Below are 53,338 nucleotides of genomic sequence, written 5' to 3' on the forward strand. Positions count from 1 at the left end.
GCTGGTCGCCCTCGCGGGGTTCTTCCTGCGTGTCCTGCGGTTCCGACATGGCGTGTCCCTTCTGGACGGTCAGGCCGCGGCCAGGGTGGCGGCGGCGAGGTGGTAGCACTGGCGGCCGTTCTGGCCGGCGGGGCAGGTGCAGCTGGCGTGGGTGGTGTCGACGGCGTAGCGGTCGGTGCCGTTGGAGGCGACGACCTCGAAGGTGTGGCGGTCGACGCGGGCGATGCCACCGTCGGCGAGCAGCTCGCGGACCTTCTCGACCTGGACGGGGGAGTAGTTCGCGAGGACGAGGCGGGCGGCGGCTTCCTGGCGGGCCTTGCGGGCGCAGGTGCGGCCCATGCCGCGGGCGATGCTGTCGAGGGAGCGGAGGGTCCGGCCGCAGCGCTTGCACTTGGCGGTGTGGGCGGTGGTGGTCATCGGGTCCTCGCTCTCTCCGGTGTGACACCAGTGTACGCACAGCGCTATGTCTAGTCAAGCGGTGTGTGTACACCGGTATGTGTAAGTGGGGTTGCTGGGGTTGCGCCCGCCTCGCTGGCCAGTCGGGCGGGCGCGTGCCGGAGGCGCGACCTCACGGCACCGCGGCTGTGGCGGGAACTCCGGGCGTACGGGGAGCGACCCGCATTGCCCGGCCACCTTGGTTCCACAGCCGGCCCCTCGTGCCCCTGCTCGGTCGTGTACCGGCGGCGCCCGAAGCGCGGCGGGGGCTTGGCCCCCGGCCTTTCGGCCGGGGGCGGTGGTGCTACTTGCCGTAGTTGTCGGCGAGGAAGCCGGCGACTCCGCCGCGCCAGGTGTTCTCGATCTTGCGGAGGATGTTGGCTTCGGGGGCGGTGGTGGCGGCGGGGAAGCGGTCCTTGAGGACGTCGCGCATGTCGTCGATCTGGGCGGTGGTGGGGGTGGGCTGCTCGGTCATCTGGTCCTCCGGGGCTCGCGGTGTGACACCAGTATAGGCACACTGGTGTGTGTAGCACAAGGGGGTGTGCGCACACTGGTGTATGCTCCGGTGATGGACGACATCGAGGCCCAGCTACGCGCCGCGCAAGCAGCCGTGGACAAGGCCGCCAAGACCACCCAGCAAGCCCGCACCCGCAGGCAGGAAGCCGTCGTCGCAGCCCGCGCAGCGAACTGGTCCAAGTACCGCATCGCCGCCGTGCTCGGCGTCAAGGCTCCGACCGTCGACTCGATCATCAAGACCGCCGAGAAGGAGGAGACCCCCGATGTCTGACCAACTCGCCGGCGTCGCCCAGGTCGAGGGGCCGGCTGTGCTCGAAGTGCGGCAGCGTCCCGGCCGGGCCGGGCGGGATCCTCTGCCCGGGCTGCTTCGACATGATCGCCGCGCAGAAGCTGCCCGCGCCGTGAGCGCACAGTTCCGTGGCGAGTGCACCTGCGACCACGATCGCAGTGAGCACTCTCCTACGGCCGGTGCTTCGAAGTCCTCGACGAGCACGAGGTCGATGCGTGGGCCGACAAGGGCGTGTTCATCAGGCTGACGACATTGGACGGCGGCCTGAAGACGCGGTTGTGTCCGTGCCTCGCGGGCTGGGTGGAATGACCACCGTGACGCACACTGGACGCATGAGCACCGTGAACGGCCGCATGCTGGGGAAGCCGGCGCACACCACCGGCTGCTGGTGCCGAGACTGCCAGAGCTACCCGAACCGCGCACTGCACGTGATCAGTAAGAGGCGGTGGCGTCGCCGCGAACGTCGCGCCTGGCTGCGCGAGCAGAGACCATGACCGCGCCCGCGGTGCTCGAGCACGCCTACGAGCCGTGGGGGAGCGCGCAGCAGCTCCTGCACTGCCGCGACACCGAGGTCCTCATGTCCGGCCCGGCCGGCACCGGCAAGTCCCGCGCGTGCCTGGAGAAGGTGCACCTGATGTGCCTCCTCAACCCCGGCATGCGCGCCCTGGTGCTCCGCAAGACACACGTGTCGCTCACGAGCACCGGCCTGGTCACCTTCGAGGAGAAGGTCGCGGCCGAGGCGCTCACCACCGGGGTGCTGAAGTTCTTCGGCGGCAGCGCCAAGGAACCATCGGCGTACAAGTACAGCAACGGCTCACGCATCGTCGTCGGCGGCATGGACAACCCCACCAAGATCATGTCGTCGGAGTACGACGTGATCTACGTGCAGGAAGCCATCGAGATCTCCGAAGACGACTGGGAGAAGCTCCTCACCCGCCTCCGCAACGGCAAACTCAGCTTCCATCAGCTGATGGCCGACACCAACCCCGACGCCGAAACCCACTGGCTCAACCAGCGCTGCCAGGCCGGCAAGACCACCATGCTGAACTGCCGCCACGAGGACAACCCGCGCCTGTTCAACCGCGACGGCACCAAGACCAGCGAGGGTGTCGCCTACATCGGGATCCTCGACGGCCTCACCGGCGTCCGCTACCTGCGTCTGCGCAAAGGCCTGTGGGTCGCCGCCGAAGGCGTCATCTACGAGGGGTTCGACCGCGACACCCACGTCATCGGCTGGGACGCCGTCACCCGGTCCGGCGCGCGGATCTTCCCCGACGGGAAGATCCCGGCCGCCTGGACGCGCTGGTGGTCTGTCGACTTCGGATTCACCAACCCCCTGGTCCTGCAGTGCTGGGCCGAGGACCCGGACGGCCGGCTCTACCTGTACCGGGAGATCTACCGCACGCAGCGCCTGGTCGAGGACCACGCGCTCGACATCCTGCTCGCGGTGACGCGGGTCGTCGACGAGAAGCGGCTCCCGAAGCGCAGCGTGCTGCGCCCCGAGGACGTGCAGGACGACGTCCGCGCAGGCCTGCGGGAGTGGACGGAGCCGAAGCCGCGGGCGATCATCTGCGACCACGACGCCGAGGACCGGGCGACGCTCGAGCGGAAGCTCGGCATGTCGACGACCGCGGCGGACAAGCGCGTGAAGACCGGCATCGAGGCCGTGCAATCCCGCCTGAAGATCGCGGGCGACGGCCGGCCGCGGATCTACTACCTCGAAGGCGCACTGCTCGAGCGGGACACGGCCCTGGACGAGCGGAAGCTGCCGTGCTCGACGGTCGAGGAGAAGGGCGGCTACGTGTGGTCGGACAAGAAGACCAAGGAGGAGCCCGTGAAGGAGAACGACCACGGGTGCGACGGTGAGCGGTACCTGGTGATGGACCGGGACTTCGGCGCGCGGCCCCGCATCCGCGGGCTCAGCTCCCGACGGAGGTAGACTCCCGAGCGCAGCAGTTGGCGCCCGCCGGGACGAGCGGCCAGCTGGAGAGGCCCCGTGAGCATCGTGCTCCGGGGGCCTCTCGCATGTTCAGCGGCCGACGATCTTGATCGTGCTGGCCTTCACCATCCACGGGCCTTGTGGGTCGCCGTCGTCGACCCACGCGGCGTCGGCGGGCGGGCGCGCGCCGAGGTGGTCGGTGCGCGGCACGTACGGGCCGGTGATCGGTCCGGTGTGGAACGGCTCGCCGGGCTCAGTGTCGCCGTAGGGCTCGGCGGTGACGATGTCGCCACGCTTGGGCTTGCCTGCCCAGTCGCGGACGGTCTGGCGACTGATGCCTGCCTCGCGGGCGACAGCGGCCTCGGACATGCCTTCACGTACGGCCGAGACGACGATCTCGCGGTGCTCCTCGGTCAGTTTGGCGAGGCTGTCGCTGGCTTCGCGCAGAACTTCGCTGAGCCGCTGGAAGTTCGCCGATGCGGCGGCGATCGAGACGCCAGGGAGTTTGTGGGCGGGCATCTTGCTCGACTCGTTCATGTCTAGAACTGTACAGCTGCCTAGTTCTAGACACAAGGCTTGTCCTGCGCATACACCACAGTGTGCATTTCGGCGCGCCACCGCGCCCACAGCCATGCGCAGCTGTTCATCTGAGCAGTTGGACAGGTATACAGCGATCATGCTGGCCGCCCTCGGAGCCCTGCTCCGCCCCGCGCTCAGCTACGTCCTGCCCTTGTTCTGGGTCCTCGCCGCCTGCACCGCCGCCTGCATCGGCATGTTCACCTGGTCCACCATCGCCGGCTGGATCGCCGTCGCCGTGTCCTGCCTCGTCGTCGAATTCCGCGCCGACATCGAGCAGCGCATCAAGCCGGCGGCCCGCCGTGGCTAGCCTCCTCGGCGCCCTCGCCCCCCGCGTCCGCAACGACAGCCCCGCGCCGCTCGTCTCCCGCAGCGCCTCCGGCCGCTTCTCCGGCGTCTTCAGCCGCCGCGACGCCAAAGCCCAGCTCGACATGATGGCCCTCAACGGCACCGTCTTCGGCATCGTCGACAAGACGAGCACCGCCGTCGCCGGCGTCGAATGGCACCTCTACCGCAAGTCGAAGACCGGGAAGAAGGAAGACCGCGTCGAGGTCACCAGCCACGCCGCCCTCGACCTGCTCAACAAGCCGAACGCGTTCTTCGACCGCATGACGCTGCTGGAAACGGCCCAGCAGCACCTCGACCTCCCCGGCGAAGCCGCGCTGCTGGTCGCCCGCTCCGGCCGCTCCAGCCTCCCGCTCGAGCTGTGGCCGATCCGCCCGGACCGGCTCGACCCCGTCCCGCACCCGACGAAGTACCTGACCGGCTGGATCTACACCTCCCCGGACGGCGAGCAGGTCCCGCTCCGGATCGACGAGGTCATCCACATCCGCCGCCCGAACCCCGTCGACCCCTACCGCGGGCTCGGCCCGGTCGGCACCGTCCTGACCGAGATCATGTCCGCGGACTACGCGGCCCGCTGGAACGCGAACTTCTTCAAGAACGACGCCTCGCCGGGCGGGATCATCGAGGTCGAGAAGCGCCTCACCGACGACGAGTTCGACGAGCTCACCATGCGGTGGGAGGAGCAGCACCGCGGCGTCGCCCGCGCGCACCGCGTCGCGATCCTCGAACAGGGCAAGTGGGTCGACCGCAAGTACTCCCAGCGCGACATGCAGTTCACCGACCTCCGCGGCGTCTCCCGCGACGCGATCATGGAGGCCTACGGGTTCCCGAAGTCGATGCTCGGCATCACCGAGGACGTCAACCGCGCCGTCGCCGAGGCCGGCAAGGCCGTGTTCGCCGAGTGGCTGACCGTCCCGCGGCTCAACCGGTGGCGCAACGCCTGGAACGGCCGGTTGCTGCCGCTGTACGGCCCGGACGCGGCGAAGACGCTGGAGTTCGACTACGAGTCCCCGGTGCCGGAGGACCGCGAGGCCGACAACGCCGAACGCACCTCGAAAGCCACCGCCGCCAAGACCTACATCGACGCCGGCTACGACGGCGACAGCGTCAAGGAAGCACTCGACCTGCCCGACGCCCTCACGTGGGAGAAGCCCGCCCCGCAGCCCACGTTCGGGCACATGCCCGCGGGCCCCGAAGCAGCGCCCGGCTCGGAAGGCGCGGCGGTAGCCGAGCCGGGCGCTCCCACCGAACCGTCGGCGCTGTTCGCCGCGTTCCTCCGCGGCCTCCCCGCCGCCGAGGAACCCCACGGCACGCTCTCCGCCGTCCGGCAGCTGGTGCGCAACGCCGACTACCCGGCACCCGTCGGCGACTGGCCGGCCGAGGACCCCGACAGCGTCGACGACGTCGACCTGGCCCCGCTGCAGGCCGCCTTCGAGACCGCGCTCGCCACCCTCGTCGCGACCTGGAGCGCCAGCATCGTCGGCGAGTGGATCAGCCAGCTCGTCTCCGCCATCCGCGCCGCGCTCGGCCCGGACGGCGACCGCAGCGACCTCGCCTACCTCACCGTCGACACCGCCCACGCCACCACCACCCTCGCCGACGCCATGGCCAGTTTCGCCCAGACCGCGGCCGGGCACGCCGTCGCCGAGGCCTCCGCCGCCGGCGTCCACCTCACCGCGGAGTGGCCGACGGCCGCCGACCTGGAGGCGGCCGCGCGGGAGATCGCCGAGTTCGAGGGCCGCCGCTACGCGCTCACCGCATCCCGCGAAGCCGCCCGGGTCGCCGGGCCGGAGCCCGACGCCGACGCCGTCGCGTCGCACACCGAGACGTTCCTCAACGAGCTGTCCACCGCGCCGACCGAGACCGCACTCGGCGGCGCCCTGACCGACGCCCAGAACCAGGGCCGTCTCGCCACGTTCGCGACCGTCACCACGTCCGGCGCGCTCTACGCCAGCGAACAGATGGACAGCAACACCTGCAAGCCCTGCCGCGCCATCCACGGCCGGTTCATCGCCACCACCGACGACCTCACCGCGCTGTTCAAGCTCTACCCCTTCGGCGGCTACATCGACTGCCTCGGCCGCTGGCGCTGCCGCGGCACGTTCGTCGGTGTCTGGCGCCCATCGACCACCGAGGGAGGCCAGTGATGGCACGCCGTTCCCGTCCCCGCGCGCAGCAACGCCGCCTGCAGAACCTGCGCGCGGCCCGCGCAGCCGGCGCCGCCCCCCGGCAGCAGCCCACGAACTGGTACCGCATGGTCACCAACCTCGTGGACCAGCCGGACACCGCGGCGATCTACATCTACGAGGAGATCGGCTACTGGGGCGTCACCGCCCAGGACTTCGTGCGGGACCTCATGGGGCTGCGCGTGTCGAACGTCATCGTCCACATCAACTCCCCGGGCGGGGACGTGTTCGACGGCCTCGCGATCTTCCACGCGCTGCGCGACCACCCGGCCACCATCGAGGTCCGCATCGACGGGCTCGCCGCGTCGGCCGCGTCGTTCATCGCGATGGCCGGCGACACCGTCGTGTGCCAGCGCAACGCCCAGATGATGATCCACGACGCGTCGGGGATCTGCATCGGCAACGCCGCCGACATGCAGGAGATGGTCGACCTCCTGAACCGCTGCTCGGACAACATCGCCGACATCTACGCGGCGCGGGCGGGCGGCACGGTCGCGCAGTGGCGCGCCTTGATGCAGGCCGAGACCTGGTACTCGGGCACCGAAGCGGTCGCCGCGGGGCTGGCCGACTCGACCGCGGAGCCGGGCGAGGAGACCAACGAGGACACCGCGGTCGTGCCGGGGGAGGACGAAGAGGTCGACGAGCTGATGAACCGCTCGTGGGACCTGTCGATCTTCACCTACGCCGGGCGGTCGAAGGCGCCGGGCCCGCGCGCCACCGCCACCGCCACCGCCGCGACCGACACCGAGCCGGCCGCGGGCGAGCCGCAGGAGGCTCCGGCCGCCGAGCAGGCCGCCGACGACACGGCCACCGCGACGGACGTCGTCGACGAGCCCGCCGACGGCGAGCCCACCGAGGACACCGGCACCGAGCCCGCCGACGAGGCCCCGGCCGACACCGCGGCCGAAGCCACCACCGACTCGGAGACGCCGGCCGACGGCGTCACCGACACCTGGGCCGCCCTCACCGGCGCCCTCTACGAAGCCGCTCCGTCCACCGTGGACGAGCTGTTCGCCGCCCTTGCAAGGAAAGGAATTCCGGCATGACCGCCATGCTCACCGTCACCCCGGGGCAGCGCGACCGCCTCGCCCGCCTCGGCGTCCGCCTGGACGACCTCGGCCGCATCGTCAACAAGACCCCCACCATCGCGCCGAAGAACGTGCACATCCCGAAGAACTCCGACGAGCTCGCCGAGATGATCGCCGACCAGGGCAAGATGGCGCCGGTCCTGTCCAACCAGGAGACCTTCCGCGACTGGATCGACGCCTACGCCGAGCAGCGCCAGGGCGAGGGCACCGACCTGCACCAGATCGTCAAGGACGAGACGCAGCGCCAGCTCGCCGACTTCCTGCGCGAGAAGGACCTCGACGGCGACAACACCGAGCGCATCAACCGCCTCAACCTCAACCCGCAGGCCCGCGGCGGCGCGGGCGGCAAGCGCATGCTCGCCTCCTACGGCCAGGGCGCCAAGTACAACCCGAACGCCCCCGGCAACGTCCTCGACGGCAAGTTCCGCGACTCCGTCGAGTACCTCGAGGCGATCTGGCACCTCAACGAGTCCCCGGAGGCCAGCGCCCGCCGCACCGAGATCCGCAACGCGGCCAGCTCCGTCAGCCCGGCCGACGGCGGGTTCCTGGTGCCGGAGACGCTGCGCGCGAACCTCCTCGAGATCGCGCTGGAGACCGCCACCGTCCGGCCGCGCGCGACCGTGGTGCCGATGGACTCGGCGCGGGTGCCGTTCCCGACGATCGACGTCTCCAGCAACCAGTCCAGCGTGTTCGGCGGCATGATCGCCTACTGGGGCGAGGAGTCCGCGGCGCTGGTCGACAGCAACCCGCGGTTCTCCCGGGTCGAGCTGGACGCGAAGAAGCTGACCGGCCTCTCCGTCGTCCCGAACGAGCTGCTGCAGGACAGCATCATCTCGTTCTCGGCGCTGATCGAGCGGCTCTGGCCGCTGGCGCTGTCGTTCCAGGAGGACAGCGCGTTCACGGCCGGGTCCGGCGTCGGTGAGCCGCTGGGCTACCTCGGCAACCCGGCGTCGGTCGCCGTCGCCGCGGAGGCCGGCCAGGACCCGTCGACGATCAACTACTTCAACATCGTCAACATGTACGCCCGCATGCTGCCCTCCAGCCTGCAGCGGGCGGCGTGGATCTGCTCGCCGGACGCGATCCCGCAGCTGCTCACGATGTCCCTGTCGGTCGGCACCGGCGGCAACAGCATCTTCGTGGCCAACGCCGCGGGTGCCGCGCCGATGTCCATCTTCGGCCGCCCGATCATCGTGACCGAGCAGGCGAAGACGCTGGGCGCGCAGGGCGACATCGCGTTCGTCGACCTGACCTACTACCTGGTCGGCGACCGCCAGGCGATGACCGCCGCGTCGAGCACGGACTGGAAGTTCGGGAACGACCAGACGGCCTACCGGATCATCCAGCGCGTCGACGGCCAGCCGTGGATCAAGAACCCGATCACCCCGAAGAACGGCGGCAACGCGCTGTCGCCGTTCGTCGAGCTCGCCGCCCGCTGAGTCCACACCGGACCAGCGGCCACGGGCCCGGCAGGCACTCAACCCCCTGCCGGGCCCACCACCCGGGGCGGCAGTAACGCCCCGCCCCGAGAAACGGAGTTGGCACCATGTCCCAGAAGGCACTCGGCCGGCTGTTCAACAGCGTCCCGGCCGCCGACGGTCGGTGGATCAGCCTCAAGCAGGCCGCCGGCGTCACGTTCGCCTGCTACCTCGCCGGCGCGGCGGGCGACACGTACACGCTGCAGGAGGCGAAGGACGCTTCCGGCACCGGCGCGCAGAACCTCCCCGTGATCGCCGAGTACCGGACGGCGACCGGCGACGGCTCGGACGCGTGGGTGAAGCGTACCCAGGCAGCCGCGGCCACCATGGTCACCGCGGCATCCGCGGTGCAGAACGCCGCCGTGCTCGAGGTCGAGGGCACGTCGCTCTCGGACGGCTACAAGTACGTCAAGCTCACCTCGACCGGTGCCGGCACCGTGAGCGCGCTGACGCGCGACCTCACGTCCCAGCGTGCGCCGGAGAACCTGCCCGCGGTGGGGGTCTGATCATGGCCTTCATTCAAGGCTCCGAACTCCGGAAGCTGCTGTTCGGTCAGAAGATCGACCGGGCGGCCGCGGCGCTGCCGCAGTCGGCGGCCGGGACGCTGTTCACCGTCACCGGCGGCCGCGTCGCGGTCACCAGCATCGTCGGCCAGGTCACCACGGCCATCCAGGCCCAGGCCAACAACACGAAGCTGCAGTCCGTGCCGGCCGTCGGGTCGGCGGTCGACCTGTGCGCGGTGCTCGACATCACCGCGGACGAGGTCGGCTGCCTCTACGGCATCACCGGCCTGTTCTCCGACGCGATGGTCGGCGCGAACGCCGGCGCGTCCGTGCTGCCGCGCAACTCGCTGATCATCCCGGTCGGGGCGATCAAGCTGAACTGCGCGGCCAGCAGCACCGGCGCCGTGAAGTGGTCGCTGACCTACGTGCCGCTCGACAGCGGCGCGTCGGTGGCCGCGGCCTGACGACGTCCGAGGCGCGGCCGACCGCCCGATGAGGCCGGCCGCGCCCCGGCACCCCGTCCCTCGAGGAGAGCGATGAGCGTCTGGATCTGCGGCGAGTGCACCGCGGCGTACGCACCCGGCATGCCGACGTGCCCGCAGTGCACCGCGAACGACCCGATCAAGGAAGACGAGCAGCTGGCGAAGGAGCGCGAGAACATGCCGAAGACCACCGTCCACAACGGAGCGTCGGACGAGAACGCGGAGCCGGGGCAGCCCGGCTACGTCGAGCCGGAGAACACCGAGCAGACCGGCGAGCCGGGCGACGGCGGCGAGGAGCCGGGCGGCGACGAGACCGAGGCCGTCGACTACAACGCCTTCACCGTCGACGAGCTGCGCGCCGAGCTGGCCGACCGGGATCTGCCGGTGTCCGGGAACAAGGCGGAGCTCGTCGAGCGCCTGGCCCAGAACGACCAGGACCGCGCCAAGGCCGCCGAGACCGAGCAGGGCGCGGAGTAGGCCATGGCCGAGGGCTTCTCGACGGCGGCGGCGAACACGCGCCTGGACGACCAGGTCACCGCCTACCCGTATTTCAAGCTCCACGTCGGGGCGCCCGGACCCAACGGCACGGCGAACGCCGCGGTCGAGACGACCCGGAAGAACCCGGCGTTCGCCGCGGCCGCCGGAGCCAGCAAGGCCTCAAGCGCCGACGCGGTGTGGACCGGCGTCGCCGGTACCGAGGACTACACGCACTGGTCGCAGTGGTCCGCGCCGACCGGCGGGAACTTCGGCGGCTCCGGATCGGTCACCGCGAACGCGGTCACCGCCGGAGACACCTTCACCATCCCCGCCGGCCAGCTCGTCCTCACGCTGCCCGTCGCGTCCTGACCCTGTCGTCCACTTCGGAAGGAGGTGATCGACCATGACGAGCTTCACCGACAGCTTCACCCGCGCGGACTCGACCACCGTGGGCAACGGTTGGGTCGAGGTCGTCGAGGACTGGTCGATCGCCTCCAACCGGCTCGCCGCCCCGGCGTCGGGCGGGACCGGCATCATCACCTGCGGCACGGCGATGGCGACCGACGACAACTCCGCGCAGGTCACCATCGCGGTCGCCGCGGCGGTCTCCTGCGGCGTCTGGTGCCGCGGCGACAGCGTGTTCGGCAACGGCTACCTCTGGCGCAACGACGGCACCAGCTGGGACCTGTTCCGCAACCAGTCCGGCAGCTTCACCGTCCTCGCGACGTTCGCCGGTGCCGCGGTCAACGGCGACGTCGCGAAGATCCAGGCCGTCGGCTCCACGATCAAGGCCTACGTCAACGGCGTCGAACGCGCCTCGGTGACCGACACCGGCATCGTCACCGGCAAGAACACCGGCCTGCGCTGCGCCGCCTCCGGCTCCGTGCGCTACGACGACTTCTCCGCCGCGGACGTCGGCGGCGCGTCGAACGTCACCGGCACAGCGGCCGGCCCGTTCGGCGCGCTCACCGGCACCGCGACAGGCGTCCGGAAGGTGCTCGGCGCGGCGGCCAGCTCCTTCGGAGGCCTCGCCGGGGCCGCGTCCGGCACCCGCAAGGTCATCGGCACCGCCGCGCTCGCCGGAGGCGCGCTCACCGGCAACGCCGTCGGGCTCCGCACCGTCACCGGCCACGCCGCCACCACCTACGGCGGCCTGGCCGGCCACGCCACCGCCCCCAACCACGTCACCGGCGCCGCCCGCGGCACCTTCGGCGCCCTGCACGGCCACGCCACCGCCGGCGAACAGTTCGGCACCGGCGACGACCGCGGCGGCAGCGGCGGCTGGTACGAGCTGCTCAACATCGTCACCGACTACCGCATCGCCGTCGAAGCCGAGCGATCGCGGCCACCCGACGCGTGCCCCGACTGCGGGGAACCGCTGCGCACCAACACCTACGGCGAGCACCACTGCTCGTTCGACGGCTCCATCTGGGAAGAAGGCCCCCGCCGGGTCCCCAGGTCTTACCTCCACAACTGAACACGCGCTCCACCCCTGCCGCTCACGGGCGGCACGGCCAAAGAAAGCAAGGGCACAGGATGGGCATCGTTTACTGCACCAGGGAGGACGTGGCGTCCGCCCTGGACGTCAAGGCAACCGCGCGCAGAGACGCGCAGCTCGACCGCTGCATCGAAGCGGGCTCCCGCGCGGTCGACGGCCTCACCCACCGCGTGTTCTTCCCCGAGTTCCGGACGATGACCTTCGACTGGCCCGACCGGCAGTCGCCCACCTCGTGGCGGCTCTGGCTCGACAAGAACGAACTCATCTCCGCCACCACCCTCACCGCGGCCGGGCAGTCCATCCCGGACACGGACTTCTTCCTCCGCCCGGACGACGGGCCGCCGTTCAACCGCGTCGAGATCAACCTCGGCGGTCACTCCGGATTCGCTGCGGGGGACACGACACAGCGCGCGATCGGCATCACCGGCTGGTACGGCGGCTGCCCCGACATCCAGACCGACGCCGGCGCGCTCGCCGCCGCCGTCGACGCGTCGCAGACCACCCTCGACGTCACCGACCCGGTCGCCGTCGGCGTCGGCACGCTGCTGCGCATCGACGACGAACGCATCGTCGTCACCGGCAAGACCTGGACCGCCAGCGGCCAGACGATCCAGGCCGACCTCGTCGACAAGAACAACGCCGGCGCCGTGACGGTGACCGACGGGACGGCGTTCGTCGAGGGCGAGCTGCTGCTCATCGGCGGCGAGCGCGTCCAGGTCCGCGACATCGCCGGCAACACGCTGACCGTGGACCGCGCGGTCGACGGCTCGACGCTGACGGCGCACACGAGCGACGACGCGGTGTTCTGGCGACGCCGCTGCATGGTGCTGCGCGGCCAGCTCGGCACCGCGCCGGGCCCCCACAGCGCGGACCCGCTGCACGCCCAGGTGTACCCGCCGCTGGTGCGGCAGCTCGCGATCGGCGAAGCGCTGGTCGCGCTCGGCCAGGAGACCGGCGGCTACGCCTACCAGATCCGCGCGGGCGAGTCCGCGGCGAAGTTCGCCCAGTCCATCCAGGACCTGCGCGACACCGTCTACACCAAGCACGCCCGCAAGGCCCGGAGTCGTGCAGTATGAAGCGCCCCGACCTCGCCGAGCGCAACCGCGCAGCACACGAACACCGGATCTGGCCGCCCGACGGTGACGGCACGATCAAGCACTGCACGGGCTGCTGCGTCAATAAGCCGCTCAACGAGTTCGCGCGTGACTCGCGGATCCCAGGTGGACGACGCGAGATCTGTTCGCCGTGCGCGGCCACGAAGGCACGAGAGGCGTACCGCCAGAACGGCGGCAAGGAGAAGCAGCTGCGCAGACGAAAGGCGCTCATTGCGGCTCGCTACGAGAAGCTGGAGGTCTTGAAGGACGCGCCGTGCACCGATTGTCGCCAGCGATTCCCGCGTGTGTGCATGGACTTTGACCATGTGCGTGGCGACAAGGTCAACTCGATCTCGCGGATGATCCGCATGGCCTACTCGTGGGAGCTGATCGAGGAGGAGATCAAGAAGTGTGAGCTGGTGTGCTCGAACTGCCACAGGATCCGGACTGCGGAACGTGGTCAGTGGCACACCGCGCCAGCCAACGAGAGGGCGGTGTGACGTGGCCGATGTGACGATCTCCGGGCCGTTCTTCGACGAACGCAACCCGGCCGCGCGGCGGCACCTCGAGGACGACGGCCTGAACCGGCTCGGCGGCCAGGGCGTCGCCGACGTCCACCAGAACCTCGACATCTCGATCCGCAACCCGACCCCGTACTACGAGACGCAGATCGCGACCGAACGCGACGGCGACACCCAGCTCGTGCACGACAGCGACGTCATCTACGGGCCGTGGCTCGAAGGCGTCGGCTCCCGCAACTCGCCGGTCACCCGGTTTGCCGGCTACTTCAGCTTCCGGCGCGCCACCCAGACGCTCGAGCAACAGGCGCCGACGGTCCTGCGGCCGCTGGTGGATCAGTGCGTGGGGAGGTTGAACGCATGAGCAGCGACGACTTCATCGACTACGAGGTCTACCAGGACGCGCTGATCTCCCATGCGTCCCGGCTGGGGCTGTTCGACACGGTGAACGGGCACGAGGCGAAGAACTCGCCGGGCCTGGGGACGCACTGCGAGATCTTCACGGACACGATCGACCCGATCCAGAGCAGCGGCGCGGCGGCCACGTCGTGCCGGCTGGCGGTGAAGGCCCGCGTCAGCACGGACATGAAGTCGGAACCGCAGGACGGGATCGACCCTCGGGTCGTCCGGGCGGCGGGGAACCTCATCGGCTCGATCCACAAGAACTTCGAGCTCGACGGTGACGCGCGCGCGGTGGATCTGCTGGGCATGTACGGCATTCCGCTGTCTGCGCGCGCTGGATACCTGAACCGGGACAACAAGATCTACCGCGTGCTCGACGTGACCGTCCCGATCATCATCAACGACGTCTGGGAGCAGACACCATGAGTACTGCGTGGCAGGACCGGCACCCGAGCGTCGCGCACTTCGCGCCGCTGTTCGCCTACGCCCACCTTCCCGAGCGCCTGCAGGCCATCTCGAAGCCGTGCGCCGCGCTCGCCGACGAGATGCTGCGCGCGCTCCCGGACGGCCCCGAGCTGACGGTGGGGCTGCGGAAGCTGCTGGAGGCCAAGGACGCGTTCGTCCGCCAGGCCGTGATCACCAAGAAGGAGGCCTGACGTGGCAAAGCAAAGCGGACTCGGCGACAACCTCTACTGGTCCGGTTACGCGATCTCGAACGACATCCGCGAACTCGGGAAGGTCGGCGGCGGATTCTCCCCGATCGACAGCACCGGCATCGACAAGTCCGCGATGGAACGCATCGGCGGACTCCGCGACGGCGGCATCGACCTCACCGGCTACCTCAACCCCGAAACCATCGCCGGCGGCGGCACCGTCGACGGCGCGCACAAGGTCCTCTCGCCCCTGGCCACCGCGGACCAGCTCGTCACCTACTGCCGCGGCACCAGCCTCGGCGCGCCGGCGGCGTGCTGCACCAGCAAGCAGCTGAACTACGACCTCAAGCGCGCCACCTCCGGCGAAATCACCCTCGACGTGTCGGCCGCCGCGAACGCCTTCGGCCTCGAATGGGGTGTGCAGCTGACGCAGGGGAAGCGGACCGACGCGACCGCGACGAACGGCACCGGTGTCGACATGGGCCCCGGCTCGCCGCCCGGATTCACGGGCCCGGCGAACTTCGGCGCCCAGTTCTACCTGCACGTGTTCGCGTTCACCGGCACCTCGGTGACGGTGAAAGTGCAGGAGTCCAGCGACAACGGCGTCGGCGACCCCTGGGCCGACGTCGTCGGCGGCACCTTCACCGCCGCCGCCGGCCGCACCTTCGAACGCCTGCAGACCGCGCGGAACCAGACCGTCAAACGGTACCTCCGCGCGATCACCACCGGCACGTTCACCAACGCCGTCTTCGCGGTGGTCGCCGTCCGCAACGACATCTCCACCGTCTTCTGAAAGGGCCGCCGCCATGCTGATGGACCACTTCGAGATCTCCGCGCCGCTCGACACCCACTGGCGCGTCCGCTCCTGCGCCGAGGAGCAGTGCCCAGCGCACGTCAACGGCTGGAAAAGCTACTTCGACGAGAACCTCGACCTCGGTCGTCGGCAGGCCGCGTACGTGCGCACGACGGCCGGGCGCCGGTTCACCGAACGCCGCACCGAAGAAGGCCTCACCGAGTTCACGTTCGAACCGGGCCAGGACTGCTTCTCCACCGTCGTCCACCAAGGACGGCCACAGCACGGCCACCTCGCCCCGATCGGCCGGCCGGAACTGTTCGTCGTACGCGGCGACGACGGCGCCCTCACCCAGCACTCCGGGCCCGACGCCTGGACGGACCACCTGCACACCAAGACGACCGCGCTGGCGCGGCAGATCAACGGATAGGAGCACACCACCATGGCCAAGATCTCCGGTCTCGGGATGACCACCCTCAGCGTCGACGACGCCGCGGGCACCGCGCGGGACATCCGCAACGACATCACGAACTTCGACTTCGCGACCCCGCGCAACGTCCAGGACGTGACCGGCGTGGACAAGTCCGCGATGGAGCGGCTGCTGCTGCTGGCCGACTTCTCCGGCACGTTCACCGGGGTCATGAACCCGACCGCCAACCGCGCGCACGACGTGTTCAAGACCGTGCCGTCCACCTCGGTCGCGCGAACGGTGTCGCTGACCGTCGGCGGCGTCACCCTCAACAACGAGTGCGTGCTCACCGACTACTCGATCAAGCGCGCGGCGTCCGGCGAACTCACCTTCGACGCGCCGTTCTCCCTCGCCGACGGCACCGTGCCGACCTGGTCGTGATCGGCCCCTGACCACAAAGGACCGCCGCAATGGGATTCAAACGCACCCAGACGATCTACACCCTCGAGTTCGACGGCCAGTTCGCCGGTCTCGAGGTCAAGCTGCGCCGCGGGTCGATCCGCGAGCGCATGGACTACGAGGCGCTCGGCGACTGGAAAAAGCAGGTCGATGCGCTGCCGCAGTTCATGATCTCGTGGAACGTCACGGACGACGACACCGACGAGGTGCTGCCGATGACGGCGGAAAGTCTGTGGTCGCTTGAGGAGCCGGTGCTCACGGCGATCGTCAATGCCTACACGGAGGCGATCTACCCGAACGTCCCTTTAGACGCGCCATCGACCGATGGCGCGCAGACGAACGAGCCCGCGCCGCCGGAGCGGGACCTCGAACTGGAGGAGTCGATGCAGCAGATGGCCGTCCTCGCGAGCTGATCCACGCCGAAACGCTCGTCCGCCTGGGCGAGCGATTCGGGATGTCACCTCTCGCGGTGGCCGAAGAAAGCGACGAGCTACTCCAGTTGGTCGAGATCGTCAACTACGCGTACCGGAAGGAGGCCTGAGTGAGCAACGACGTGCGCATCCGAGTGCACTGGGACGACCCCGACGGCGACAAGTTCGCCGCGTCTCAGAAGGCAAAAGCAAAGCGCGCCGGCGAGCAGGCCGGCGACGCATTCGCGGGTGCGACGCGTCGAAAGGCAAGCAAAGCCGGTGAAGACGCCGCCGACGACTTCAACGGCAGCTTCTCCGGCAAGCTCACCAAGTCCTCGATCAACGCGGCTCAGAAAGCCGGCCAGGAGGCCGCGAAGTCGTTCTCCGGCAACTTCTCGGGCAGCCTCGGCGACGAGCTCGGCAAGGCCGGCGAGGACGCAGCGAAGAAGACACGCGACGGGTTCGAGAAGGAGAGCAAGAAGACCCCGGCGAAGCTGCCGGTCAAGGCCGACAACCCGATCGACGCGGCGTGGCGGAAGGACATCGAGGCGTCGATCAAGCACGCCGCATCCGGAGCCATCAAGATCCCGGCCACTCCGGATACCGAAATGTTCCGGCAAGACCTCGAGGCCTCGCTGAAGAAGGCCGCGGCACTGCTCAAGACCGAGGTGCCTGTTAAGCCTGAGGAAGCGGCCGCGTTCCGCGCGAAGCTGCAGGCGATGGTCGATGCCGCGGAGGCCGGGGTCAAGGCGAACATCCCGGCCGAAGTCGACGAGGCGAAGGCCCGCAACTCGGCCCGGAAGGCCGGCGCCGGGGTCGAGCAGGAGATGAACAAGGTCGCGAAGCGATCGCAGTCGCAGTTCGAGGCGCTCCGTTTCATTGGCTTGTCGGTCGGTCTGCCCGCTGCGGCCGCAGTGGGCGCGGCCGGCGTTACGGTTGCGCTCGCGGCGATGGGTGCGGGGTTCGCGGCGCTCGGGGTGTACGCGGCGTCATCGTCGGAGAAGGTCCAGGTCGCAGCGAAGAGCATGGCGAACAACGTCCTCGACGACGTCAACGGCATGGGCCAGGCGGTTGAGGGCGACATCATCGAGACGCTGCAGGGCGCCGGGAAGGCGTGGGACCGGCTGACACCGCAGGTGCAGGCCGCCGTCGCCGCGTCGGGCCCGGCGATCCGGGAGCTCGGCGGGTCGGTCACGGATTTCGCGGAGAACGCGATGCCGGGGATGCTGACTGCGGTCCAGCGGTCGGAGCCGGTGTTCAAGGGGCTACGGTCGTTCACGGGGCAGGCGGGGCAAGGACTGGCCGAGTTCTTCACGAACGCGTCGCAGGGCAGCGACGCGGCCGGGGCTGGGATGTCGCGGTTCGGTGGGACGGTGCAGCTGCTGGAGGCGCGGCTGGGGACGTTGTTCGCGAACCTGGCCAATGGCTCGGCCGGGCCGCTGAACTCGCTGCACGTGCTCGTCGACGAGGCGACCGGTGCGCTGGTGCGGATGACCGCGCAGGGCTCCGGCGTGATGGGGTTCCTGCAGGGTTTCTCGACCACCGGTTCCGGGCTGATCACGGTGCTGTCGGGGCTGGCGAGCGTCGTGTCGTCGCTGCCGCCTGGGCTCAACCAGATCGGCGGGTCGCTGACGGCGACGTCGATGCTGCTGTCGAAGTTCGGGATCGACGCGACCGCCGGGTTCGAGGGCTTCGGCAGCAAGCTGAAGAACCTCGGCAGCGACCTGGTGAACGCCCGCAACCCGATGAACTCGCTCAAGGAGGCCGGGGCCGGGCTCGTGTCCGGGGCGTTCAACCCGGCCGCGATCGCCACCGTCGGGTTGAGCGTGCTCCTCGCCGAGCTGGGGCGCCGGCAGGAGGAGGCCGCGGCCAAGGCGCAGGCGCACGCAACGAACGTGCAGAACCTCACCTCGGCGCTGCGTGAGGACGGCGGCGTGATCGGCACGTCGATCAGTAACACGACCGCGAAGGCGTTGGCGGACAAGAACGCGGCCGGGAACGCCGCTGCGCTCGGTGTGTCGCTCGGCACGGTCCAGTCCGCCGCGATGGGCAACGGCGACGCGATGTCGGAGCTCACCGGTAGGGCCAACCAGCTCTACGACAGCTTCATCGCGCAGGGCAAGGTCGGCAGCGATAACGCGTGGATGTTCCGCGAGCACGCGAAGGCCCTCGCAGCCAACGGCGGCGCGGCCCAGGACGCGGCGTACGACACCGGCAACCTCACGCAAGCGGAGCGGGATCAGCTCGACGCGGCGTTGAACGTCATCGGCGCGGCGGGCGAGCAGTCGAAGTCGCTGCGAGACACCCAGGAAGCCGCGCGGAGCCTGAAGTCGGCGCTCAGCGGCGTCTCGGTCGAGCAGCTGAAGCTCAACGAGGCCTCGACGATCGGGCAGGCCGCCTCCGCGAACCTGGCCGCGGCCTTCGGAACGCTCGCGCAGGCAGGCGGCGACGTCCAGTCCAAGGGCAACGCTCTCATCGACGTGTTCGACGCGCTGCACGGCTCGCAGCTCACGGCCGAGGAAGCTCAGCAGGCGTGGAACGACCAGATGCGCGAGGCCGCCGACTCGATGAAGAACCTGGACTTGCCCAAGCACGCCAAGGACTTCATCAACACCGCGGGGGCGATCAACACCACCTCGGAGGCCGGGTCGAAGCTGCAGAACTTCGTCCGCGAGGCCGCGGGGCACATGGCGGCGTTCGCGCAGTCACTGAAGGACCAGGGCAAGTCGTCGCAGGAGATCACCCAGGCGCTCGCGCCGATGGAAGGCCAGCTCCGCAACCAGCTCAAGGCGTGGGGTCTCAACGACCAGGAGATCCAGAAGGTTCTCGAGCACTACGGCGCGATCCCGAGTGAGATCCAGACGGTGCTGAAGGTGTCCGGCGGCGAGGCGTCGAAGGTGCAGGTGCAAACCGTCCTCGAAGAGCTGCTGAAGGTGCCGCCGGAGAAGGGCGTCAAGGTCTCGACGCTGACGGAGGACGCGAAGAAGAATCTGGAGGAGCTCGGCTACCAGGTGGTTGCGTTGCCGGACGGCACGTTCCAGGTGTTCGCGAACACGCAGCCGGGCCGGGACGCGGCGTCCGCGTTGATCGGTGAGGTGAACCACTACCAGGGCACGGTCACGGTGCACGCGAACACCGCGGACGCGGTCGGGGCGGTGCAGGTGTGGCAGCAGCGCGCGGACGGCACGATCGGCATGACGACCACGGACACGCGCGTCGACCCGGCGACCGGGAAGGTCCAGACCTGGCTGGCGCAGGCCAACGGTACGTGGGCGTGGACGAACACCGACAGCCGCATCGACCCGGCGACCGGGAAGGTGCAGCTGTGGGTGGCGAGCACGAACGGGAAGTGGGCGTGGGTCAACGCCGACGCCCGTACCGGAGCCGCGGAGGGCGCCCTGAACTACGCGGCCCGCACGCGCACGGCGGTGATCCAGGGCGTGTTCATCGCGCCGTCGATCTCGGGGCTCGGCGCGGCGGCGAACCGGCTCGCGAAGGGCGGCATGGTCGGGTACGCCGCGGGCGGCGAGATCCGGTCGGTGCCGCGGTTCGCCGAGGGCGGCAGCATGCTCGACATCCGCGCCGGCGGGATCATGCGCGGTCCGGGCACGGGGACGTCGGACAGCATCCTGGCGCTGTCGTCGCGTGGCCCGATCGCGGGGTCGGCGGGCGAGATGGTGATCCGGGCGTCGCAGACCCGGAAGTGGCGCCCGCTGCTGGAGGCGATCAACGCGGGGGTGAACGGGTTCGCCGGCGGCGGGCCGATCCAGGCGGAGGACGGCAGTTGGGTGTCGTCGTCGTTCTATGGCCCGGCGCCGAAGGGCCCGCATCCGATGCTCACCGAGGAGGGCTACGCGAAGCTGCGGGCGCGGGCGACCGCGAACGGGATCGGGTCGCTGCCTCCGATCCTGCAGGACCAGCTGCGCACCTACGGCGGCTGGGTCGACAGCCTGCCGTCGGCCGCTGGAGCGCAGCCCTCGTCGTCGGGTAACGCGACGAGCAGCGGCAGGGTCCCGGTCACCACGATCCGGCTCGTGGTCGACCTGTCCGGGGCGGACACGCGCGTGCTGGATTGGCTGCGTGACCGCATCCGGGTCGAGGGCGGCGACGTGCAGATGGTGCTGGGGAGGAACTGATGGCCGACTTCCCCTACGCGCCCGAAGATGTCGCGGTCGAGCTGTGGCTGAACGGCGCATGGGTGGATGTCGCCGCGGCCGGGCGTGTTCGCCTGTCCGACGGTGTCCGGATCCGGCGGGGCAAGTCGAGCGGGTCGACGGGGCTGGCTCAGCCGCAGTCGCAGAGCTGCGAGTTCACGCTGGAGTCCATCGACGGCGCGTTCTCGCCGGACAACCCGCTGTCGCCGTACTACGGCAGTTTCGGCCAGGGCACACCGGTGCGGGTCGCGACCCGCGTGGCCAAGTCGTCGTTCTCCGGGACGGCGTCGAACGGGTTCGCCACACCCGAACGCGGCGGCACGTGGGGGGTCACGGGCACCGCCAGCCGGTACTCGGAGTCGAGCGGCGCGGGGAAGATCGCGTTCACCGCGGCGAACCAGACCGGTGAGGCGCTGCAAACCAACCAGACCTACGCCTCGCACGACGTCGCCGTCACGTTCACGTTCCCGTTCAGCAACGTCACCGGAGCGGAAGTCGGCGCAGGCGTCGTCCTGGGCCAGCTCACCGGCACCGACCAGTTCCTCGCCCGACTCCGGATCTCCGCCGCCGAAGTGATGACGGTCGACGTGATCCACGAGCTGCTCGGCTACACCATCGCGACCCCGGTGACGATCACGGACTTCGCCTTCACCGGGCAGGCCATCCGGATGCGCGCCCAGCTGGCCGGCCAGACGATTCGGGTCCGGGTGTGGCCCGCAGCGTCGGCCGAGCCGAGCACCTGGCACGCCGAGGGCGCCATTCACGCCTTCAGCGACCTGCTCGACCGGCCGAAAGGCCACGCGGGCCTGTGGGGCCTGGCGAACACCGGCAATACCAACGTGCCCTTCACGATCTCCTACGACAACTGGGAAGTGCGTTCGAACCGGTACGCCGGGTCGGTCGCGGCGCTGACGGCCCAGTCGGACACTTCGGGCCGGGACGTCACGGTGCGCGTGGAGTGCGGGGGCCCGCGGCGCCGGTTGTCGCAGGGGCAGCCGCCGGTGTACTCGCCGCTGCGGCGGGTGATGTCGTTCGAGCTGTCCCCGCCGAACTTGCTGTATTACCCGATGGAGGACGAGTCCTCGTCGTCGCAGGCCGCGTCGGGCCTGCCGAATCAGCCGCCGATGATCCAGCCGTCGGGCACGAACCTGGTGCAGTTCGCGTCGAACACGACGTTCCCCGGCTCGAAGGCGGTGCTGGCCCCGAACGGTGGCCGGCTGTTCGCGCCGCCGATCGTAGGCGCCGCTGCTACCGGGGTGATGCAGGCGCTGTTCTGCTTCATCCCGCCCGGGGACGGGTCCGAGACCAACGGCTGTTCGCTGCTGCAGCTGCAGCTGACAGGGACGTGCGCCTACATCGACGTGCGGTACGCGACCGCGTCCTCCGGCTCCATCTACCTGGAGTTCTACGACGCGGCCAAGACGTCGCTCGGGACATCGCCCAACTTGGTCACCAGCCTGAACGGTGTGCCGTCGCTGATCTCGGTCGAGCTGACACAGAGCGGCTCGGACATCAGCTACCAGGTGGCGCAATACCCGATCAACTCGACCGTCGGCGCGTCGAGCGGTTCGACGCTGACCGGCCGTACGATCGGCGCGCCGCAAGGCGTCTACGTCGCCGCCGGTGGACAGGTCCTGAAGTCCGCCATCGGGCATGTCGCGCTGCGCAACGCCATCCAGGCGCTGTTCACGTTCCAGAACTCGTTGAACGCGTACAGCTTCCCCGACATGATCGGGTTCGAGCCGTACACCGAGACGTCGCTGGCGCGTGCGCAGCGGCTGCTGGACGCGGCCGGCATCGAGGTCTCGGCGATTCGCCGCCCGGGTGTCAGCCACTTCTACACCAACATGGGGCTGCAGCCGCTGTCCGGGCTCATGGCGCTGCTCGACGAGACCGCGAAGGTCGAGCTGGCCACGCTCTACGAGGACCGGGACGTCGAGGGTTTCGTGTTCCGGTACGGCCGGTCGAAGTTCAACCAGGACGCCGTGCTCACGTTGGACATCTCGGCCGGGCAGCTGGCGCCTCCGTTCGCGATGCCGAAGGACGACCAGTCGACCATCAACATCGTGGAGGCGAAGCGGGAAAGCGGGTCGAGTATCGCGGTCCGCGACGACGCGTCGGTCGCGGTGAAGGGCGAGTACGCCACGAGTGAGTCGTTCCGGCTCTGGACCGACCGGGATCTCGCCGACCGGGCCTACTGGCTGCTGCACCTCGGGTTGGACACGAGCGCGCGGTACCCGTCGATGGAGCTGAACCTCGCGCGCGCGGCGTCGAAATCCACGCAGCTGTACCTCGACATGCTGGCGTTCGACATCGACGACCGGATCGTCGCGACGAACCCGAACGCCGCGATCATCAGCGCCGACCTCGACCTGATCGGGATCGGCTACGCCGAGGTGCTGAAAGGCATGGAGCACACGATCACCGTGGCGTGCACGCCGGGCGGCCCGTGGGCAGTCGCCGAGGCCGCCACCATCAGCGGAGACACAAACCCCTGGCTCGGCCGCGCCGACACCAGCGACTCCCAGGTGAACACGTCGGCGTCGGCGGGCGCGACGACGCTGTCGGTGAAAACGAACTCGGGTCCACTATGGACGACAGTCGCGGACAACTTCCCGCTCTACCTGAACGTCGGCGGGATCCAGGTGCGCGCCACCGCGTGCTCGGGATCCAGTTCGCCGCAGACGTTCACCGTCGACGCCCTCCCGGCCGCGCGCGCCGCGGGCCTGTCCGTGTCCGTCTGGCATCTGCCGGTGCTCGCCTTCTAGGAGAAAAGCTATGGCGTTTTGGGCTGCGGGGCAGAAGATCCGCGCCGATGACCTGAACAACATCACCCCGGGTTCCGAGCAGGGCGAGTGGACGATCTCGGCGAACCTGGCGATCGGCACCGGCACGCTGATCAACAACTGGACTCCGTGGATCGGCAGCAACCCGGCGACGATCGACGGGATCTCGCACAGCGCCGGAGTCTTCACGGTGACCCGCGGCGGGATCTACCTGATCAGCCTGGCCGTGCGGTTCGTTTCGTCGACCACCGACCGGTACTGCATGATCACAGGCTCGGGTGGGCTGACGGACCAGTGGGCGAAGAGCAGCACCCCCAGCGCCGCCGGAGGGTTGAACGTCTCGTGCTCGGTGCCGAAACGGATCGCCGCGGGCGGCACGTTCCGCTGCTACGCGTTCGTCACCACGACAACGAACGCCACGCACGAGTCCGGCAGCGACCTCGTCACCGGCGTCACCGCCTACCGGCTCGGCCCGTGATGAACCGTCCACAGTGGGCAACTGAGAAGCACGAAAGGGGTGACGGTGGGTGCTCTTGACATCGGTCAGCTTCTGCAGAGCGCTGGTCCTTCGGCGGCTCTGCTCGTCGTCGTCATCGTCCTCGTCTGGCTGTGGCTCCGCGCCGAGCGCCGCGCGGACCGCGCCGATCAGCGGACCGAGCGCGTCCAGGCGCTGCTCGACAAGGAACGCGAACGGAACGTCGACCAGGTCGACGACGAGCGCCGGCGTCGGTGGCGGGCCGAGGACGTCGCGGCCCGCGCGAAGCGGAAGGTCGGTGATGTAGATGCGTAGCCGGATTGCAGTCGTCGCCGTCGTCCTCTCGGCGCTTGCCTTCGTCGCCGCGGCGTGGGCGACGATCAGCCCGATCATCGTGCGGCAGGACGCGGCCGCGGTGCAGTCGCAGGCGAAGTCCCTCGCCGACCAGGTCGCCGAGGCCTGCGCGAAGGGCGGCCCGGCAGCGGCCGAGCTGGTGCAGCGTGGGGCGTGCGCGAAGGCCGCGGAGGTGAAGGACCAGCCTCCGGTCGCCCAGGCCGCCCAGGCCGACCCGGCCCAGCTTCGGCAGGCCGCACGGACCGCGGTCGCGGAGTTCTGCGCGGCGCCGTCGCATCCGTGCCGCGGCGCTGATGGGGCGTCGCCGAACTTCGACCTGATCGTCGAGGCCGTCGTCGCCCGGATCCCGACGCCGAAGAACGGCACCGACGGGGCCAACGGAGCGAACGCTACGGCGGATCAGGTCGCCGCCGCGGTCGCGGCGTACTGCGGGCAGGCCGACGAGCCGTGCCGCGGCCCGCAGGGCGTGAAGGGCGAGAAGGGCGACCCGCCGCCGTGTATGGCCGACGCGAGCCAGTGCCGCGGCGCGGACGGCCAGCCGCCCGCCGGGTGGACGACGTCCTACCCGGACGGCTCGACCGGAACCTGCACCCGCGCGGACCCCTTCGACCCGGCCGCACCCCGCTACACGTGCACCCGCTCGGCGCCGCCGAGCAGTGATCCGCCTCTCCCCGTTGGAGGAAGCTGATGGACCCCACCCTCATCACGGTGCTGATCTGCGTCGCTGTCGCGCTCACCGCGGCCGCGGTCATCGTCGGCCGGCGCCCCGCCCAGGTGATCCTCGCCGCGCTCGGCCTCGCCCTGGCCGCCGTCGTCGCGCTCATCACCCTCATCACCACGAACGGAGGCTGACGTGGCCATCACGTTCGCGATCGACATCTCTCACCACCAGGACAAAGCGCTCAGCCTCGCGGCTGCACGAGCCGACGGCTGCGAACTCGCGATCCTCAAAGCGGGCGAGGGCAACAACTTCGTCGACCCGGACTTCGCGTCGAACCTCGCCGAGGCGCGCGCCGCCGGCCAGCTCGTCGCCGCCTACTGGTACCAGCGCAGCAGCGCCACCGCGGCGCAGCACGTCGCGAAGATCCGGCAGGTCGTCCCCCTGGACGTTCCGGTGATCCCGGACGTCGAAGCGAACTCCGGCGGCGTCGCCCTGACCCGCGACCTCGTGACGCAGCTGCGCGCCGCCGGCTACCGGGTGCCGCTCCTGTACCTGCCGCGCTGGTACTGGCAGCAGCTCGGCTCGCCATCGCTCGCGGGCCTGCCGCCGCTGTGGAGCTCCCGGTACCCGGACAACGTCGTCGGGCTCCTCGCCGACGAATGGACCCGCGTGCCCGCCTCGTACTGGTCCGGCTACGGCGGGCTCGACGTCGCGCTGCTCCAGTTCACCAGCTCGGCCCGGATCGCCGGGTACGCGCCGCTGGACGCCTCGGCGTTCCGCGGCACCCGAGACCAACTCGCCGCCCTCCTCGGCGGCCAGACCACGGAGGAAGACACCATGGCAGTACTCACCGACCAGCAAGCGGCCGCGCTGCTGAACCAGGCCGGCAGCACCTGGGCCGCCGTGTTCGTCGGCGGCGGCGAGAACCCGCTCAAGCGCGGACTCGTCTACGAGGTCGCGGACATGCAGACCAAGCTCACGGCGCTCGCCGACGGGCAGGCCGCGATGGCCAAGGCCCTCGCCAGCGGCGGCGTGGACACCGGCACGCTCGCGTCCGCGCTGCTGCCGTCCCTGCAGGACACCGTCCGGCAGGCCCTCGCCAACGTCGACGGCCTGGACGAGCAGGCCGTCGCCGACCGGCTCGCGGCCGACCTCGTGAACAGGCTCGCCCAGTGAACGGCCTCAGCGACCGGCTGGTGTCGTGGCTGCGCACCATCGTCCCGAGCCTCTGGTCCGCGCTGATCACGTGGCTGATCGCGCTCGGCCTTCCCGACAGCGTGATCGGCGCCCTGAACGGGCTCTGGACGACCGTCCTGATGCCAGTGGTGTTCGGCCTCGTGTACGCGGGGCTGCGCGCCGTCGAGTCCAGGTTGCCGGCGTGGGCGACTCGGCTGCTGCTCGGCTCGAACCAGACACCGAGCTACGGGACGAGCTCGGACGGCACGCCGCGGATCACGAGTCTGCCGGAGATCCCGCCTCCGCCGGTGGCCGGCGGTCCGTCGACCTGACCCTTGCGATAGTCGAACACGTGTTCTACGGTGTGTCGGGTCGGGCGAGACGGGGAAGGTCCCGCCCGACACACCGACAGCACGGCACCCGACCGGGCAACCCAGGAGAGTCGTCGAACACCTCATCCAAGGAGTGCTCGCCGGGTGCCGTGCCCCACACCGCCCCGGAGACGTCGCCGTGCTGCAATGCGTCGCCCGCCACAAGGTCACCCGCGAACGCCGCGTCTGGCGCGACCGCGCCGACTGCGACCGCTGGTTCACGCGCCACGCCGGCCCCGAGTTCGATCAGGCTGACTGGGAGATCACGGACGAGGCCGTCCCGTTCTGGGGGTCCGCGATGCCCCACCCGCGTCCGGACGGCACCGACGGCTTGGGCCCGTTCTACGACACCCCCGACCACAAACCCGCCGGCTAGCTTGCGTCTGGGCGCCCCGGCCGACGCAGCTGCACCCCGGCCGCGAGCAGCATGTTCCGGGCCTGGTTGAAGGTGTGCCCGTATCGCGCGGCGACCTGCCGGATCGAGGCTCCGCCCTCGTAGGCCGCGATCATGCCGGGCGGGCACTCCGGAACTTGGATCCGCGGCGGCCGCAGCGCGACCCCTGCATCGAGCAGGGCCGTGCGGATGGCGCGGTAGCTGAACGGGGTCACGTCCGCGAGTGCTTCGAGCGTTGCGCCGTGTTCGTACCAGCGACGCAGGTGGGCGATATCCGCCGGGGTCACGCTGTGCTCCTCGGAAACGGGCTCGGCCCCCGGGCCTGCTGTTCCCGGGGGCCGAGCGGCGCAACGCGGTTGTGCGGGAACCGGTGCGCTGGGATGCCGCCGCGCCCTCAGGGGTGGGGCCGCCCGGCCGGAGGCCTTGGCCGGTCGCCGACGCGGTCGGCGTGAACGCTGCTACTCGTCGTCCTCGGCGGCTTCGTCCCTCTCCGCCGCCTGCGCCTCGACGCGCTCCTGCGCGGCGCGGTCGTCGCGCTCGTCGCGGCTTTCGTACCGCCACACCATGGCTCGCTCCTCTCGATCGATGAGGCGCCGGGCCCCCGGCGACGGCCGGGGGCCCGGCTCCGCGCCCGCCCGCAGGACAGGCACGGTCTGGTCCGCCCGCCTCGCTGACCCTGCAGGCCGTGCGGGGATCGGAAACGCGAGACGGGCGGAGCTTGGAGTGCTGCCGGGCCTCCGAGGGGCGCAGGCCCGGCAGCGTGCCGCGCCTGCACCGGCGCGACACCCGGCCGGCGCGCAGAGGGAAAGGACGGGGGCGCGCGCCGACCGGGCTGATCAGGGGGAACTTGGCGCCACCGCGACCGCCACGGCCAGCAGCTCGTCGACCAACGATCGGCCGTGCAGCAGCCGCGGCCCGTTCGGGAACCAGTCGACCGCCTTCACGACACCGGGTGTCTCCAGCTGGTGCTCGGCGAACAGCTGGCCGATCGCCGCCCGGCGTCGGAACCAGCCCGCGCCGACCACGCTGTCGAGCTTGAAGAGCAGCTGCTCGATCGGCGCGACGGCCTCCTCGAGTTCCGGGTCGAGAAAGTGTGTCGTCGCGACCAGCGACCCAGGTGCCAGCTCGGCGACCATGTCGTTGACCCATGTTCGCGCCCGGCCTTCGTCGGCCCAGGGCAGCACGCTGGGCGCGATCACCGCGACCGGCTCAAGCCAATCGATCCGGCCGTCGATCGCGTCGATCACCGCGGCGACGTCGAGCGGGTCGGCTTGGACGACGTCGACGCCGTTCTCGCCCAGCCACACCGAGCCCTTGCGGTACAGCAGCTCGTCGCCCTCGACGTACACGACCCGGCCGGGCTCGGCGAGACTCCGGTGCGGCGGATGCCCGACCGGCAGCGGCGCTCCGAGGTAGACGACCTGCGCGATGTTGCGGATGCCGGTGGCGTACCGCCAGAACCGGCTAACGACATCCCGTTCGTTCCGGGCAAGCAGGTCGAAGTCGGGCACGATCGTGTTGAGCTGGGTCAGCAGCCCCCGGTCGTTCTCGTACACGTCGGAGCCGCCGAGCATCGCGTTCCAGAGCCGTGCGCGGGCCTGGCGGGCGTAAGCGACGGTCTCGTCCACGATCATCGGCCTGCCCGTCGGGCATCGTCGAGGTCGGCGAGCGTGGCGACGATGTTCGCGCGCACCTGCGACGCCGAGCCGTCCAGGATCACACTGGGCCCGTCGGCGACAGCCATCGCGGCGACCACCCGGCCTTCGCTCGTAGTGAGCCCGGTCACGATCGGCACTCGCCGCCCGGTCGTATCGAACGCCCAGGCGGTGCGCTCCTCGCGCCACCCGCGCACCTTCATCTCCATCGCCGCCCCGCGGTACTCTTCGTGGTAGAGGCCGTTTCACAACGTTCCCTCTCGTTCCACAACAAGTGGAACACAAGGGAACAACGGTCGCAAGTGCGCCGATCGGGCGACGCTGTATCCGCTGGATGCCTGCTCTATCCTCGTTCCATGGCAGAAAACAAGGCCTCCGCGAAGTCCGCGAAGATCGGCGCTCACCTGCGCGTCGAGCGCGAAGACCGCAACATCACGCTGACCGCGTTCGCCAACGAGGTCGGCATCTCCAAGGCCCACCTGTCCCGCATCGAAACCGGCCAGACGCCGGTCAAGGTCGAAGACGCAGCCCGGATGCTCACCCTCCTGGGCGTCAACGGCGACCGCTTCGACGAGATCATCGGCATGGTCCACGGCGACGAAACCCAGCACGGCTGGACCGCCACCACCCTCAGCGAGCAGGCCGCGATGAACGCCGCCCTCGCCGACTTCGAAGCCAACGCAGCCTCGATCACCGACGGCGCGCTCGTGCTCCTGCCCGGCCTGACCCAGGATTCCGGCTACACCCGCGCGGTCATGTCCGGCGGCACCGTCCCCGCCCACGAGATCAGCGCCCGCGTCGCCATGCGCGCCGGCCGCGGCGCCGTGATCAATCCGCACCTCACCCGCCGGCCCGCGAAGTACAAGGCACTCATCGACGAAGCCGCGCTGCGCAAGCAGATCGGCGGCCGCGAGGTGATGGCCGACGCGCTGCGATTCGTCTACACGATCGCCACGACATGGGACAACGCCACCATCCTCATCGTGCCCGACAGCGCCGGCTGGTACCCCGGCATGACCGGCGCGTTCTCGATGATCGAGCCGCGGGACACAGACGCGCTCTCGATCGTCCACCTCGGAACCCGGCGAAGCGGCCAGATCCTCGATCGTGACGAAGACCTGGCCGAGTACAGGAAGACCGCGAAAGCCGGGGAGGCGGCGGCGCTGGACGAAGTCGAGTCGGCCCAGCGCATCGCCGCCGCAATTGAAGAGATGGAGAAAGGATGACGGTACCCGAAATCCCGGAGGAAATCTGGGAGGAGAACGGATTCAAGAGCAGCTGGAGCGGCAACGACGACAACTGCGTCGAGGTCGTCTTCGTGCCGACCGCCGACGTCGTCGGCGTGCGCGACACCAAGGACCGCGAAGGCGGCCAGCTCGTCCTGCCCACGGCGACGTGGCGAGGCCTCGTTACCGTGGTCCGCTCGAAGAAGTAGCTGCACGACACGACGCCCCCGGCACACCCGCAGGGTGCTGGGGGCGTCGTCGTGTTCGGGCTACGCCGCGGCGGCCGGCGGCGTGCTCACCGGCGCCGAACGCCGCGGCCGTACGACACCCGCGCCGACGGCTGCCGCCACGCCGACGACTCCGAGCCCGATGCCCCAGCCGAGCCGGCCGGTCGTCGCGTCGTCGCACGCTGCCTTGAACCCGTGATCGCCGAGGTTGCCGAGCTGGTCGGTGTTCTCGGCCTTCGTCGTGTCCGGGTTGAACACGGTGCCGCAGCCGACCTGGACGCCGCTATAGGTGGCGTTGATCGGGAGGAGCAGGAGCAGCGCGGCGCCGATGAGGGCGGCCGCGGCGGCGAGTGCGGCGATGAGGCGGAGTTTCATGGCGGTCTCCAACGGGTTGGCGGCGTCACCCGGTCAGGTCGTACCGGACAAGACGTGCGTTACGTCCGCTGGTTGCGTCGCCTCGGCCCGTGCTCGTAGACGACCCCGAACCCGACGCCCCCGACGACGAGCAGCAGCACGGCGAGGAGTCCGATCCAGGGCCGGTCGGTGACCGGCAGCCACGGCACCAGCGCGCTGTAGACGGCCGGCGTCGAGCTGGTTGTCGGCGGTGGCGGCGTGCTCGAGCTGCCGGGTGGGGCGGCCGCGCCGGCGTTGGCCGCGGACGGCCGCGGGGCGCGGCTGGTCGTGGCGGGCGGTTGGCTGGTGCTCGGTGGGGCTGCGGTGCTTGAGTTCGTCGGCGGCGCGGTCGTCGGGGTGGTGGTCGGCGTGGGCGTCGTCGTGCTGGGTGGGGTGCTCGTGGTTGGTGTCGGTGCGGCGGTCGTGGGTGGTGCGGTGGTCTCGACGACGGTCGGGTCGGGGGACGGCGGGACGCTGGGGTCGTCTTGAGCGTGCGCGGTGCTGGCGCCGCCGAGCAGCAACGCCAGCACGACGACGGCCGCCGCGGCGAGGCGCTTCATGACGCGCCTCCGAGCGCCGCGAAGAGGTCCGCCTGGCCAGGGACCTCTGCCGACACCTTCGTCGGGTCGGTGCCCGCGGCCCGCGCTCGTTCCTTCGGGTCTGAGCAGCGCCAGGCGGCGAGCCGGCCGTAGTCGGCGGATCGGTCGATGCTGATGCCGGTGTGGCCTAGCATGGTGGCTACGAGGGCGGTGGTTCCGGTGCCGCCGAAGGGGTCGAGGACGACGCCGTCGGGCGGGCACCAGCCGGTGATGAGGCGGCGCGGCCACTCCATCGGAAATGCGGCGTAATGGTCGACGCCGAGCTCGGCGGGCGCGTGAAGCGGCTGCGTGGAGATCTCCCATACCGAGCCGGGCACGCGGCCGCGCGGGTTCACGGTGTCGAGCATCGTCCGGGCCTTCTGCCCGCCGCGCGGCTCGCGTCCGGTGCCGTTCGGCCGGACGTACCCCGACGGCGGCTCGCGGATCTCGTCGACCGCCGCGAAGTACCGCTGCTCCTTCGTGAGGTGAAACCACGTCTCGTGCGACCGGCGCACGCGGTCGGTCGCAGACTCGGGCATCCCGTTCGACTTTGACCAGATCAGCTCGCCGCGCAGGATCAACTCGAGGTCGTCGATGCAGCGGAGTGCGTAGCGCCAGGGGATGCCGAGCAGCGACTTCGCGCGGAAGCCGGCAGGAACCTTCGTCGAGCCGCGGTAGTGGCGGCCGTGCCCAGCCCGCTGGTCCTCACCCTTGCGGCCCATGGGGTTGAGGAACGGTGACGGCGTCGCGCCGAGCGACGTGTGCCCGCCCGCGGCCGCGTACTTGTCGCCGAGGTTGACGAAGATGCTGCCGGTCGGTTTGAGCACGCGCACCATCTCGCGGGTGCAGCCGATCAGTGCGTCGACGAACTCTCGCGGCGAGGCCTCCGCACCCAGCTGCCCGGCGTAGTGTTCCCCGCCGTCCTGGTAGGACCGCAGCCCGAAGTACGGCGGGCTGGTCACGACCAGGTCGACGGACTCGTCGGCGAGCGGCAGAGCTCGAGCGTCACCGCGAAGCAGCAGCGGCGCGCTCATCGCGCATCTCCCGGCACGCGCTGCCAGGCGACGCAGGTGCGGACGAACACGCCCCACCAGGCGAGCAGCACGGCGAGGTTCGGCAGCACGAACCCGGGCTCGTGCGCCCGGACGCGGTACTCGACCCCGACCACCCAGACCAGGTAGAGGGTCAGGGCGGCGAACGCCACGAACCAGGCCCGGAACCGGGCGAGACGACGCGCGCTCACCGGGCCACCGCCTCGACGAGGTAGCCGTCGGCGTCGACCGGGTCCTGGTCGGTGGCGGCGAACTCCGGGGAGCTGCCGTCCTCGTTGACGTGCCCGTCGAGCGCGGACGCCGGGTCGCACCAGCAGCCGGGCGTGAGGGTGTGCAGCTCGGACACGTCAGTCCTCCCCGCAGTAGCAGCCGTCGCAGTTCTTGCAGTGCCCGCAGCCGCCGCAGCGCTCGCGCTGGAGGCAGCCGCAGGGCTGGAACTTGCCGGACTCGTCGGTGCGCTCGGACTGCCAGTTCCCAAGCGGGCAGGTGACGATGAGGCTGGCCTGGCAGTCGCCGTCCGGGTCGGTGTCGACGCAGCCGCGCGGGCACGTGGCGGGTTCGGTCATCGCGCACCGCCCAGCGCGTTGCGAACAGCTTCGGCGAACTCGTCCGGCACGCCCACCCAGTACGCCGGGTCCGCGCACAGCTTCAGCGCGGCGTCCCGCTGTTCGCGCAGCTCGCGAACCTTCTGCGCCTGCTCGTTCTCGTGGGCGAGCGCCGACCGGTAGTTGTCCATGATCGGCGCGACCGCGACCTTGTGCCCGCACGTCTCGCACTCGACGACGACGTTCTCGCGCGGCCACGGCACCGTCCGCGGCCCGCAGTCGCAGGTGATCGTGCACGGCTCGACGTACGACACATCCACGTCGGCGTCGCGGCCGAACGCGCGCAGCTGCTTGTGCACCTCGCGGGCCCGGTCGTACCAGTACGCGCGGTTCGCGTTGTCGGCGTGCCCGGCGGTCAGGTCGATGCCCTGTGCGGCGGCGAGCAGTCGGCCGTCGCGCTCGAGCTGGCCGCCGAGCGGGCGGCCGTGCGGGTCGGTGGCTTCGGGTGTCGTCGGCTCGGTCATCGGGTCACCGCGCGGGCGGCCGGGGTGCGGACGGCGCGGCCGCCGAGCTGGGCGGCGCGGATCAGCTCGATCCGTTCGGCGGCCTCCGGGTAGCTGGGGTGGCCGAGGGCCTGGCCCCAGTCGCGTTCGAGGTTGGCGAGGCGTCCGGGCGAGGCGGCGGCGTATCGTGCGCGGAGGTGCTGGGTGGCTTCTTCGTCGGTCATGGGGTGTGGCTCCCTCGGTGGGGAGCGGGCGACCGATTAGCTGAGATACGGGCCCGCTCGGTGGTCTGGTCACGAGGGGCGGGTCTGACCTGCTAAGACTTATCGCCACTTAGTGCGGTATTTGCGACAAGGTGGGCACCGGCTACATCAGCGACGCCTACGTCTACACCGGCTCCGACGGCCGCGTCGCGCCGGACTGCGACGGTTCGACCCAGACCTGCAGCACCGCCGGCACCGGCGACCCCAAGACGTGCGCGCAGGCCGTGGCCTACGCGAAGACCCGGATCCACACGAACGACCTCGACTCCTACGAGGGCTGGTGCGACCGGATCAACGCGCAGAACTACGGCTGGAGCGCCTCGGGCTCGGAGACGGCCTACATCCACTGGACCCAGATCCCGGCTTCGTTCAAGCACCCGGGTGACACCGAAGTGCCGGCCGGCGGCCTCGCGTTCTTCAAGAGCAGCGGCGCCGGGCACACGATGATCTCGATCGGCGGCGGCAAGTTCCTGTCGAACGACATCAACGGCTACGGCAGCTACACCGAGACGACGATCGCGCAGATCAAGAGCAAGTGGGGCCAGACCTACCTCGGCTGGTCGCAGCCGTGGTTCAAGGTCAACCACTGACGCGCTGACCGGACTGCCCCTGCCCACCTCCCCTGGGCAGGGGCAGTCCGCTGTCCAGGTACTCCGACACCGCCGCGACGTCGCCCGCGTCGGAGATCAGCGCGACGTAGCCGTCGGGACGGATCAGCACGAGGGTCCGGCCGGTCGCGCCGTACGCCTCGGCGAGGTGGCCTCCGGTGTCGGCGACGTCGCCGGGGCGCGCCGGCCGGCCGGCGACGTGGAGCGTCCTGATGCCGGGCACGACGGCCGTGGCGCCGAAGTCCAGCAGGGTGAACCGGCCGCCCCGCGTCAGGTCGAAGAGCCGGCGTTCGCCGTCCACGGTGGCCAGTCCGGTCGCGTCCGGCGCGCGGTCTCCGGCGCGCAGGCCCGCCGTGTCGTCGCGGTCGTCACGGGCCAGGGCCGAGCCGCGGTAGGTGATCGCCAGCTGCGAAGTCGTCGCGTCGCGGCGGAGGGTGATGCTCTTCTGCTCGATCGCCTGCTTCAGGCGCGCGTCCGAGAGCGCGAGCACGCCGGCCGCGACCGGCCGCCGTTCGGCTTCGTAGGTGTCCAGCAGCGCCCGGGGCGCGCCGTTCGCGACGGCGGCGAGCTTCCAGCCGAGGTTGTGCGCGTCCTGGATGCCGGTGTTCATGCCCTGGCCGCCGGCGGGGGAGTGGATGTGCGCCGCGTCGCCGGCGACGAACACGCGGCCCTCGCGGTAGCGGTCGGCGAGCCGCACGTTGGCGCGCCACAGCGACGACCATTCCGGTTCGTGGAGCCGGATGCCGGTGCGGCCCGTGCGGTGGTCGAGGGTCGCCTGCAGGTTCGCGAGGTCCAGCCCGGGGTCCTGGCCGGGGGCGACGGAGGCCTGGTACTGGAAGAGGTCGGTCGAGGGCAGCGGGCAGAGGCTGACCATGCCGTCGGGGTGGCGCCACAGGTGCCAGGCGTCGCGGTCGAGCCCGTCGGCCCGGACGTCGGCGACGAGCATCCGCACCTCGTCGCGGGTCTCGCCCTCGAACGCGATGCCGGCCTGCTTGCGGACGACGCTGTGGCCGCCGTCGCAGCCGACCAGCCGGCTCGCGGAGACGGTCTCGGCCACGCCGTCCTTGACGACCACCGCCGAAACGCCGCCTTCCGACTGCTCGAATCCTTCGAGCGCCGTGCCGAACTCGACCGTGCCGCCGAGCTCGGCCAGCCGCAGCCGCAGGGCTTCCTCGACCCGCCATTCGGGGGTGATCAGGCCGGCCGGGTACGGGATGTCCGGACGGCTCTCCGGCGATTCGCTGCTGAGCGACACCTGCCCGTCGGGCCCGGTCGTGCGGATCGGCATCGCGGGCCGGCCGTGGGCGAGCACGCGGCCGACGACGCCGAGGTCGTCGAACACCTCGAGGGTGCGGGGCTGGACCCCCTTGCCGCGTGAGCCCGGCCGCGGGCCGGGCGCGGCCTCGACCAGGCGGAACGGAACCCCGCGGCGGGCCAGTTCGCAGGCCAGCGTCAGCCCGGTCGGGCCTGCGCCGGCGATCAGCACCGTCGTCTCCATGTCTCGCCCCTCAGTCCAAGATAGGAATGCCTTTCTAACGAGCGTAGCCGCGATTGCCGAGAAAGGAAACCCTATCTATCGTGGGGCGGTGGTTACCGAGGACTCCGCACCCGCCCGCCGCCGGCACGGCAAGCAGCTCGAGGCCGAGCTGCTGGCGGCCGCCTGGGACGAGCTGGTCGAAGCCGGCTACGCCCGGCTGACGATGGCGACGATCGCCGCCCGCGCCCGCACCAGCGAGGCCGTGCTCTACCGCCGGTGGGCCAACAAGGACCAGCTCGTGCTCGCCGCGCTCGAGCACCACCGCGCCGTCAACCCGATCGCGCTGCCGGACACCGGCGAGCTGCGCGGAGACCTGCTCGCGTACCTGGCGACCGTGAGCGAAGTCCGTGCCGCCTTCTTCGCCATCGCCGCGGCGACGGTGTTTTCGGGCCTGCTGGCCGACAGGGGGATGACACCCGCGCAGGCCCGTGCCGAGGTCATGGGCGGCGCGCCGCTGCCGGGGGAACGCGTCCTCTACCGGCGGGCGCACGAGCGCGGCGAGATCGACCTGGCGCGCATCCCCGAGTCGGTGCTCGACCTGCCGTTCGACCTGGTGCGGCACGACCTGCTCATGGACCTCGAACCGCCGAAGCCCGCCCGCATCAAGGCGATCGTCGACGAGCTCTTCCTGCCCTTGGTGCGTTCGCGCGGCTAGGCCACTACGCCGACATAGTCGCCCTCCGAGGTCGGGCACACGCAGGACTGCCCGACCGGCAGGGACTCGCCCATCGGGCAGGTGACGCGCTGGGTGACGCACACCGTGCCGATCCGCTGGGGCGGCGGGGACGAACTCCCGCCGTCGACGACGAGCACGACGACCACCGCGAGCACGGCGGCGACGAGGAACGCGGCGAGGCAGCCGAGCGGCTTGGCGAGGCCGGCCGTCTTCGGCGGCGGGACGGCCGCGGGCGGCGGGCCCCACGCCGCGCGGGGCGGTGGCGGCCCGGGCGGCGGGTACGGCTGGGTCGTCGACGGCCCCGGCAGTGGCGGCCCAGGCGGTGGCGGCCCGGGCGGTGGCGGCCCGGGCGGTGGTCCGGTCGTCGGCCCTGGCGGCGGGGTGGCGGACGTCCACTTCTCCGCGTACCGCCGGTTCAGCTCGGCTTCCACCGCCTGCCGCCGGCCGGGCGGGAGGTCGCCGCCGCGCAGCAGGGCTTCCAGCTCCGGCAACGGCAGCGCGGCGTAGTCCTCCGTCACGGCTGGTTCGCCTCCATGCCCAGCAGGCGGTGCACGCGGGTCGGCGACAGCGGCGCGAGCCGGAAGCCCTGCAGCGTGTCGACCGTGCTGCGCAGCGACGCGGAGTTCTGCTTCAGCACCCGCAGCATGGCCACCAGCTGCAGCGTCATGATCTGGATGCGGGCGTTGTCGCGGAAGATTTCGAGCGCGGGCAGGATCGCGCGCGTTCCTTCGGCCTTTTCCCGCATTTCCCGCACTTCGCCGAGGTACTTGTCCCATTCACGGTCGATTTCGCGGAAAGCGGCTTCGCGGTTGCGGATGTCCTCCAGCACCTGTTCGCGCATCGCGGGCGGGACGTTTTCCCCGCGCAACCGTTCTTCGAGCGCGCGCTGTTCCTCGCGGGTCTGGTCGACCCGGTCCTTCGCTTCGCGGTGCAGCTGGTCGAGATCGCCGCTGATGGCGAAGTTCGCGACGTACCCGATCACGAAGTCGGTAAGCTCGTAGATGATGATCGCGTTGCCGAACATCATGTCCGACAGCCGCTGCGCCGACGACTCGCGTTCGATCCGGCCGAGGATGCTCTGGTTGAGCGCGCTGAGGAACTCCACGGTCAGCCGCAGGGACTCGTACGAGACGTGCATCCGCTTCTCGGTCTGCACGAGCCGGTAGGCCCACTCGCGCTCGGCGTAGCCCGCCGGAAGCACCCGGACGGCGGCCTCGACGTCCTGGTAGTGCTGGTTTTCGATGTGCTCGGCGACCTGCTCGATGACGGTCCGGATCCGGGCGTGCAGCCCCGCGACGTCGGCGCGCACCTGCTGGTCGATCGCGGGGTTGCGGCCGATGTTGGCGCTGAGCAGGTCGGTCACCTCGACGCTGTGCCGCGCGCGGACCGCGAGCACCTGCGTGATGTGCCCGTCGAGCATCTGCCGGATCGCGCCCAGCGCGCTCGAGCGCTGCACCCGCTCGACCGGGTCTTCCGGCAGCAGCGCCTGGTCGGGTGCCTCGACGAGCACGCGCAGCCGTTCGGCGAGGGCGAGCAGCTGGGGATCGCGGTCCGCGCCCGCGTTCCGCAGTTCCCGCGCCACCGCGGCCCGGCACTGCGGCGACTCCGGGTGCTGTTCGAGCAGTTCGACGCTGCGCGCGACCGGCCCGCCGTACCTGCGGGCGATCGACTGCCGCAGCGCGCGGGCGCCGTCGGTCACGGCTTCGCGCGCCGAATCCTTGACGCCTTCGAGCAGGCCTTGCACCAGCACGCCCACGATCAGGCTGATCGGGTCCATCCAGGGCCACCTCCGAGCGGGACTGTCCTGCCCGGTCAATCGGCGGAAAGGCGGTTCGCGTAACGATTCCGGCGCCGTTAACCCGAACCGGGAAATGGCGTGGTCCGGAGATTCATCGACGTTTCGGGCCGCTCAGGTGGTGCACCACGAAAATGCCGCCGAGGGCGGGCCGGTCGAGCCGTTCGTGATCGGTGGCCACGTACTCGTCCAGCACGGCCAGAATCCGCCGGTCCAGTTCCTCGACCTCGTCGGGGGACAGGTGCAGCAGGAACTTCTCGTGCACCGCGACCGACTCGGGGCCGGCGTCACGCAGTTCCTCCTGGAAGATCTCGATCGGTGCGAACCGCGTCTCCGGGTCGGCGCCGGCCAGGGGGCCGTCCAGCCACCACGTCTCGGAGTTCGAGCGGTACGGCTTCTCCAGCGCGCCGCTCGCGCCCGTGCGGACCGGGGCCTGCTCCAGCAGCCCCGCCGCCACCAGCTGGCGCACGTGGTGCAGCACGGTCCCGGGGTCGCGGTCGAGGCGGTCGGCCAGCTGCTTGTTGGTCAGCTCCTCGACCAGGCACAGCCGCATGATGCGCAGCCGCAGCGGGTGGCCGAGGGCCTTCGCCTCCTCGGGCGTCGCCGGGCGCCGCCTGCGGGGTTCGGTCATGAGCGGAGCGTAGTCCATCGATGGAATCCGGTCACATCGATGGAGAAAAGCCCATCGATGTGCGATGCTCCACCAATGACCAGCGCGTTCTGGCGGCTGTGGACCGCCGCGGGCCTGTCCAGCCTCGCCGACGGCGTTCTCAAGGTCGCGTTGCCGCTGATCGCCGTCGGCTACACGCGGTCCCCGGCGCTCATCGCGGGACTCGCGTTCGCTTTCAGCCTGCCGTGGCTGCTCTTCGCGCTGCCCGCCGGCGCAGTGGTCGACCGCCTCGACCGCCGCCGCGCGATGCTCGCCGCCAACCTCGTCCGCGGTGGGCTGCTCGCGGCCGTCACGCTGCTGACCGGTTTCGGCGGCGGATCGATCTGGGCGCTCTACGTCGTCGCCGTCGGCGTCGGGTGCGCCGAGACGATTTACGACACCGCCGCGCAGTCGATCGTCCCGCAGGTCGTCGGGCGCGAGCAGCTGGCGCGGGCCAACGGCCGGATGTTCGCCGCCGAGCAGACGGCCAACGAGTTCGCCGGACCGCCGCTGGCCGGGGTGCTGGCCGCGGTCGGCACGCCGGTGGCGCTGTGGGCGGTGGCCGTCGCGGCTCTGCTGCTCGTGCGCGGCTCGTACCGGGTCCCGCGCGAAAAGCCCACCACCCTGCGCACGGACATCGCCGAGGGCCTGCGGTTCCTGCTGCACCACCGCGTGCTGCGGACGTTCTCGGTCATGACCGGCACGTTCAACTTCGCCACCGGCGCGACCTTCGCCGTCCTCGTCCTCTACGCGGTCGGCCCCGGCTCGGCGATGGGCCTGTCCGAACCGGCCTTCGGGCTGCTGATGGCCACCAGCGCGGCCGGCGGCCTGACCGGGTCGCTCGTCGCCGAAGCGGTGGAACGCCGCCTGGGCCGCGTCCGCGCGTTGTGGGTGTCCTGGCCGGTGGGCGGCGCGGGCGTCGGCGCGCTCGCGGTGACGGCGAACCCGTACGTGGCCGGGGCGGCCTTCTTCGTCAGCGGCGCGGCCATCCTCGTGTCGAACGTCGTGATGGTGTCGCTGCGCCAGCAGCTCACGCCCGACCGCCTGCTCGGCAGGCTCAACAGCAGCCACCGGCTCGTCGCGTGGGGCACGAAGTCCCTCGGCGCGCTCGCGGGCGGGGCGATCGCCCAGGCCTTCGGGCTCCGCGCGGTGTTCGCGGTGATGGCGGTGCTGGCGTTCGCCGTCGTGGCCGGGCTGCGCGTAGTGACCGAGGAAGCGCTCGATCAGAGCGGGAGCGTCTCCGCGTAGGCGTTCCACACCTTCTACGCCACGCAGATCCGCAGGGCGAAGGCGCGGACCTCGGAGACCGGCCGGGTTCACTCAGACATCGGCCGTCTCCCGGGTCGCGGCGTGCTCGGACACCGCCTTGACGCCGACGAGGACCACGACCGCCACCAGGGCGCACCCGGCGAGCACGAACCACGGCAGCCGCGTGCCGCCGGCCAGGAGCGCGGTGAACGTCACCGGTGCCAGGACCCGGGCCGCGCCCCACAGCAGCTCTTCCAGGCCGAGGTAGCGGCCGCGCAGGTGCGCCGGGGCGAGGGCGACGATGAAGGCACTGCTGGTCGGGGCCTGCAGCAGCTCCGCCGCGGTGAACACCACCGTGGCGGCGGTCAGCACGGCGAACGCCGTCAGCGGCGCGCCCGGCGGGGCGAAGGCGAACAGCAGGAAGGACACCGCCCACACGCCGGCCGCGACCTGCAGCGTCTTCGGCTTGCCGAAGCGTTCCACCCGGCTCGCCACGACGGTCTGCGCGAGCACCACGAGAACGGTGTTGAGGGCGAACAGCACGCCCGGCTGCCACACCGGCAACCGCAGGCCGTCGAGGGCGTAGGCGCTCAGCAGGACGGTGAACGCCAAGTCGCACAACGCGAAGACGAACACCGTCACCAGCACCCGCCGGAACACGCGATCGGCGAGCACGCTCCGGTAGCCCCCGCGCGGCGCGGCGCGGACCACGCCGCGTGCCGGGGCCGGCGTGCCACCGCGCCACCCGGCGACGAGCAGCGCCGCGAGCAGGAACGTCGCCGCGTTCAGCAGCACGATCCCCGTGTAGCCGCCGGTTCCGGTCCACCCGACCAGGACGCCGCCCGCGAGCCCGCCGAGGCCGAGGCCGACGTTGCGCAGCGTGCGGTCCATCGCGTACCAGCGGGCGCGCTGGCCCTCGTCGGCCACCTGCGCCACCAGGGCCCCGGACGCGGGCCAGAACAGGCCTTCACCCCAGAACGTCAACGCCGCCAAGGCGACCAGCTGCCACAGCGAGCCGGCGAAGACGTACCCGGTGAAAGTCAGCACCCGCAGCAGGTTCGCGGCGACCACGACCCGCCGCGGGCCGAACCGGTCCACGAGCGGCCCGGCCGAGAGCCCGGCCGGGAGGGCGAGCAGGGCCGCCATCGAGAGCAACGCGCCGACCGACGTCAGCGCGATGCCCTTGGCCGCGTGGAAGTAGACGACCGCGAACGGCAGGAACAGGCCCGTGCCCAGCGCGTCGACGCCCTGCGCGACGACCAGCGGCCGGCGGCCCCGGGTGCGGGGCAGCCCGATCAGTTCGGCGACGGCCATCGGCGTCTCCTCACGCGTGGGGGAGGGGAAAGACGTTCAACCGGTCCTCGGCGAGGGGGTCGGCGCGCCAGCCGAGGTCGACCGCGGCGCGGCGGATCCGCCCGTCGCCCCAGTACGGCAGCCCCGCCGGGAAGTTGGCCACCAGCCCCGGAACCAGCGTGTGGGCGGCGTGGAACCCGGCGGCGGCGATGTCGCGGGTGGTGAGGTCGACGCTCAGCACTTCGAACCCGCGGGCTTCGACGCGCTCCTGGTAGGCCTTGAGCCGCCGCTCGCCGAGGGCGGGCAGGCCCTCCCACGACCGCACGGGCAGGTTGCGCACCCACGGCGCGACCTTGGCCGCGGCCCGCGGGTCGAGGTAGACCTGTTGCTGGCACACGAGGTCCACGACGTCGGCGAAGTCCTCGCGGTAGGAGTCGAGGTACCGCCGGTCCGCCCGGTACGGCTTGAGGTTGCCCAGGTGCGGCAGGTCCGCGCGCATGCCGGCGACCTCGCCCTCGTCGTCGAGGGCTTGGCAGGTGTGGTGCAGGGTGAACCCTTCGGCGAGGGCCTTCTTGGCCGCTTCGAGCGCACCCGGCCGGGTCGCGAACCCGATCGAGAGCCACCGCCGGACGCGGTCGAACACCGCGGCGGCGACGATCGGGACGTCGAACTCGTTGTCCAGCGGGATGAGTTCGATGTCGTAGCTGTCGGAGGTGTCGGCGACGAGCTGCCGGATTTCGGCGGGCAGCTGCAGCCGGCGCAGCCGCGGCGTGTTGGCCCACCAGATCATGGTCGCGTCGCGCTCCAGCACCTCTTCGAGGCCCGAGGTGACGGCGTGCTCCGGGGCGGTCCCGGCGGCGAGGCCCGCGATCAGCGGGTCGGTGAACCGGGCGCCGGTGGGCTCCGGCACCTGGGAGACGAGGCACGCGGGTACCCAGACCGGTTCGCGCGTCGTGTGGGAAAAGCCTTCCACCCAAGCACATTCCGTGTCGGTGGTCAGCGGTGCGAAGGGGAAGCCCGCGGTGGCGTGCTGACGTGGCGAGTAGAGGTTCAGCCGTCGTGGGTCGAGAGCCGGGACGCCGGCGCGCTTCAGCTGGTCGAAGCTGGCGTGGCGGATCTCGCGCTCCGGAGGCAGCCAGCTGCCGCAGTAGCGCTCGACCGCCTCGCCGATCGCGGAGTCGCGGGCGAGCTCGAAGTCGTGCCAAGAGGTGCCGAACGCCTGGCGGTCGTTGGGCCAGTCGACCACGCGCCGCATGTCCGCGACGTCGACGGCGCACACCTTGAGCCGGGCGGGCATCCCGGGCGCGGCGGCCAGTTCGTGGACCGCCGTCACGACTCCGGTGCGTTCGTCGACGAGCAGGTCGGGCCGCGGGCCCGGCGGGTCGACCGGCCGCGGCCGGTCAGGCACCGGAAGCACGGGCCGGAACCGCGTGGTGAGCCGGCCGGGGTCGAGCTCCAGCTCCCCGGCGGTGGTCTCGGTCGGCTCGCCGGTCACCCAGCGTTCGAGGTGGACGGCGAGGGCGGTGAGCAGCCAGCGGACGGCGCCGGGACGCAGGGGTGTGCCGGACGCCGGGCCGGCGGCGGCGAAGGCGTCGAGCACCCGCGGGTCGAACGCGGCGGAGCGGCGGCGCGCCAGGACGTCCGCGAAGTCGGGGCCGGTGCCGCCGGGCGTGACCGCGGGGCCGGCGATGCCGCGGCCGCGTTCGTGGCGGAAGGAGAAGAAGCGCACGCCGCGGTCCGCGCAGAACGCATCCAGCGCGGTGAGCTCCGCATACGCCGGATGGGCGAACGCGCCGACGACGACGGTGTCGTCGGGCACCACGGGGAGGTCGCCGGTGGCGCCGGCGAGCGGGGCCACCCGGGCGTACCCGTACGGGGCGAGGACTTCGGCGAGCGGACCGGTCAGCTCGGCCGCGCCCGCGAGCAGCACGATCGTCGAGGCGACGCGCCGGAGTGCGGCTCGCTCGTCCACGGTGGACAGGCAGCCGTCGGCGTCCAGGACGTCGAGGACTTCGGCGTAGTCGGGATCCATCCCGGCGAGCAGGACCGCGCGGGTGCGGGTGCCGTCGATGCGGCCCAGCCACGCGCGGAACTCCGCTGCGGGCGCGGTGATCGAGTACTCGCCGCCGTCCGGTGTGATGAGCAGGCACAACCCGGGGTCCAGGTCGTGGACCTCGACGCCGGTCAGCTGCGGGCGGACGTCGTCGTGCGGCATGGTGGACCCCCTGTCGGGCGGATACGGACGTGCCGCGGTCCCGTGGGGCGGGACCGCGGCACGCGGGAACCGGACTTACTTGGCGGACGTGCGGTTGTGCACGACGGCGCGGTTGTGGACGACGGCGCGGTTGTGCACGACGGCGCGGTTGTGGACCACGGCGCGGTTGTGGACGACGACGGCGGTGGGGCGCTCGAACGTCGAGATCATCTTTTCCTCCTGTGGGGTGGTGGTGTCCCCTCCGGGACGGGGTGACTGGGAAAAGTTTGCGTCCTGGCCGTGCGTCGTGACGTCTTCTCGAATGCGGTCCGCATGGACGGCCCGTGCGTTCCGCATGGACGGCCGCGGGCGGCATGCACGGCCCGCGCATGCCGAACCCCCTTGCCGGCGCGGCCGGCAAGGGGGTTCGGGAAGGACAGCGCGTCAGCTCACGCCCGGCAAGTCCGGCCGCGGTTCACGCAGTTGACCAGACCGTTCATGATCCGCTGCGACATCACGTTGGCGAAGTCGTCGTGGTCGGACAGCGGGTTGTGCTTCTCCTGCGGGAAAGCGTCCACTTTGTACTGCTTCTTGACCTGGATGTCGTGTGGGATGTCGTAGGTCAGTGAGATCTGCAGCTGCGGCACCGCCTTGAACCCCTGGGCGCACCCGCCGAACCGGTCCGGGAACACGATGTGCGTGCGGTGGTTGGCGCTGTCGGTGTTCTTCCCGTCCCAGCAGCTCGGGAACGTGTGGATCCGCTTGACCTTGCTGTTCGGCGGGCAGATCGGGTACTTGTCGGTGAGGCGGTTCTCGAAGCCGGTGCACGTCCAGCTGGCCTTGGCGTTGGCGGGGCCGTTGGTGGACTGCTTCGCGTCGCCGTAGAGCACGCGCAGGAACTTCGGCATCGCCACGACCTTGCCCACCGGGCTGCCGCGGAAGGTGATCTGCACCTTCTGCGGGCGCAGGATCTTGCCGTCGTTGCCGGGCAGCTCGTTGTTCTGGTCCTGGCCGGGCAGGGCGCCGCCCGCCGTGGTGCTCGGCGGCGGGGCCGGGGTGCCGGTGTCCTTGCCGGGCTTCGGCGCGCACGGCGCGAGCCCGCCGAGGTCACGCGGCTTCGGCGCGAACCGGCCGATCGCGATGGCGATGCGCTCGATGATCGCGGCGCGCCGGTCCTTGAGCGGGTTCAGGATCGCGTTCTGGACGAAGTTCGCGCCGCCCTGGCCCTGCGTCGCCGCGACGCGCTGGTTGGCCTCGTCGGTCTGTGCGTCGAGCTGGTCCAGGTTGCTGTCCACTTCGGACATCGCCTGGTCGGGAACGTCGGCGAGGTTGCTCGCGACGTCCGGGCAGGCGACCTGGACGGTTTTGGCCTCCTGGTCGGCCTGCGCGCGGTCGCCGTCCGGCTTCTTCGCGGGCTCGTTCTTCTCCGCTTCGCCGGTGTCGATCCGGACGACGGGCCAGAAGTAGGCGGACTTGTCGCCGTTGCGGCAGGTGGTGCCGGCCTTGACGAGGCTCTTGTTGTTGGAGTCGGCGTTGGTGGAGAGGTTGCCGACGTAGTCGTGCAGGTGTTGGGCGCCGTTCTTGACGCCGGGCTGGGCGATGAAGTTGTCGGGGTTGAAGTGCTGGTTTTCGTTGCGGCCGCAGTCGACGGTGAAGGTGCCGGTCGAGGCGCCGTAGACCGGGCGCGGGTCGAACTGGTTCGGCTGGACCTTCAGGATGTCGACGAAGAACGCGGGGTTCGCCTCGTCGGCGCTGGCTTCACCGGTGTTGCCGGTGGTCGTCGCGACGACGATGCCGCCGACCGCGATGGCGAGGGCGAGGCCGCCGGTCGCGATCTTCGTCCTTCGGGAAACGCGATGGCGCCCTGGGGTGCGGGACATGGATCCTCCGGGGTGTCGGGCTGGCGGGAGTGCGCGACACTGATCGGGTTCGAGCAAGGCTCGCCCCCGACAGGTTTGCGTCGGCGGGGTGGGACGATTCCCGGCTGGTCCACCGACCCGACATCAGTGGGTGCGCGGCCACCTGCCCGTGACCACGCCGTCAACCGGCTGGTTATCGTTCCGTGATGGAAGCTACACCGGGGTTTGACACCGGGCAAGAAGGGATTTCCGCCCATCACGAACCGTTAGTCACGGTTTCCGTTTCCGTAGTCGGCGGTGGTCGTGAAAGGGGGCGAGGAATGCGCGAAGAATGGCGCACGCGAAAAACGCGGGCACGACGGCCCGCACCTGGATCACGCTGGGCGGCCGCGCGTGTCCCTCTCCGGCGTACTCGGATGCGGGCCCATCCTGGGCCGCTGACCGGGGCGTTGTCCAGCGTCCGGCGGTGTGGCGAAAAACTTTGAACCGACCTGAACCGCCGTACGTATCCCTGGGTGAGGCGCGCGGAATGCCCACCGGCCGAATGGCCGCCGTCGCGGTGGAATCCGTGCCCGACGGACGGCGGTAAAACCCGGACATCTCATTCCCGGCCCTCGTGAGTGGTTAGGACCGTTAGAACCGCCTAACCACTCACCACAAGGTGCGGCAGACCAGTTACAGGTCGTCCGTCGCTACCTTGCCCGACTCGCCCGGCGCGAACGGGCAGCCGCCGATCCCGACCGCGGGTGCGGCCGGGACGTTCGGTCAGCTTCGGCACCCGGTGGTGCCCGTGCATCCCGCGGGCCGCGAAGTGCGGGTCCCCGGCGACGTCTGTAGCGGTCAGGATGGGTCCACAAGGGACGGACGCTTCGCGCGGCGCGGCCTCGGCGGCGGCCTGGGACCGCGTCGCGGTCCGCGCGCCGATCGCGTAGTCGAGCAGTCCGGTGTGCGCGACCCAACCGGGGATCTTCGCGGCCGATGGCGTACATGAGCCGCCGGAAGATCGCGTTGCCGCTGACGACGATGTACTTGCCTTCGGCGCGGCGATGAAGTTGCCGGGTTCGACCGCCCGATCAACAATCACGATGTGAGTTACCAACTCAAAATGCGGGCGAGTGTCGGGCAGTCAACCGGGTGGGACGCGGATAGACTGTGCGGCACACCACGGGCACGGGACGGGGCGAATGGCAGAGGAAGAACGCAGCGGCACGACGCCGGTGCTGGTCCTGCGCAAGTTCAAGCAGATCCTCGAGTCGTTCACGATCGACGAACCCGAGCTGACGCTGCAGCAGATCACCCGGTCGACCGGGCTGCCGGCGAGCACGTGCCAGCGGCTGGTGCACAACCTCGTGCGCGAAGGCTTCCTCGACCGCTACGACGACACCTACCGCGTCGGGCTCGGCCTGGTCCGCTGGGCGGCGCCCGGCACCTTCGGGCTCGACCTGGTCCGGCTGACCCGGCCGGTGTTGCAGCAGCTGCGCGACGAAACGGGCGAGACGGCCTGCCTGTACGTCCGCGACGGCGCCTACCGCACGGTGATTTCCCTGGCCGAGTCGCGGCACCCGGTGGTGCGGCTGTTCGTCGTCGGCATGGTGATGCCGCTGCACGCCGGCTCGGCCGGGAAGGTGTTCCTGGCCTGGGACAAGCTCGCGGTCAAGGACGCGATCGGCCACGGCCTGGCGCGGTTCACCCCGCGCACGACGGTCGACATCGACCTGCTCACCGAGCAGCTCGGGCAGATCCGCGAGGCCGGGTACGCGGTCAGCTTCGAGGAGCGCGACCTCGGCGCGGCGTCGCTGAGCGCCCCGGTGTTCGGGCTGAACGGCGAGGTCAGCGCGGCGATCGGGATCGGCGCGCCGACCCAGCGCATGACCGCGGCGGACGTCCCCAGGCTGGCGCCGATCGTGGTCGAGGCGGCCCGCCGCGCCTCGGAGCGGCTCGGCCACCGGCCCGGCGTGGAGCGGGTCGCCGCCCTCTGAGGAAGCCGGGCCGGCCGGGCTGCGGGGTGTTGCCGTTCCACTCATCCTGTCTCTGACCTGTGGCTCCTTGACTCCGCGCTGTGGCCGTCACATCATGGGTCGGCCAACCACATAGTGGCGATGTCAAAGGAGACAACGGATGGCCAACATCCCCGACGCCGCCCCACCGGACGCCGGCACGATCGCGGGCCGGCTCGACCGGCTGCCCATCACCCGCACGCACCGCCGGGCCACCGTCGCCGTCGGGCTCGGCCTGTTCTTCGACTTCTACGAGGTCTTCCTGACCGGCGTGCTCAGCTCGGTGCTCGTCGAGGAGTTCGACCTGACCAAGGCGGAGCTGCCGCCGCTGCTGGCGTCGACGTTCGTCGGGATGTTCGTCGGCGCGCTGCTGCTCGGGCGGCTCGCCGACCGGTTCGGCCGACGCGGCGCGTTCCTGCTGAACCTCGGGCTCTACTCGCTGTTCTCGCTGCTCGGCGCGTTCAGCGGCAGCGCGGTGATGCTGCTGGTGACGCGGTTCTTCGCGGGCATCGGCCTGGGCGCGGAGCCGCCGCTGGCCGACACCTACCTCACTGACCTGCTCCCGGCCCGCAAGCGCGGCCGGTTCATCGCCTGGGCCTACACGCTCGCCTTCTGCGGCTTCCCGGTCGTCGGTTTCCTCGCCCGCGGCCTGACCGACCACGAGATCCTCGGCGTCGCCGGCTGGCGCTGGCTGTTCGTCATCGGCGCGCTCGGCGCGGGCGCCGTCTTCCTGCTGCGGCGCGGACTTCCGGAGTCGCCGCGGTGGCTGGAGTCCGTCGGCCGCACCGAAGAGGCCGAGCACCTGGTGGCCGGGCTGGAGGCCGAAGCCCGCGGCGGTGTCGACGAAAGCCACGCCCCGCCGCGCGGCACCACCCGCAAGCGCGCCGCCGCGCCCGTCCGCGACCTGTTCGGGCCCGCCCTGCGCCGCCGGACCTGGATGATGGTCGTCTTCCAGGTCCTGCAGACCCTCGGCTACTACGGCTTCGGCACGCTCGTACCGCTGGTGCTGGCCGCCAAGGGCTACGCCGTTTCGCAGTCGCTGCTGTTCGCCGCGCTGACCTACCTCGGCTACCCGGTCGGGTCGGCGCTGTCGCTGCCGATCGTGGAACGCGTCGAGCGGAAGTACCTCGTCGTCGGCTCGGTGCTGGCGATGGCGGTGTTCGGCATCGCGTTCGGGTACGCCGGTTCGATGGCGCTGATCCTCGTGTTCGGCTTCCTCTACACCGCGACCAGCAACCTGTTCTCGAACGCCTTCCACATCTACCAGGCCGAAATCTTCCCGACGGCCCTGCGCTCGACGGCCTCGAGCGGCACCTACTCGCTGTCGCGGCTGGCCAGCGGCGCGATGCCGTTCGTGCTGCTGCCGTTGCTGAACTCGAGCGGGCCGACGACGTTGTTCCTGGTCGTCGCGGGCGCGCTGGTGGTGGTCGCGGTGGACGTCGCGGTGCTCGGCCCGCGCACGACCGGCCGTCGCCTGGAGAACCTCAACGACGAGATCACGGCCGCGCAGCCGCTTCGATGACCGCCGCCGCCTCGCCGGCCGGCACCCGGGCGGTGTCGACGACGAGGCGGTCGCGGGTCCACGGCTCGTATTCGCGGGCCACGATGTCCTGCCAGGTGGGTGGCACGAGGTCCGGGATGCCGGTGTCGCGGAACTCCGCGCGGCGCCGGTGTTCCGCCGGGTCGGAACAGACGATCTCGGTTTCCAGCACACGGGCGCCGGCGCCGAGCGCGGTGGCGCGCCAGGCATCGCGCGTGACGGCGAGGGGATTGACGCACTCGGCGATCACGCTCACCCCGGTGCGCAGCAGGTCGGCGGCGACCTCCCGGGCGACGACGTAGCCGACCGGCCCGAGCGGCTGCTCCAGCGCCGTGGCGCGGACGATGGCCTGTTCGATGGTGTCGACGCGCAGGAAGGCGAACCCGGTGCGGCGGGCCAGGTCCGTGGCGACGGTGGTCTTCCCGGTCGCGGGCAGCCCGCCCACGACGATCAGCAGCGGTGGCGGCACCGCTGCATGATCGCACGGCGGCACGCGCGGGACTGCCGCATCGGAGGAGGCCAAGTCCCTCGATGCGGCGCCCGCCCGCCGCTTCCCGCTCAGGAAGCCGCTTCCCGCCTCTGCGTCGTCAACCCGCGCCGCAACGTCGTCAGCGCGCGGTGCTGGGCCACCCGCACCGCGCCCGCACTGCTCAAGCCCACCGCCGCCGCCGTTTCCTCGGCCGACAGCCCGAGGATGATCCGCAGCACCAGGATTTCCCGCTGGCGGGCCGGGAGGGTGTCGAGGAGCCCGGCCGACCAGTCCAGCGCCGCCGACCGTTCGACCTCCTCGCCCGTCGGGTCGCCGCCCACCCAGCGCTCGGCGGGCGGCTCGGCGACCGGGCTCGTGCGGTCGCGCGCCCGGCGCCGGTGGAAGTCGGCCACCTTGTGCGCCGCGATGCCGAACACGAACGGCAGGAAGCTTTCGCCCTCGTACCGGTATTCCGGCAGCGCGCGGATGACCGCCAGCAGCACCTCCTGCGCGCAGTCTTCGGCGTCGGACGAACCGTCCTGCCACGACCCGATCCGGCCGAGGCAGTAGCGGAACACCAGCGGCCGCAGCGCGCGCAGCACGCCCGCGACGGCCGCGCGGTTGCCGGCCATCGCGGACCGGACGAGATCCGGGTCGAGGGTGAACGTCGCCGAAGGAGCGGGTTCGCCCTCGGCGGACTGCGGCGGCATCGGGCTTTCCCCTCTCCTCGGGCACGGCTGCCCGGCAACGGACGGTCACGACGCTAGGTCACCGCGCGTGCCCGCCACACCGGCCGGGAGGCCGCCGCGGCCCGGGTCTTCCGGCCCTAGCCGGCCGCGTCGCGATGTGCGTTCATGTCCCCTCCGGCGGCGGCCGGGCCGAACGGCCCTACCGGCGCCCCGGGGCCGTCGATCACGCTGGTGACCGGGGTATTCACAGGGAGAACACAGGGACGTGATGGTGGACGACGTGGGCTTCGGGCTCGACCGGCAGCAGTGCTTGGCACTGCTTCGCACGGCGAGCCTGGGCCGGGTGATCTTCACCCACCGGGCGATGCCGGCGGTCCGCCCGGTGCGGTTCGCCGTCGTCGACGACGGCGTGGTGTTCGCCGCCCCGGCCGGCAGTCCCCTCTACGCGGGCGCGCGCGACGCCGTCGTGGCGTTCGAGGTCGACGAGTTCGCCACCGACTTCGGCGCCGGCTGGTTCGTCAGCCTGCTGGGCCGCGCCACCGAGTCGCCGCTCGACAGCGGCGAAGTCGCCTGCCTGTGCCCGTGCCCGGCGCTCTCCGGCCGCCGGTTCCTGCGGATCCCGGTCGAGGCGATCACCGGTCACCGCATCGGTTGCCACGTGGAGTAACAATCCCGCTGCTCCGATCGACCCACCGGATGGACGAACCGGATTGGGCCGACACGGGCAGTCGCTTGTGGGACCCTTGACGGCCCGGGGAGCACCCCGGGATCGGGCTACTACGGGGTCGACGGGAAGTGGCGGACGAAATCGGCATGCCGGTGATCCTGGCCGCGGTGGCCGGGATCGCGCGTGAGCTGGAGATGCCGGCGTTGGTGGACCGCGCGGTGAAGACCGTGTGCGAGCTGGTCGGCGCGCGGCGCGGCCGGCTGGAGGTGACGGGGCCCGACGGAGCCGCGGTCGCGGAGTACGGGCGGCCGGGCGGGACGCCCGGGGTCGAGCTGCCGGTGCGGGCCGGTGACCGGGTCTACGGGAAGTTCGTGCTCGAACCGGGCGAGCACGAGTTCGGCCGTCGCGAGCGCGAGATCGTGGGCGCTCTGGTCGCGGCGACCGGGATGGCCGTCGAGAAAGCCGTGCTGGTCGACGGGATGCGCCGCCGCGAACGCTGGCTCGAAGCCTCCTACGACGTCACCCGCGCGCTGCTCGGCGCGCAGGACCTGCGCGCGACGCTCCGGCTGATCGCCGAACGGGCCCGGGTGGTGGCCGGCGGCACCGGGGGTGCGATCGCGCTGCCCGACGGGCCGGGCCGGCTGGTGTTCGACGTCGTCGAGCCGCCGGGGGAGGATTCGGAGCGGCTCACCGGGCTGACCGTCCCGATGGAGGGCACGGCGACCGGCGTGGCCTTCACGACCCGGCGTCCGGTGGTCGTGCGCGACTACGGCGAGCACGTCCAGAACGAGCAGCGCGACCGCGCCGGGCCGATGCCCGCGATGATCAAGGATCTCGACTCGGCGATCTCCGTCCCGCTGATCGTCGGCGAGGAGACCCTCGGCGTGCTGCTGGTCGCGAAGTTCCGCGACAAGTCGCCGTTCACCGACTCCGACGTCCAGCTGGCCGAGACCTTCGCCGGGCACGCCGCGCTCGCCGTCGAGTTCTCCCGGGCGCAGGAGGCCCGCCAGCAGCTGGCCGTGTTCGAGGACCGCGACCGGATCGCCCGCGACCTGCACGACCTGGTGATCCAGCGGCTGTTCGCGACCGGGCTGGGGCTGGAGGGCGTGAGCAGGCTGATCGCCGACGCGGGGGTCGCCGCGCGCGTCGCCGGGTTCGCCCAGGACCTCGACGGCACGATCCGGGAGATCCGCAACAGCATCTTTTCGCTGCAGGCCCCCGCGCAGGCGCAGGGCAGCCTCCGCGCGGAACTGCTGCGGGTGGCCGTCGACGCTCGGGACACCCTGGGCTTCGAGCCGCGCGTCGGCTTCGACGGGCCGCTGGATGCCGCCGTGCCGGACGCGGTGCGCTCCGACCTGATCGCGTCGCTGCGCGAGGCGCTGACGAACGTGGCCCGGCACGCGGGCGCGAGCACGTCGTCGGTCGACGTCACCGTGGACGGGCTCGGCCGCCGGCTGAGTCTCGTGGTGCGCGACGACGGGACCGGGCCGCCCTCGGAGACCGGCCGGCGCAGCGGGCTCGCCAACCTGGCCGCCCGCGCCGCCCGCTGGGGCGGCAGCTGCGAACTGGCCGCCGCCGAAGGGGGCGGCTCCCGGCTGGAATGGACCGCCGAGCTGCCGGCGCGGGCCGGCGAGCAGGGGAGTGGGCGATGACGATCTCGGTGTTTCTGCTCGACGACCACGAGCTGGTCCGCACCGGGCTGAAGACCGTGTTCGAATCCGAAGTGGACATCGAGGTGGTCGGCGAAGCGTCGACAGCCGCCGAGGCGCTGGTCCGGATCCCGCAGGCGCGCCCGGACGTGGCGATCCTGGACGTCCGGCTGCCCGACGGCCAGGGCGTCGAGGTGTGCCGCGAGATCCGCTCGACGGTGGAGCCGCCGCCCGCGTGCCTGATGCTGACGTCCTATTCGGACGACGACGCGCTGTTCGGCGCCATCATGGCCGGCGCGGCGGGGTACATGCTCAAGCAGGTCTCCGGCCGGTCGCTGGTCGAGGCCGTCCGGACGGTCGCCGTCGGCGGCTCGCTGCTCGACGCGACGCTCACGGCGTCAGTCATGAACAAGCTGCGCGGCGAGGACGTGGCGGCCCCGGACCCGCGGTACGAGCAGCTCAGCCCGCAGGAGCGGCGAGTGCTGGACCTGGTCGCGGAGGGCCTGACCAACCGCCAGATCGCGGAACGGCTGTTCCTGGCGGAGAAGACGGTGAAGAACTACGTGTCCTCGGTGCTGCACAAGCTCGGGGTCGAGCGGCGCACCTCGGCGGCGGTCTACGTCTCCCAGCGGAAGGCCGACGGCCGATCGGGCTGATCTCGCGCCCACTCGGGCGAAACCGGTGGGGCGTCCGACGTATCTGGCCGCCGATGCGATACACCTGTCGGGGTGACGCACGAGTTGTCGTGCGCGGCGGAGGGGACGGCATGTCGGGGTTGTCGAGCGGGGACTATGTCACGCAGCAGATCCGGGCACTCGCGGAAGCGGTGCGCCGGGAAGGGGCCGGCGGGGTCGGCACGCGCAGCTTCCAGCTGGCGGAGCACCTGGCGGCGGAGGGAGGCGTCCACCGCGGCGACATCCTGACGGCGACGGCGACGCTCCTGGCGATGACGGCGTGGTGCGACGGCGAAGCCGAGGCGGCCCGCAGGTTCGCCGAGCTGGCGGCCGAGCACGACGAAGAGTCCCGCGAGCTGGTGGCGCACCTGCTGTGCCTCGAGATCGGCGCCGAGGAGGGCTGGCTGCCGGAAGGCCGCGCGGAGGCGTTGCTG

The 53,338-nt window shown here is 71.1% G+C and carries 64 protein-coding genes and 1 pseudogene (1 of these 65 cut by a window edge); 40 read left to right on the plus strand and 25 right to left on the minus strand.

Features of this window, described 5'->3' with window-relative positions; all coding sequences use genetic code 11:
• Positions 1-69: 69 nt before the first annotated feature.
• Both ACWEN0_RS28935 and ACWEN0_RS28940 read right to left on the minus strand, forming a co-directional pair.
• Complete coding sequence (locus ACWEN0_RS28935) at positions 70-417, minus strand: DUF6011 domain-containing protein (RefSeq protein ID WP_451980217.1); 348 nt, start codon at positions 415-417, stop codon at positions 70-72.
• Between the two features lie 322 nt (positions 418-739).
• On the minus strand, positions 740-910 hold the full coding sequence (locus ACWEN0_RS28940) for a hypothetical protein (RefSeq protein WP_451980220.1): 171 nt from the start codon (positions 908-910) through the stop codon (positions 740-742).
• Positions 911-1,003: 93 nt separating this feature from the next.
• Here ACWEN0_RS28940 and ACWEN0_RS28945 point away from each other — a divergent pair, with 93 nt between their 5' ends.
• Together ACWEN0_RS28945 and ACWEN0_RS28950 are read left to right on the plus strand one after the other, a co-directional pair.
• Positions 1,004-1,222, plus strand: a complete 219-nt coding sequence (locus tag ACWEN0_RS28945; RefSeq protein WP_451980223.1) for a hypothetical protein — start codon at positions 1,004-1,006, stop codon at positions 1,220-1,222.
• A 508-nt stretch (positions 1,223-1,730) separates the two neighbouring features.
• Positions 1,731-3,179, plus strand: coding sequence for a phage terminase large subunit (locus tag ACWEN0_RS28950; RefSeq protein WP_451980226.1), 1,449 nt, complete (start codon positions 1,731-1,733; stop codon positions 3,177-3,179).
• A gap of 90 nt (positions 3,180-3,269) precedes the next feature.
• Here the strand turns inward: ACWEN0_RS28950 and ACWEN0_RS28955 are convergent, their stop codons facing one another.
• Positions 3,270-3,716, minus strand: a complete 447-nt coding sequence (locus ACWEN0_RS28955; RefSeq protein ID WP_451980229.1) for a hypothetical protein — start codon at positions 3,714-3,716, stop codon at positions 3,270-3,272.
• Positions 3,717-3,855: 139 nt separating this feature from the next.
• Between ACWEN0_RS28955 and ACWEN0_RS28960 the strand changes: the two genes are divergently transcribed.
• The 27 genes from ACWEN0_RS28960 to ACWEN0_RS29090 all read left to right on the plus strand — a co-directional run bounded on the left by ACWEN0_RS28960 (position 3,856) and on the right by ACWEN0_RS29090 (position 26,900).
• The gene (locus ACWEN0_RS28960; RefSeq protein ID WP_451980232.1) at positions 3,856-4,065 is read left to right on the plus strand and encodes a hypothetical protein; all 210 of its coding nucleotides are present in this window, start codon (positions 3,856-3,858) and stop codon (positions 4,063-4,065) included.
• Positions 4,058-6,247, plus strand: a complete 2,190-nt coding sequence (locus ACWEN0_RS28965; RefSeq protein ID WP_451980235.1) for a phage portal protein — start codon at positions 4,058-4,060, stop codon at positions 6,245-6,247. Before ACWEN0_RS28960 ends, ACWEN0_RS28965 begins: the two co-directional genes overlap by 8 nt.
• Entirely contained in the window at positions 6,247-7,332 is a 1,086-nt protein-coding gene (locus ACWEN0_RS28970) for a head maturation protease, ClpP-related (RefSeq protein WP_451980238.1), read from the plus strand. The genes ACWEN0_RS28965 and ACWEN0_RS28970 overlap by 1 nt, the downstream gene beginning before the upstream one ends.
• A complete protein-coding gene (locus tag ACWEN0_RS28975) occupies positions 7,329-8,810 on the plus strand; it encodes a phage major capsid protein (protein WP_451980241.1) in 1,482 nt (493 codons plus the stop codon). Before ACWEN0_RS28970 ends, ACWEN0_RS28975 begins: the two co-directional genes overlap by 4 nt.
• Before the next feature lie 107 nt (positions 8,811-8,917).
• Positions 8,918-9,355, plus strand: a complete 438-nt coding sequence (locus tag ACWEN0_RS28980; RefSeq protein WP_451980244.1) for a hypothetical protein — start codon at positions 8,918-8,920, stop codon at positions 9,353-9,355.
• A 2-nt stretch (positions 9,356-9,357) separates the two neighbouring features.
• Positions 9,358-9,816, plus strand: a complete 459-nt coding sequence (locus tag ACWEN0_RS28985; protein WP_451980247.1) for a hypothetical protein — start codon at positions 9,358-9,360, stop codon at positions 9,814-9,816.
• Positions 9,817-9,888: 72 nt separating this feature from the next.
• On the plus strand, positions 9,889-10,311 hold the full coding sequence (locus tag ACWEN0_RS28990; protein WP_451980250.1) for an SAP domain-containing protein: 423 nt from the start codon (positions 9,889-9,891) through the stop codon (positions 10,309-10,311).
• Between the two features lie 3 nt (positions 10,312-10,314).
• Positions 10,315-10,680: a phage tail fiber protein gene (locus ACWEN0_RS28995; RefSeq protein ID WP_451980253.1), complete on the plus strand. Its 366-nt coding sequence runs from the start codon at positions 10,315-10,317 to the stop codon at positions 10,678-10,680.
• A 34-nt stretch (positions 10,681-10,714) separates the two neighbouring features.
• Positions 10,715-11,788 (plus strand): hypothetical protein, encoded by a 1,074-nt coding sequence (locus tag ACWEN0_RS29000; protein ID WP_451980256.1) that lies wholly within the window; start codon positions 10,715-10,717, stop codon positions 11,786-11,788.
• A 59-nt stretch (positions 11,789-11,847) separates the two neighbouring features.
• Positions 11,848-12,885 carry a hypothetical protein gene (locus tag ACWEN0_RS29005; RefSeq protein ID WP_451980259.1) on the plus strand — a complete coding sequence of 346 codons (1,038 nt, stop codon included), beginning with the start codon at positions 11,848-11,850 and terminating at the stop codon, positions 12,883-12,885.
• Positions 12,882-13,403, plus strand: coding sequence for a hypothetical protein (locus ACWEN0_RS29010; RefSeq protein ID WP_451980262.1), 522 nt, complete (start codon positions 12,882-12,884; stop codon positions 13,401-13,403). Before ACWEN0_RS29005 ends, ACWEN0_RS29010 begins: the two co-directional genes overlap by 4 nt.
• Position 13,404: 1 nt before the next feature.
• Entirely contained in the window at positions 13,405-13,785 is a 381-nt protein-coding gene (locus tag ACWEN0_RS29015; protein WP_451980265.1) for a hypothetical protein, read from the plus strand.
• Positions 13,782-14,249 carry a hypothetical protein gene (locus ACWEN0_RS29020; RefSeq protein WP_451980268.1) on the plus strand — a complete coding sequence of 156 codons (468 nt, stop codon included), beginning with the start codon at positions 13,782-13,784 and terminating at the stop codon, positions 14,247-14,249. Before ACWEN0_RS29015 ends, ACWEN0_RS29020 begins: the two co-directional genes overlap by 4 nt.
• Positions 14,246-14,479, plus strand: a complete 234-nt coding sequence (locus ACWEN0_RS29025; RefSeq protein ID WP_451980271.1) for a hypothetical protein — start codon at positions 14,246-14,248, stop codon at positions 14,477-14,479. The genes ACWEN0_RS29020 and ACWEN0_RS29025 overlap by 4 nt, the downstream gene beginning before the upstream one ends.
• A gap of 1 nt (position 14,480) precedes the next feature.
• Positions 14,481-15,269, plus strand: coding sequence for a hypothetical protein (locus ACWEN0_RS29030; RefSeq protein ID WP_451980274.1), 789 nt, complete (start codon positions 14,481-14,483; stop codon positions 15,267-15,269).
• A gap of 13 nt (positions 15,270-15,282) precedes the next feature.
• Complete coding sequence (locus ACWEN0_RS29035) at positions 15,283-15,699, plus strand: hypothetical protein (RefSeq protein ID WP_451980277.1); 417 nt, start codon at positions 15,283-15,285, stop codon at positions 15,697-15,699.
• Positions 15,700-15,711: 12 nt separating this feature from the next.
• Complete coding sequence (locus ACWEN0_RS29040; RefSeq protein WP_451980280.1) at positions 15,712-16,119, plus strand: hypothetical protein; 408 nt, start codon at positions 15,712-15,714, stop codon at positions 16,117-16,119.
• A gap of 29 nt (positions 16,120-16,148) precedes the next feature.
• Positions 16,149-16,550 carry a hypothetical protein gene (locus ACWEN0_RS29045; RefSeq protein WP_451980283.1) on the plus strand — a complete coding sequence of 134 codons (402 nt, stop codon included), beginning with the start codon at positions 16,149-16,151 and terminating at the stop codon, positions 16,548-16,550.
• Positions 16,551-16,678: 128 nt separating this feature from the next.
• Complete coding sequence (locus tag ACWEN0_RS29050) at positions 16,679-20,683, plus strand: hypothetical protein (RefSeq protein WP_451980286.1); 4,005 nt, start codon at positions 16,679-16,681, stop codon at positions 20,681-20,683.
• The gene (locus ACWEN0_RS29055) at positions 20,683-23,469 is read left to right on the plus strand and encodes a hypothetical protein (protein WP_451980289.1); all 2,787 of its coding nucleotides are present in this window, start codon (positions 20,683-20,685) and stop codon (positions 23,467-23,469) included. The genes ACWEN0_RS29050 and ACWEN0_RS29055 overlap by 1 nt, the downstream gene beginning before the upstream one ends.
• A 10-nt stretch (positions 23,470-23,479) precedes the next feature.
• Positions 23,480-23,965, plus strand: coding sequence for a hypothetical protein (locus ACWEN0_RS29060; protein ID WP_451980292.1), 486 nt, complete (start codon positions 23,480-23,482; stop codon positions 23,963-23,965).
• A gap of 45 nt (positions 23,966-24,010) precedes the next feature.
• Positions 24,011-24,277 (plus strand): MYXO-CTERM sorting domain-containing protein, encoded by a 267-nt coding sequence (locus tag ACWEN0_RS29065; RefSeq protein WP_451980295.1) that lies wholly within the window; start codon positions 24,011-24,013, stop codon positions 24,275-24,277.
• On the plus strand, positions 24,270-25,004 hold the full coding sequence (locus ACWEN0_RS29070; RefSeq protein WP_451980298.1) for a hypothetical protein: 735 nt from the start codon (positions 24,270-24,272) through the stop codon (positions 25,002-25,004). Before ACWEN0_RS29065 ends, ACWEN0_RS29070 begins: the two co-directional genes overlap by 8 nt.
• Entirely contained in the window at positions 25,004-25,168 is a 165-nt protein-coding gene (locus ACWEN0_RS29075) for a hypothetical protein (protein ID WP_451980301.1), read from the plus strand. Before ACWEN0_RS29070 ends, ACWEN0_RS29075 begins: the two co-directional genes overlap by 1 nt.
• A 1-nt stretch (position 25,169) precedes the next feature.
• Positions 25,170-26,153, plus strand: a complete 984-nt coding sequence (locus tag ACWEN0_RS29080; protein WP_451980304.1) for a glycoside hydrolase family 25 protein — start codon at positions 25,170-25,172, stop codon at positions 26,151-26,153.
• Entirely contained in the window at positions 26,150-26,485 is a 336-nt protein-coding gene (locus tag ACWEN0_RS29085) for a hypothetical protein (protein ID WP_451980307.1), read from the plus strand. Before ACWEN0_RS29080 ends, ACWEN0_RS29085 begins: the two co-directional genes overlap by 4 nt.
• 178 nt (positions 26,486-26,663) lie before the next feature.
• Positions 26,664-26,900, plus strand: coding sequence for a hypothetical protein (locus ACWEN0_RS29090; protein WP_451980310.1), 237 nt, complete (start codon positions 26,664-26,666; stop codon positions 26,898-26,900).
• Here ACWEN0_RS29090 and ACWEN0_RS29095 read toward each other — a convergent pair.
• From ACWEN0_RS29095 to ACWEN0_RS29105, 3 genes are all read right to left on the minus strand, one after another.
• Positions 26,897-27,205 (minus strand): helix-turn-helix domain-containing protein, encoded by a 309-nt coding sequence (locus ACWEN0_RS29095; protein WP_451980313.1) that lies wholly within the window; start codon positions 27,203-27,205, stop codon positions 26,897-26,899. The two genes, ACWEN0_RS29090 and ACWEN0_RS29095, sit on opposite strands and share 4 nt — an antisense overlap.
• Positions 27,206-27,754: 549 nt before the next feature.
• Positions 27,755-28,546 carry an SAM-dependent methyltransferase gene (locus ACWEN0_RS29100; RefSeq protein WP_451980315.1) on the minus strand — a complete coding sequence of 264 codons (792 nt, stop codon included), beginning with the start codon at positions 28,544-28,546 and terminating at the stop codon, positions 27,755-27,757.
• A gap of 2 nt (positions 28,547-28,548) precedes the next feature.
• A complete protein-coding gene (locus ACWEN0_RS29105) occupies positions 28,549-28,782 on the minus strand; it encodes a hypothetical protein (RefSeq protein ID WP_451980318.1) in 234 nt (77 codons plus the stop codon).
• 147 nt (positions 28,783-28,929) lie between these two features.
• Between ACWEN0_RS29105 and ACWEN0_RS29110 the strand changes: the two genes are divergently transcribed.
• Together ACWEN0_RS29110 and ACWEN0_RS29115 are read left to right on the plus strand one after the other, a co-directional pair.
• Positions 28,930-29,799, plus strand: coding sequence for a helix-turn-helix domain-containing protein (locus ACWEN0_RS29110; protein WP_451980321.1), 870 nt, complete (start codon positions 28,930-28,932; stop codon positions 29,797-29,799).
• Complete coding sequence (locus ACWEN0_RS29115; RefSeq protein ID WP_451980324.1) at positions 29,796-30,008, plus strand: DUF397 domain-containing protein; 213 nt, start codon at positions 29,796-29,798, stop codon at positions 30,006-30,008. The genes ACWEN0_RS29110 and ACWEN0_RS29115 overlap by 4 nt, the downstream gene beginning before the upstream one ends.
• Before the next feature lie 60 nt (positions 30,009-30,068).
• On the opposite strand, the gene ACWEN0_RS29120 is transcribed toward ACWEN0_RS29115, so the two are convergent.
• From ACWEN0_RS29120 to ACWEN0_RS29155, 8 genes are read right to left on the minus strand one after another with little or no spacing between them, the layout of a single operon-like run.
• Positions 30,069-30,401 carry a hypothetical protein gene (locus ACWEN0_RS29120; RefSeq protein ID WP_451980327.1) on the minus strand — a complete coding sequence of 111 codons (333 nt, stop codon included), beginning with the start codon at positions 30,399-30,401 and terminating at the stop codon, positions 30,069-30,071.
• A gap of 59 nt (positions 30,402-30,460) precedes the next feature.
• Positions 30,461-30,979 carry a hypothetical protein gene (locus tag ACWEN0_RS29125; protein WP_451980330.1) on the minus strand — a complete coding sequence of 173 codons (519 nt, stop codon included), beginning with the start codon at positions 30,977-30,979 and terminating at the stop codon, positions 30,461-30,463.
• The gene (locus ACWEN0_RS29130; protein WP_451980333.1) at positions 30,976-32,031 is read right to left on the minus strand and encodes a DNA-methyltransferase; all 1,056 of its coding nucleotides are present in this window, start codon (positions 32,029-32,031) and stop codon (positions 30,976-30,978) included. Before ACWEN0_RS29130 ends, ACWEN0_RS29125 begins: the two co-directional genes overlap by 4 nt.
• Positions 32,028-32,240, minus strand: coding sequence for a hypothetical protein (locus tag ACWEN0_RS29135; protein ID WP_451980336.1), 213 nt, complete (start codon positions 32,238-32,240; stop codon positions 32,028-32,030). Before ACWEN0_RS29135 ends, ACWEN0_RS29130 begins: the two co-directional genes overlap by 4 nt.
• On the minus strand, positions 32,237-32,395 hold the full coding sequence (locus ACWEN0_RS29140) for a hypothetical protein (protein WP_451980339.1): 159 nt from the start codon (positions 32,393-32,395) through the stop codon (positions 32,237-32,239). The genes ACWEN0_RS29135 and ACWEN0_RS29140 overlap by 4 nt, the downstream gene beginning before the upstream one ends.
• A gap of 1 nt (position 32,396) precedes the next feature.
• Positions 32,397-32,615: a hypothetical protein gene (locus ACWEN0_RS29145; protein WP_451980342.1), complete on the minus strand. Its 219-nt coding sequence runs from the start codon at positions 32,613-32,615 to the stop codon at positions 32,397-32,399.
• Entirely contained in the window at positions 32,612-33,118 is a 507-nt protein-coding gene (locus ACWEN0_RS29150; protein ID WP_451980345.1) for a hypothetical protein, read from the minus strand. Before ACWEN0_RS29150 ends, ACWEN0_RS29145 begins: the two co-directional genes overlap by 4 nt.
• The gene (locus ACWEN0_RS29155; RefSeq protein WP_451980348.1) at positions 33,115-33,321 is read right to left on the minus strand and encodes a hypothetical protein; all 207 of its coding nucleotides are present in this window, start codon (positions 33,319-33,321) and stop codon (positions 33,115-33,117) included. The genes ACWEN0_RS29150 and ACWEN0_RS29155 overlap by 4 nt, the downstream gene beginning before the upstream one ends.
• A 119-nt stretch (positions 33,322-33,440) precedes the next feature.
• Here ACWEN0_RS29155 and ACWEN0_RS29160 point away from each other — a divergent pair.
• Positions 33,441-33,950: pseudogene (locus ACWEN0_RS29160) on the plus strand (hypothetical protein); the annotation flags it as partial.
• Here the strand turns inward: ACWEN0_RS29160 and ACWEN0_RS29165 are convergent.
• Positions 33,940-35,466, minus strand: coding sequence for an FAD-dependent oxidoreductase (locus ACWEN0_RS29165; RefSeq protein ID WP_451980351.1), 1,527 nt, complete (start codon positions 35,464-35,466; stop codon positions 33,940-33,942). The pseudogene ACWEN0_RS29160 and the gene ACWEN0_RS29165 sit on opposite strands and share 11 nt — an antisense overlap.
• Before the next feature lie 88 nt (positions 35,467-35,554).
• On the opposite strand from ACWEN0_RS29165, the gene ACWEN0_RS29170 reads away from it, so the two are divergent.
• A complete protein-coding gene (locus ACWEN0_RS29170; RefSeq protein ID WP_451980354.1) occupies positions 35,555-36,160 on the plus strand; it encodes a TetR/AcrR family transcriptional regulator in 606 nt (201 codons plus the stop codon).
• On the opposite strand, the gene ACWEN0_RS29175 is transcribed toward ACWEN0_RS29170, so the two are convergent.
• From ACWEN0_RS29175 to ACWEN0_RS29185, 3 genes are all read right to left on the minus strand, one after another.
• Positions 36,157-36,699 carry a hypothetical protein gene (locus ACWEN0_RS29175; RefSeq protein ID WP_451980357.1) on the minus strand — a complete coding sequence of 181 codons (543 nt, stop codon included), beginning with the start codon at positions 36,697-36,699 and terminating at the stop codon, positions 36,157-36,159. The genes ACWEN0_RS29170 and ACWEN0_RS29175 overlap by 4 nt on opposite strands.
• The gene (locus ACWEN0_RS29180; protein WP_451980360.1) at positions 36,696-37,958 is read right to left on the minus strand and encodes a hypothetical protein; all 1,263 of its coding nucleotides are present in this window, start codon (positions 37,956-37,958) and stop codon (positions 36,696-36,698) included. The genes ACWEN0_RS29175 and ACWEN0_RS29180 overlap by 4 nt, the downstream gene beginning before the upstream one ends.
• A 112-nt stretch (positions 37,959-38,070) precedes the next feature.
• Positions 38,071-38,607: an ArsR/SmtB family transcription factor gene (locus ACWEN0_RS29185; protein WP_451980363.1), complete on the minus strand. Its 537-nt coding sequence runs from the start codon at positions 38,605-38,607 to the stop codon at positions 38,071-38,073.
• Between the two features lie 75 nt (positions 38,608-38,682).
• Between ACWEN0_RS29185 and ACWEN0_RS29190 the strand changes: the two genes are divergently transcribed.
• Positions 38,683-39,873 (plus strand): MFS transporter, encoded by a 1,191-nt coding sequence (locus tag ACWEN0_RS29190; protein WP_451980366.1) that lies wholly within the window; start codon positions 38,683-38,685, stop codon positions 39,871-39,873.
• Positions 39,874-39,945: 72 nt separating this feature from the next.
• Here ACWEN0_RS29190 and ACWEN0_RS29195 read toward each other — a convergent pair whose 3' ends face one another.
• From ACWEN0_RS29195 to ACWEN0_RS29215, 5 genes are all read right to left on the minus strand, one after another.
• On the minus strand, positions 39,946-41,187 hold the full coding sequence (locus ACWEN0_RS29195) for an MFS transporter (protein ID WP_451980369.1): 1,242 nt from the start codon (positions 41,185-41,187) through the stop codon (positions 39,946-39,948).
• A gap of 10 nt (positions 41,188-41,197) precedes the next feature.
• The gene (locus ACWEN0_RS29200) at positions 41,198-43,381 is read right to left on the minus strand and encodes a YcaO-like family protein (protein ID WP_451980372.1); all 2,184 of its coding nucleotides are present in this window, start codon (positions 43,379-43,381) and stop codon (positions 41,198-41,200) included.
• 75 nt (positions 43,382-43,456) lie between these two features.
• Positions 43,457-43,591: a hypothetical protein gene (locus ACWEN0_RS29205; protein WP_451980375.1), complete on the minus strand. Its 135-nt coding sequence runs from the start codon at positions 43,589-43,591 to the stop codon at positions 43,457-43,459.
• 218 nt (positions 43,592-43,809) lie between these two features.
• A complete protein-coding gene (locus tag ACWEN0_RS29210) occupies positions 43,810-45,240 on the minus strand; it encodes a DUF1996 domain-containing protein (protein ID WP_451980378.1) in 1,431 nt (476 codons plus the stop codon).
• Positions 45,241-45,862: 622 nt separating this feature from the next.
• Positions 45,863-46,303 carry a CoA transferase gene (locus ACWEN0_RS29215; protein ID WP_451980381.1) on the minus strand — a complete coding sequence of 147 codons (441 nt, stop codon included), beginning with the start codon at positions 46,301-46,303 and terminating at the stop codon, positions 45,863-45,865.
• A 100-nt stretch (positions 46,304-46,403) separates the two neighbouring features.
• Between ACWEN0_RS29215 and ACWEN0_RS29220 the strand changes: the two genes are divergently transcribed.
• Both ACWEN0_RS29220 and ACWEN0_RS29225 read left to right on the plus strand, forming a co-directional pair.
• Entirely contained in the window at positions 46,404-47,198 is a 795-nt protein-coding gene (locus tag ACWEN0_RS29220; RefSeq protein WP_451980384.1) for an IclR family transcriptional regulator, read from the plus strand.
• Positions 47,199-47,337: 139 nt separating this feature from the next.
• Positions 47,338-48,738: an MFS transporter gene (locus tag ACWEN0_RS29225; protein ID WP_451980387.1), complete on the plus strand. Its 1,401-nt coding sequence runs from the start codon at positions 47,338-47,340 to the stop codon at positions 48,736-48,738.
• Here the strand turns inward: ACWEN0_RS29225 and ACWEN0_RS29230 are convergent.
• A complete protein-coding gene (locus ACWEN0_RS29230) occupies positions 48,713-49,225 on the minus strand; it encodes an AAA family ATPase (RefSeq protein ID WP_451980390.1) in 513 nt (170 codons plus the stop codon). The genes ACWEN0_RS29225 and ACWEN0_RS29230 overlap by 26 nt on opposite strands.
• An 89-nt stretch (positions 49,226-49,314) precedes the next feature.
• A complete protein-coding gene (locus ACWEN0_RS29235) occupies positions 49,315-49,935 on the minus strand; it encodes a sigma-70 family RNA polymerase sigma factor (protein ID WP_451980393.1) in 621 nt (206 codons plus the stop codon).
• A 247-nt stretch (positions 49,936-50,182) separates the two neighbouring features.
• On the opposite strand from ACWEN0_RS29235, the gene ACWEN0_RS29240 reads away from it, so the two are divergent.
• The 4 genes from ACWEN0_RS29240 to ACWEN0_RS29255 form a co-directional block, all read left to right on the plus strand.
• A complete protein-coding gene (locus ACWEN0_RS29240) occupies positions 50,183-50,581 on the plus strand; it encodes a pyridoxamine 5'-phosphate oxidase family protein (protein WP_451980396.1) in 399 nt (132 codons plus the stop codon).
• A 146-nt stretch (positions 50,582-50,727) separates the two neighbouring features.
• The gene (locus ACWEN0_RS29245) at positions 50,728-52,233 is read left to right on the plus strand and encodes a GAF domain-containing sensor histidine kinase (RefSeq protein ID WP_451980717.1); all 1,506 of its coding nucleotides are present in this window, start codon (positions 50,728-50,730) and stop codon (positions 52,231-52,233) included.
• On the plus strand, positions 52,230-52,886 hold the full coding sequence (locus tag ACWEN0_RS29250; RefSeq protein WP_451980398.1) for a response regulator: 657 nt from the start codon (positions 52,230-52,232) through the stop codon (positions 52,884-52,886). Before ACWEN0_RS29245 ends, ACWEN0_RS29250 begins: the two co-directional genes overlap by 4 nt.
• 110 nt (positions 52,887-52,996) lie before the next feature.
• Positions 52,997-53,338, plus strand: partial view of a hypothetical protein gene (locus ACWEN0_RS29255; protein ID WP_451980400.1) — the 5' portion only. It continues 93 nt past the right edge of the window; the window shows 342 of its 435 coding nt (coding positions 1-342); its start codon is at positions 52,997-52,999; the stop codon falls past the right edge of the window.

Source organism: Amycolatopsis sp. NPDC004378 (assembly GCF_053602455.1).

Bases quoted from the DNA above. Each gene is read 5' to 3' on its own strand.
- ACWEN0_RS28975 (WP_451980241.1), top strand. From the start codon at position 7,329: ATGACCGCCATGCTCACCGTCACCCCGGGGCAGCGCGACCGCCTCGCC.
- ACWEN0_RS29240 (WP_451980396.1), top strand. From the start codon at position 50,183: ATGGTGGACGACGTGGGCTTCGGGCTCGACCGGCAGCAGTGCTTGGCA.
- ACWEN0_RS28985 (WP_451980247.1), top strand. From the start codon at position 9,358: ATGGCCTTCATTCAAGGCTCCGAACTCCGGAAGCTGCTGTTCGGTCAG.
- ACWEN0_RS29020 (WP_451980268.1), top strand. From the start codon at position 13,782: ATGAGCAGCGACGACTTCATCGACTACGAGGTCTACCAGGACGCGCTG.
- ACWEN0_RS28995 (WP_451980253.1), top strand. From the start codon at position 10,315: ATGGCCGAGGGCTTCTCGACGGCGGCGGCGAACACGCGCCTGGACGAC.
- ACWEN0_RS28955 (WP_451980229.1), bottom strand. From the start codon at position 3,716: ATGAACGAGTCGAGCAAGATGCCCGCCCACAAACTCCCTGGCGTCTCG.
- ACWEN0_RS29040 (WP_451980280.1), top strand. From the start codon at position 15,712: ATGGCCAAGATCTCCGGTCTCGGGATGACCACCCTCAGCGTCGACGAC.
- ACWEN0_RS29035 (WP_451980277.1), top strand. From the start codon at position 15,283: ATGCTGATGGACCACTTCGAGATCTCCGCGCCGCTCGACACCCACTGG.
- ACWEN0_RS29005 (WP_451980259.1), top strand. From the start codon at position 11,848: ATGGGCATCGTTTACTGCACCAGGGAGGACGTGGCGTCCGCCCTGGAC.
- ACWEN0_RS28960 (WP_451980232.1), top strand. From the start codon at position 3,856: ATGCTGGCCGCCCTCGGAGCCCTGCTCCGCCCCGCGCTCAGCTACGTC.
- ACWEN0_RS29145 (WP_451980342.1), bottom strand. From the start codon at position 32,615: ATGACCGAACCCGCCACGTGCCCGCGCGGCTGCGTCGACACCGACCCG.
- ACWEN0_RS29165 (WP_451980351.1), bottom strand. From the start codon at position 35,466: ATGGAGACGACGGTGCTGATCGCCGGCGCAGGCCCGACCGGGCTGACG.
- ACWEN0_RS29110 (WP_451980321.1), top strand. From the start codon at position 28,930: ATGGCAGAAAACAAGGCCTCCGCGAAGTCCGCGAAGATCGGCGCTCAC.
- ACWEN0_RS29000 (WP_451980256.1), top strand. From the start codon at position 10,715: ATGACGAGCTTCACCGACAGCTTCACCCGCGCGGACTCGACCACCGTG.
- ACWEN0_RS29130 (WP_451980333.1), bottom strand. From the start codon at position 32,031: ATGAGCGCGCCGCTGCTGCTTCGCGGTGACGCTCGAGCTCTGCCGCTC.
- ACWEN0_RS29185 (WP_451980363.1), bottom strand. From the start codon at position 38,607: ATGACCGAACCCCGCAGGCGGCGCCCGGCGACGCCCGAGGAGGCGAAG.
- ACWEN0_RS29120 (WP_451980327.1), bottom strand. From the start codon at position 30,401: ATGAAACTCCGCCTCATCGCCGCACTCGCCGCCGCGGCCGCCCTCATC.
- ACWEN0_RS28990 (WP_451980250.1), top strand. From the start codon at position 9,889: ATGAGCGTCTGGATCTGCGGCGAGTGCACCGCGGCGTACGCACCCGGC.
- ACWEN0_RS29010 (WP_451980262.1), top strand. From the start codon at position 12,882: ATGAAGCGCCCCGACCTCGCCGAGCGCAACCGCGCAGCACACGAACAC.
- ACWEN0_RS29070 (WP_451980298.1), top strand. From the start codon at position 24,270: ATGCGTAGCCGGATTGCAGTCGTCGCCGTCGTCCTCTCGGCGCTTGCC.
- ACWEN0_RS29075 (WP_451980301.1), top strand. From the start codon at position 25,004: ATGGACCCCACCCTCATCACGGTGCTGATCTGCGTCGCTGTCGCGCTC.
- ACWEN0_RS29195 (WP_451980369.1), bottom strand. From the start codon at position 41,187: ATGGCCGTCGCCGAACTGATCGGGCTGCCCCGCACCCGGGGCCGCCGG.
- ACWEN0_RS29025 (WP_451980271.1), top strand. From the start codon at position 14,246: ATGAGTACTGCGTGGCAGGACCGGCACCCGAGCGTCGCGCACTTCGCG.
- ACWEN0_RS29155 (WP_451980348.1), bottom strand. From the start codon at position 33,321: ATGACCGACGAAGAAGCCACCCAGCACCTCCGCGCACGATACGCCGCC.
- ACWEN0_RS29235 (WP_451980393.1), bottom strand. From the start codon at position 49,935: ATGCCGCCGCAGTCCGCCGAGGGCGAACCCGCTCCTTCGGCGACGTTC.
- ACWEN0_RS29200 (WP_451980372.1), bottom strand. From the start codon at position 43,381: ATGCCGCACGACGACGTCCGCCCGCAGCTGACCGGCGTCGAGGTCCAC.
- ACWEN0_RS28945 (WP_451980223.1), top strand. From the start codon at position 1,004: ATGGACGACATCGAGGCCCAGCTACGCGCCGCGCAAGCAGCCGTGGAC.
- ACWEN0_RS29125 (WP_451980330.1), bottom strand. From the start codon at position 30,979: ATGAAGCGCCTCGCCGCGGCGGCCGTCGTCGTGCTGGCGTTGCTGCTC.
- ACWEN0_RS29055 (WP_451980289.1), top strand. From the start codon at position 20,683: ATGGCCGACTTCCCCTACGCGCCCGAAGATGTCGCGGTCGAGCTGTGG.
- ACWEN0_RS28970 (WP_451980238.1), top strand. From the start codon at position 6,247: ATGGCACGCCGTTCCCGTCCCCGCGCGCAGCAACGCCGCCTGCAGAAC.
- ACWEN0_RS29210 (WP_451980378.1), bottom strand. From the start codon at position 45,240: ATGTCCCGCACCCCAGGGCGCCATCGCGTTTCCCGAAGGACGAAGATC.
- ACWEN0_RS28950 (WP_451980226.1), top strand. From the start codon at position 1,731: ATGACCGCGCCCGCGGTGCTCGAGCACGCCTACGAGCCGTGGGGGAGC.
- ACWEN0_RS28935 (WP_451980217.1), bottom strand. From the start codon at position 417: ATGACCACCACCGCCCACACCGCCAAGTGCAAGCGCTGCGGCCGGACC.
- ACWEN0_RS29250 (WP_451980398.1), top strand. From the start codon at position 52,230: ATGACGATCTCGGTGTTTCTGCTCGACGACCACGAGCTGGTCCGCACC.
- ACWEN0_RS29105 (WP_451980318.1), bottom strand. From the start codon at position 28,782: ATGGAGATGAAGGTGCGCGGGTGGCGCGAGGAGCGCACCGCCTGGGCG.
- ACWEN0_RS29225 (WP_451980387.1), top strand. From the start codon at position 47,338: ATGGCCAACATCCCCGACGCCGCCCCACCGGACGCCGGCACGATCGCG.
- ACWEN0_RS28940 (WP_451980220.1), bottom strand. From the start codon at position 910: ATGACCGAGCAGCCCACCCCCACCACCGCCCAGATCGACGACATGCGC.
- ACWEN0_RS29150 (WP_451980345.1), bottom strand. From the start codon at position 33,118: ATGACCGAGCCGACGACACCCGAAGCCACCGACCCGCACGGCCGCCCG.
- ACWEN0_RS29060 (WP_451980292.1), top strand. From the start codon at position 23,480: ATGGCGTTTTGGGCTGCGGGGCAGAAGATCCGCGCCGATGACCTGAAC.
- ACWEN0_RS29045 (WP_451980283.1), top strand. From the start codon at position 16,149: ATGGGATTCAAACGCACCCAGACGATCTACACCCTCGAGTTCGACGGC.
- ACWEN0_RS29220 (WP_451980384.1), top strand. From the start codon at position 46,404: ATGGCAGAGGAAGAACGCAGCGGCACGACGCCGGTGCTGGTCCTGCGC.
- ACWEN0_RS29190 (WP_451980366.1), top strand. From the start codon at position 38,683: ATGACCAGCGCGTTCTGGCGGCTGTGGACCGCCGCGGGCCTGTCCAGC.
- ACWEN0_RS29205 (WP_451980375.1), bottom strand. From the start codon at position 43,591: ATGATCTCGACGTTCGAGCGCCCCACCGCCGTCGTCGTCCACAACCGC.
- ACWEN0_RS29180 (WP_451980360.1), bottom strand. From the start codon at position 37,958: ATGGACCCGATCAGCCTGATCGTGGGCGTGCTGGTGCAAGGCCTGCTC.
- ACWEN0_RS29245 (WP_451980717.1), top strand. From the start codon at position 50,728: ATGCCGGTGATCCTGGCCGCGGTGGCCGGGATCGCGCGTGAGCTGGAG.
- ACWEN0_RS28980 (WP_451980244.1), top strand. From the start codon at position 8,918: ATGTCCCAGAAGGCACTCGGCCGGCTGTTCAACAGCGTCCCGGCCGCC.
- ACWEN0_RS29115 (WP_451980324.1), top strand. From the start codon at position 29,796: ATGACGGTACCCGAAATCCCGGAGGAAATCTGGGAGGAGAACGGATTC.